This is a genomic window from Flavobacterium sp. HBTb2-11-1, assembly GCF_009826975.1.
Lineage (GTDB): Bacteria > Bacteroidota > Bacteroidia > Flavobacteriales > Flavobacteriaceae > Flavobacterium.
Genome location: NZ_WUMO01000011.1, coordinates 1 through 57671 on the forward strand (window position 1 = coordinate 1; position 57671 = coordinate 57671).

Annotated in this window: 35 protein-coding genes (1 of these 35 running past the window's edge); 16 read left to right on the plus strand and 19 right to left on the minus strand. The window is 34.2% G+C overall.

Annotation, left to right across the window (positions count from 1 at the left end; genetic code table 11):
* Positions 1 to 96: 96 nt before the first annotated feature.
* Positions 97 to 1113 carry a proline iminopeptidase-family hydrolase gene (locus GR162_RS19815; RefSeq protein WP_160783540.1) on the minus strand — a complete coding sequence of 339 codons (1017 nt, stop codon included), beginning with the start codon at positions 1111 to 1113 and terminating at the stop codon, positions 97 to 99.
* A 171-nt stretch (positions 1114 to 1284) separates the two neighbouring features.
* Between GR162_RS19815 and GR162_RS19820 the strand changes: the two genes are divergently transcribed.
* Positions 1285 to 7023, plus strand: a complete 5739-nt coding sequence (locus tag GR162_RS19820; RefSeq protein WP_160783541.1) for an HYR domain-containing protein — start codon at positions 1285 to 1287, stop codon at positions 7021 to 7023.
* A 3-nt stretch (positions 7024 to 7026) separates the two neighbouring features.
* Positions 7027 to 7941, plus strand: coding sequence for a type IX secretion system membrane protein PorP/SprF (locus tag GR162_RS19825; protein WP_160783542.1), 915 nt, complete (start codon positions 7027 to 7029; stop codon positions 7939 to 7941).
* On the opposite strand, the gene GR162_RS19830 is transcribed toward GR162_RS19825, so the two are convergent.
* Complete coding sequence (locus GR162_RS19830) at positions 7942 to 8583, minus strand: response regulator transcription factor (RefSeq protein ID WP_160783543.1); 642 nt, start codon at positions 8581 to 8583, stop codon at positions 7942 to 7944.
* 12 nt (positions 8584 to 8595) lie between these two features.
* Positions 8596 to 10788 (minus strand): sensor histidine kinase, encoded by a 2193-nt coding sequence (locus GR162_RS19835; RefSeq protein ID WP_160783544.1) that lies wholly within the window; start codon positions 10786 to 10788, stop codon positions 8596 to 8598.
* Between the two features lie 290 nt (positions 10789 to 11078).
* Here GR162_RS19835 and GR162_RS19840 point away from each other — a divergent pair, with 290 nt between their 5' ends.
* The 14 genes from GR162_RS19840 (at position 11079) to fsa (ending at position 28099) form a co-directional block, all read left to right on the plus strand.
* A complete protein-coding gene (locus GR162_RS19840) occupies positions 11079 to 11525 on the plus strand; it encodes a PepSY-like domain-containing protein (RefSeq protein ID WP_160783545.1) in 447 nt (148 codons plus the stop codon).
* Between the two features lie 264 nt (positions 11526 to 11789).
* Entirely contained in the window at positions 11790 to 12818 is a 1029-nt protein-coding gene (locus GR162_RS19845; RefSeq protein WP_008461893.1) for a LacI family DNA-binding transcriptional regulator, read from the plus strand.
* A gap of 49 nt (positions 12819 to 12867) precedes the next feature.
* Entirely contained in the window at positions 12868 to 13704 is an 837-nt protein-coding gene (locus GR162_RS19850) for an AraC family transcriptional regulator (RefSeq protein ID WP_160783546.1), read from the plus strand.
* A gap of 86 nt (positions 13705 to 13790) precedes the next feature.
* On the plus strand, positions 13791 to 14333 hold the full coding sequence (locus tag GR162_RS19855; RefSeq protein ID WP_008461897.1) for a YbhB/YbcL family Raf kinase inhibitor-like protein: 543 nt from the start codon (positions 13791 to 13793) through the stop codon (positions 14331 to 14333).
* A 271-nt stretch (positions 14334 to 14604) separates the two neighbouring features.
* Positions 14605 to 16758 (plus strand): alpha-glucuronidase family glycosyl hydrolase, encoded by a 2154-nt coding sequence (locus GR162_RS19860; RefSeq protein WP_160783547.1) that lies wholly within the window; start codon positions 14605 to 14607, stop codon positions 16756 to 16758.
* A gap of 163 nt (positions 16759 to 16921) precedes the next feature.
* A complete protein-coding gene (locus GR162_RS19865; protein WP_160783548.1) occupies positions 16922 to 17659 on the plus strand; it encodes an SDR family NAD(P)-dependent oxidoreductase in 738 nt (245 codons plus the stop codon).
* A gap of 166 nt (positions 17660 to 17825) precedes the next feature.
* Positions 17826 to 18989 (plus strand): mannonate dehydratase, encoded by a 1164-nt coding sequence (uxuA, locus tag GR162_RS19870; protein ID WP_202393976.1) that lies wholly within the window; start codon positions 17826 to 17828, stop codon positions 18987 to 18989.
* 38 nt (positions 18990 to 19027) lie between these two features.
* Entirely contained in the window at positions 19028 to 20137 is a 1110-nt protein-coding gene (locus GR162_RS19875; RefSeq protein WP_160783550.1) for an endo-1,4-beta-xylanase, read from the plus strand.
* Positions 20138 to 20407: 270 nt separating this feature from the next.
* Entirely contained in the window at positions 20408 to 21841 is a 1434-nt protein-coding gene (locus GR162_RS19880) for an MFS transporter (protein WP_160783630.1), read from the plus strand.
* 21 nt (positions 21842 to 21862) lie between these two features.
* The gene (locus GR162_RS19885) at positions 21863 to 22897 is read left to right on the plus strand and encodes a glycoside hydrolase family 43 protein (RefSeq protein ID WP_160783551.1); all 1035 of its coding nucleotides are present in this window, start codon (positions 21863 to 21865) and stop codon (positions 22895 to 22897) included.
* 384 nt (positions 22898 to 23281) lie between these two features.
* A complete protein-coding gene (locus GR162_RS19890) occupies positions 23282 to 24289 on the plus strand; it encodes a GntR family transcriptional regulator (RefSeq protein ID WP_160783552.1) in 1008 nt (335 codons plus the stop codon).
* A gap of 2 nt (positions 24290 to 24291) precedes the next feature.
* The gene (locus tag GR162_RS19895) at positions 24292 to 25773 is read left to right on the plus strand and encodes a xylulokinase (protein WP_160783553.1); all 1482 of its coding nucleotides are present in this window, start codon (positions 24292 to 24294) and stop codon (positions 25771 to 25773) included.
* 9 nt (positions 25774 to 25782) lie between these two features.
* Positions 25783 to 27108 (plus strand): xylose isomerase, encoded by a 1326-nt coding sequence (gene xylA / locus GR162_RS19900; RefSeq protein WP_160783554.1) that lies wholly within the window; start codon positions 25783 to 25785, stop codon positions 27106 to 27108.
* Positions 27109 to 27442: 334 nt separating this feature from the next.
* The gene (gene fsa / locus GR162_RS19905) at positions 27443 to 28099 is read left to right on the plus strand and encodes a fructose-6-phosphate aldolase (protein WP_160783555.1); all 657 of its coding nucleotides are present in this window, start codon (positions 27443 to 27445) and stop codon (positions 28097 to 28099) included.
* 431 nt (positions 28100 to 28530) lie between these two features.
* On the opposite strand, the gene GR162_RS19910 is transcribed toward fsa, so the two are convergent.
* The 16 genes from GR162_RS19910 to GR162_RS19985 all read right to left on the minus strand — a co-directional run.
* A complete protein-coding gene (locus GR162_RS19910; protein WP_160783556.1) occupies positions 28531 to 30975 on the minus strand; it encodes a BspA family leucine-rich repeat surface protein in 2445 nt (814 codons plus the stop codon).
* 2 nt (positions 30976 to 30977) lie between these two features.
* Complete coding sequence (locus GR162_RS19915; protein ID WP_160783557.1) at positions 30978 to 31442, minus strand: hypothetical protein; 465 nt, start codon at positions 31440 to 31442, stop codon at positions 30978 to 30980.
* A gap of 59 nt (positions 31443 to 31501) precedes the next feature.
* Positions 31502 to 33259, minus strand: coding sequence for a fibronectin type III domain-containing protein (locus tag GR162_RS19920; protein ID WP_160783558.1), 1758 nt, complete (start codon positions 33257 to 33259; stop codon positions 31502 to 31504).
* Between the two features lie 2 nt (positions 33260 to 33261).
* Positions 33262 to 33723 carry a hypothetical protein gene (locus tag GR162_RS19925; RefSeq protein WP_160783559.1) on the minus strand — a complete coding sequence of 154 codons (462 nt, stop codon included), beginning with the start codon at positions 33721 to 33723 and terminating at the stop codon, positions 33262 to 33264.
* 81 nt (positions 33724 to 33804) lie between these two features.
* Positions 33805 to 35772: a BspA family leucine-rich repeat surface protein gene (locus tag GR162_RS19930; protein ID WP_160783560.1), complete on the minus strand. Its 1968-nt coding sequence runs from the start codon at positions 35770 to 35772 to the stop codon at positions 33805 to 33807.
* Positions 35773 to 35774: 2 nt separating this feature from the next.
* Positions 35775 to 36239: a hypothetical protein gene (locus tag GR162_RS19935; protein ID WP_160783561.1), complete on the minus strand. Its 465-nt coding sequence runs from the start codon at positions 36237 to 36239 to the stop codon at positions 35775 to 35777.
* Between the two features lie 34 nt (positions 36240 to 36273).
* Complete coding sequence (locus tag GR162_RS19940; RefSeq protein WP_160783562.1) at positions 36274 to 37458, minus strand: DUF5977 domain-containing protein; 1185 nt, start codon at positions 37456 to 37458, stop codon at positions 36274 to 36276.
* A gap of 3 nt (positions 37459 to 37461) precedes the next feature.
* Positions 37462 to 38334, minus strand: coding sequence for a DUF5977 domain-containing protein (locus tag GR162_RS19945; RefSeq protein WP_160783563.1), 873 nt, complete (start codon positions 38332 to 38334; stop codon positions 37462 to 37464).
* A 62-nt stretch (positions 38335 to 38396) separates the two neighbouring features.
* Positions 38397 to 38765, minus strand: a complete 369-nt coding sequence (locus GR162_RS19950) for a tail fiber assembly protein (protein ID WP_160783564.1) — start codon at positions 38763 to 38765, stop codon at positions 38397 to 38399.
* A 24-nt stretch (positions 38766 to 38789) separates the two neighbouring features.
* Positions 38790 to 39953: a DUF2460 domain-containing protein gene (locus GR162_RS19955; protein ID WP_160783565.1), complete on the minus strand. Its 1164-nt coding sequence runs from the start codon at positions 39951 to 39953 to the stop codon at positions 38790 to 38792.
* A gap of 90 nt (positions 39954 to 40043) precedes the next feature.
* On the minus strand, positions 40044 to 45956 hold the full coding sequence (locus GR162_RS19960; RefSeq protein WP_160783566.1) for a hypothetical protein: 5913 nt from the start codon (positions 45954 to 45956) through the stop codon (positions 40044 to 40046).
* A gap of 13 nt (positions 45957 to 45969) precedes the next feature.
* Positions 45970 to 53394: a hypothetical protein gene (locus tag GR162_RS19965; protein ID WP_160783567.1), complete on the minus strand. Its 7425-nt coding sequence runs from the start codon at positions 53392 to 53394 to the stop codon at positions 45970 to 45972.
* Between the two features lie 419 nt (positions 53395 to 53813).
* On the minus strand, positions 53814 to 54923 hold the full coding sequence (locus GR162_RS19970; RefSeq protein WP_160783568.1) for a hypothetical protein: 1110 nt from the start codon (positions 54921 to 54923) through the stop codon (positions 53814 to 53816).
* A gap of 436 nt (positions 54924 to 55359) precedes the next feature.
* Complete coding sequence (locus tag GR162_RS19975; protein ID WP_160783569.1) at positions 55360 to 55890, minus strand: hypothetical protein; 531 nt, start codon at positions 55888 to 55890, stop codon at positions 55360 to 55362.
* A gap of 35 nt (positions 55891 to 55925) precedes the next feature.
* Positions 55926 to 56282 (minus strand): hypothetical protein, encoded by a 357-nt coding sequence (locus GR162_RS19980; protein WP_160783570.1) that lies wholly within the window; start codon positions 56280 to 56282, stop codon positions 55926 to 55928.
* Positions 56283 to 56284: 2 nt separating this feature from the next.
* On the minus strand, positions 56285 to 57671 hold the 3' portion of the coding sequence (locus tag GR162_RS19985) for a hypothetical protein (protein ID WP_160783571.1). The gene runs 1577 nt beyond the window's last position; 1387 of the gene's 2964 nt are visible here — the last part of the coding sequence; its start codon lies off the right edge, out of view; the stop codon is at positions 56285 to 56287.

The window sequence follows — 57671 nt, forward strand, 5'->3', positions numbered from 1 at the left end:
TATATGATTTTTAAAAAAGCTGTCCCATTATTGGATAACAGCTTCAGTCCGGTAGAAAGCCGCGTTAGTGATGGAAGCGGCATCCTTTTTTAGAAGTTACAATTTATGGCTGTCAACGTCATTAATAAACTGAATTACACCATTCATAAATACTTTTTGATCGTCCCACATAGCTAAATGACTTCCGTTTGGGCAGTATAAATAACTTCCTTTTTTAACTAATTTACTTTGTTCTTCCATTGCTTTTGGATCCATAGTATCATATTTGGCTCCGATCATTAAAGTTGGAATAGTGATTTCATGCAGTCTGTTTTTAATATCCCATTTAGCTAAACGGCCACTAATACCAAATTCACTTGGCCCTTGCATAAGGGTATATATTTCAGAATTGACATGTTTACTTGCGCGATTTAATCCGTCTGGCCATTCTTTTAAGCGACATAAATGCTCTTGATAGAAATTTGGAATCAATAATTCCATATATCTTGGATTGCTGAAATCTTTTTTAGCTTCTAAATTTCTAATTTCTTTTAAAATTTCTGGTTTCATTTGTTTTGCCAGAACCTCATCGGCATATTTACCATATTCTGGTGCACTTGCCATCATATTAGCAACTAGTAATCCTTTCATGTTTTGTTGATATTTCAATGCATATTCCATTGCTAATATTCCACCCCAAGAATTTCCCAATACATAAAAATTGTCTTTATCAGCATTAATGGCTTTTCGAACTTGCTCTACCTCATCTACAAATCTGTCAATTGTCCATAAACTGTTCTCTTTTGGCTGATCACTATAGTATGATCCTAGCTGATCATATTCGTAAAACTCAAATCCTTCACGTTGGAAAAATGTTTCAAAACATTCCATGTATTCATGAGTCATTGCTGGGCCTCCGTGCAGTAATAAAACTTTAATTTTTGAATTATTACCAAAACGTTTTGTCCAAACTTTAAATTCTCCGACGGGTGTTTTTATTGGTATCATTTTTACCCCTGCAGTTTCTACTTTTTCTTTCTCATATGTAAAATAGTCTGATAAAATATTAGTATTGTTTTCATTTTTACAAGATGTTAAAAGCAAAAGAGACGAAAGAGCAATAATACTACGCATAATTTTAGTTTTTAATGGTTTAGACTAATTTACAAATTAAATTTCGTAGTGTACTTTTTGATTGTATTATTTATGTTGAATTTAAAAATCACTATTTATAGTGATGTGAAAGAAATAGTGAGATTATAGTTTTGCGCTTTAAATAGTATTAGCAAATTATAATACCTCAGTATGATCAAATTTAAGATTTTAATTAAAAAAGCAAATTTAGTTTTACTGCTTATCATTCCCTTTTTTTTTGTAACGGCTTATGCGCAGGAAATAGATTTTACTAAGTCAGATGTAAATATTGTTACCCTTATTAATGATAACAATATGAAGTCAACAAGTAAAAAAATAAAAACTGTCGCCAAATTCAGTTCTAAGTCAGCTAAATCTTCTGCTGATACAGAACCACCAGCATTGACTTGTCCTCCGAGTCAGAAATTGACTTGTGGGATGCTTGTTCCGAGTTATTTTGATCTGTTAACTGTAAATGATAATCTTGATACTGAAATAGATGTAACTCAATATCCTGGAGAGGGTTCTTTTTTTTATGATGGAATGGAAATTCAATTTACGGCTAAAGATGATGCAGGAAACACAAGCAGTTGCAGCATTATTGTTACTTCTGTTAATCCAGATGTAGCTCCTCCAACATTTACTTGTCCGACAAATATTAAATTAAATTGTGGCGATGCTATACCAAATTATGCAATAAGTCCCATTATGAATCTCAAGGATGATTGCAGTATTAATTTAAAATATAAAATGACTCCCGCAGCAGGAACCATTTTTTATGGTAATCCAACTCCTATTGAAATAGAGTATTCTGATAAAACTGGGAATAAATCATATTGTAATTTTACCATTACTTCTAATCCAGATGTTATAAAACCAGTTATTTCAAACTGTCCAGGAGTTCAGTTTTTGGCATGTGGATCAGTTCTTCCAGACTATAAAACCTGGGTGACAGTTAGTGATAATTGCGATGGAATTCTAACTATATCTCAAACGCCATCTCCAGGAACTGCTTTTACGCCTGGAATGACAGTTACTCTTATGGTAAAAGATGCTTCAAATAATACTTCTGCTTGCAGTTTCGTAATTAATGCTTCAGCCGATACTGTAAAACCTGTTATAACTAATTGCCCTAGTAATCAAACTTTAGCAATTGGGGATGCTATTCCTGATTACTTGGGCTTAATACATGTAACAGATAATTGTGACACTAATCCGATAGTAACGCAAGTGCCGATACCGGGAACTATTTTTACTTCAGGAACGAATGTAGTTATTTCAGCAAAAGATGCATCAGGAAATATATCAGTATGTAATTTTTACATAAATCCCTTGGGGGGAGATTTACCCCCAATCTTAAGCTGTCCTTCAGGAATGGAATTGTACAAAAATTCAACGTTACCAAACTATATATCCTATTTAACTGCTTTAAGTGATGACCTTACAGATAATTTTGATCTCATTTTTACGCAAACTCCACCTCAGGGAACACTTTTTACAGCAGATACAAATGTTACCATTACAGCTAAAGACGCATCAGGAAACATTAATTTTTGCACATTTTTAGTAAAATTAAAGACTGTTAAGCAGGATATTGACTGTAAAACAACTTCTATAAATGTGAATAATCTTTATGGTGATAATGGATTCTCTATTTATGGCGAAATTTTAGCCAGAGAAGCTGGGTTTAGTGTTAATAACGCCGGAGATGTAAATGGTGATGGAATAAAAGATTTAATTATTGGAGCTCCCGGAAATTATAATCCATGGTATGGAGCTTCAAAAATTTATAAGATAATACCAGGTGCTGCTTATGTAATATTTGGCAAAGCTTCGGGATTTGCACCAAATATTGATTTAGGCTTACTGGATGGTACGAATGGTTTTGCGATACGAAATGACATTTCGTCTTCTAATTTTCCTTTAACAGGATACGATGTCAGCAGTGCGGGAGATATAAATGGCGATGGAATTGGAGATTTTATGGTAAGTGATCCATACAGACATTCGTCCTACGGTCCAGAAGCTGGGCATACCTATATTATATTTGGGAAAAAAAGCGGTTTTCCTGCCGAAATAAAACTTTCGTCGCTAAATGGTTCTAATGGTTTTACTCTCATAGGCAATGAAAATTATGCAGCTACAGGATCAAGTATAGATCTTATAGGAGATATTAATTCTGATGGTTTTCAGGATATTGCAGTTATTACTTCAGGTTCGGGAGCAGTGAATGGCAAGTGTTTTGTTGTGTACGGCAGAGCAGGAGGATTTCCGGCAATATTGAGAACTTTTGAACTTAACGGAACAAATGGATTTACAATTGAAGGAGATGCTTCTACGGGAAAATTGGGTCGGTCGGTTTCTGGTTTGGGAGATGTCAATGGAGATGGGATTGTAGATATTGCTTTAGGCTCTTATAACGGATCAGATCAAAAACGTAAGTATGTTGTTTTTGGACGCTCCAATAACTTTCCAGCAAATTTTAATATTTCAGCTTTAAATGGAACAAACGGATTTATAATTGAAAACTCAGAAACTGCTTTGGATTCTTATAATGGAATTGAAAAAGCAGGAGATTTAAATAACGATGGCATTAATGATATTGCTATTACAGGACAGTATGTTTTGTTTGGGAAAACTGTTTTTCCTGTTCTAGTAGATTTAAAAAATCTTGACGGTACTAATGGCTTTAAAATAAACGGTGTAAGTGCTGGTAATAGTTTTGGTTACGCTGGAGATTTTAATGGCGATACTATTGATGACTTATTTGTGCATGATCCTGGAACTACTTATATCTTTTTTGGAAAGAAGATTTGGACAGCTACTGTAAGTCCAAGTACCGATAAGAATTTTAGAATTATGTCTGATTATCTTTACGAGTATAGTGTAAATTATGCAGGAGACGTTAATAATGATGGTGTCAGTGATATTATAATTGGTAATCCTTACAATTCCTATGGTTCAAATTTGAAAGTAAATTATAATCCAGGAAAAGCTTTTGTTGTTTTTGGAAAAAAAGTAACAGATACTCAGAAACCAGTTATAGCCAATTGTCCTTCTAATGAAGTTGTTTCAACTGGATTTCCTATTCCAGATTATAAAAATGTTATAACCGTTACAGATAATTGTGATTCAAATCCGACTGTAACGCAAGTTCCAGCGCCATGGACAATTTTTGATGGCGTCACCAAAGATGTCACGTTGACCGTTACAGATAAAAGTGGAAATTTTGAGATTTGTACTTTTAAAATTTCAAATGATGCTGATACCGAGGCGCCTGTTTTAACTTGTCCTTCAGATCAGTTGCTCAATTGTAAAAGTTTAGTTCCAAATTATTTGAATTTGGTTACAGTTTCTGATAATAAAGACACAGCACCCATACTAACACAAGATCCAATTGCAGGAACTGCTTTTACAGACGGAATGGTCATCACAATTACGGCAAAAGATGTTTCCAATAATAGTTCCACTTGCAGTTTTAAAGTTAACGCTTCCGCAGATGCGACAGCGCCAGTAATTGCGTGCATAGGAGATCAGATTTTATCATGCGGAGCAGTAATTCCAGATTATAGAGCTTTAATAACCGTTACAGATAATTGTGACGCTACACCTGTAATTACGCAGAATCCAATAGCTGGAACTGCTTTTACAGATGGAATGGCCATTACAATCTCTGCAAAAGATGCATCCAACAATGAATCGTATTGCAGTTTTAAAGTTAACGCTTCCGCAGATGTGACAGCGCCAGTAATTGCGTGCATCGGAGATCAGATTTTATCATGCGGCAGTACAATTCCAGATTATACGCTTTTAGTTACAGCAAATGATAATTGCGATCCTTATCCTGTGATTACTCAAAATCCGTCTGTGGGAAGTGTTTTTACAGATGGAATGGCCATTACAATTACAGCAAAAGATGTTTCCAATAATAGTTCCACTTGCAGTTTTAAAGTTAACGCTTCCGCAGATTTGACAGCGCCAGTAATTGCGTGCATAGGAGATCAAATTTTATCATGCGGCAGTACAATTCCAGATTATACGCTTTTAGTTACAGCAAATGATAACTGCGATCCTTATCCTGTGATTACTCAAAAACCGTCTGCTGGAACTGCTTTTACAGACGGAATGACCATCACAATTACAGCAAAAGATATTTCCAATAATAGTTCCACTTGCAGTTTTAAAGTAAACGCTTCTGCAGATGTTACAGCGCCAGTAATTGCGTGCATAGGAGATCAAACTTTATCATGCGGCAATATAATTCCAGATTATACGCCTTTAGTTACAGCAAATGATAACTGCGATCCTTATCCCGTGATTACTCAAAATCCGTCTGCAGGAAGTGTTTTTACAGATGGAATGGTCATCACAATTGCAGCAAAAGATGTTTCCAATAATAGTTCCACTTGCAGTTTTAAAGTTAACGCTTCCGCGGATGTGACAGCGCCTGTAATTGCGTGCATAGGCGATCAGACTTTATCATGTAGCAGTACAATTCCAAATTATACGCTTTTAGTTACAGCAAATGATAATTGCGATCCTTATCCTGTGATTACTCAAAATCCGTCTGCTGGAACTGCTTTTATAGACGGAATGGAGATTACTATAACAGCCAGAGACGTTTCCAATAATAGTTCCACTTGCAGTTTTAAAGTTAACGCTTCCGCGGATGTGACAGCGCCAGTAATTGCGTGCATAGGAGATCAAACCTTATCATGTGGCAGTACAATTCCAGATTATACGCCTTTAGTTATAGCAAATGATAATTGCGATCCTTATCCTGTGATTACTCAAAATCCGTCTGCGGGAAGTGTTTTTACAGATGGAATGGAGATTACTATAACAGCCAGAGACGTTTCCAATAATAGTTCTACTTGCAGTTTTAAAGTTAATGCTTCTCCCGATATAACAGCACCGTCAATTACTTGTATTGCAGATCAGAATTTAAATATTGCAGATGTTCTTCCAGATTATCGAACGATGATTACTGCAACTGATAATTGCGATTCGAATTTAACTGTCACACAAATTCCGTCTTCTGGATCAAATGTAACTGACGGAATGAATGTAACAATTAATGCTTCAGATAATAGTGGAAATAGTACGTCGTGCACCTTTAAAATTAATGTTGCAAAAGATACACAGCCACCAGTTTTTACTTGCATTGCAGATCAAATGTTTGACTGTAGTGTAAGTCAGGTTCCGGATTACACCAAAATGATTTTTGCAAGTGATAATACAGATCCAAACCCTGTAATAACGCAGTCTCCAGCGCCAGGAACAGCATTTTTAGACGGAATGACTATTACCATAAAAGTTTCAGATAAAAGTAACAATGTTTCAGCATGCTCCTTTCAGCTTTTCAGCTATCCAATTTTTGTTGATGCAGGAGAAGATGCAGAAATTAATCAGGGAGACTCTATTCAATTGTATGCTATTGCTTTAGAAGATGGTGTTTTTTCATGGTCGCCTGCAACAGGATTAAATAATAGTAAAATCGGAAATCCAATTGCTAAACCATCAGAAACCACAACTTACAAAGTAGTTTTTACAAACAAAGAAGGGTGCGAAACAGAAGATTTGGTGACTGTAACTGTAATTCCTCCTATTGAAAAAGATGAAACTAAATATGGTTTTTCTCCAAATGGAGACGGAATTAATGATTTTTGGGAAATTGACGGAATAACAGATTATCCAGAGAATGAAGTCCTGATTTACAGCCGTTGGGGGGATTTGGTTTACCATACAAAAGGTTACGACAACGCCACCAATGTTTTTAGTGGAATTGCTAATAAGAGCCGAAATCTTGGAGCCAATCAGCTTCCCGAAGGAACTTATTTCTTTGAAATCCGTGTCAATCAGCCCCATCATTTTAAGAAAACCAAGGGATATCTTGTTTTAAAACGTTAATTCATGAAAAGTAAATTCAATATAATCTTAGCTTTATTTATAATCATCATTTTTTTAGAAAGAGCCTATGGACAGCAAACACCTGTTTTTTCAAGTTATAATTACAATGCCGTTTTAATAAATCCAGCCCATGCCGGATATTATTCGGATATAGATATTGCCATGACAACCAACGGATATTTCAATTCGGTAGAAGGAAGTCCCAAGAATTTTGATCTTTCAGTAAATAAATTGACATGGGGAGAAAAAATAGGATTAGCAGCAGGGATTTCACATGACCAAATAGGAGTGACTAATACAACCAATTTTTTTACTTCATATTCGTATAAAATTTACTATGATCCTGATTATAAATATGGAAAATGGTGGGCCTACGATCCTAGTATTGTTTCATTTGGAGTAACGGCAGGAGCAATGCTTTACAACGAAAACCTGACCCGTTTGGGTCTTGAAAACGATCCAGAATTTCAGGAAAATGTAAACAGTTTTACGCCTACTTTTGGTGTCGGATTTTTGTACAACAGAAATCAGGTTTATTTTGGTTTATCATCTCCAAATCTGTTAAGTTCTGCTTTTAATTCGAGCAATAACACCCATTTAAAAAATGTCTATTATAGTTATTTTGGGTACAAATTTTTTACCAATCGTTTTGAAGAAGTACTGATAAACCCAAGCGTATTATTTAAATATGTTGAAGGAGCACCCTTTCAGGCCGATCTAAATCTTTTAATCAATTACAAAAATAAAGTAGAATTTGGCGGAGGCTATCGAACTTCAAAAACATTGAATTTTTTAGCCGGTTTTCACCTTTCAGACAATTTCAGGGTTATCTGCACGTATAATAAATCGATCGATAATGTAGTAATTCCCGACACTTTTGGATTAGTTTTAAACTACAGGGCAGGAAAGGGATTTTAGTTAATCAACTAAACCATTTTCGACTGCGTATTTTACAAGACCCGCCGTATTTTTAGCATTCAATTTGGACAATAAATTACGGCGGTGCGTATTTACGGTATTTAAACTAATAAACGTTTTTTCGGCAATTTCTGCCGTATTATACTCATGTGCAATCAACACCAGAATTTCTTTTTCTCTCGAACTCAATTCAGTTAAATTTGAAACCTGTTTTTCAATTCGAGAACTATTTGAAATATATTTTTCTTCTAATTCTTCTGCAAAGTAATTTTCGCCCGAAGCAATTGTGTTAATAGCCTTTAAAAGCTCTTCTTTTTCAGCATTTTTCAACAGATAGCCATTCACCCCAATTCGGATGAGTCTCGAAACAACCATCACATTGCTGTGTGTGCTTACAATCAGTATTTTGACATTTGGATATTGCTTCTTCAGGATTTTACTCAATTCAATTCCGTCCATTTCAGGCATGCTGATATCCAAGATAACAAAATCTACAATTCCCTTTTTAACGATTTCTAGCGCTTCAATTCCGTTTATTGCTTTGTCGATAACGTTAATATTAGGTTCCTGTTCCAAAAGAGCAGTAATTCCCTGAAGAAACATCGTATGATCGTCGGCAATAAGTAAGTTAACTGGGTTCATTCAACAAATATATTAGTTGCTTTTCAATTCATCAAGCTGATTTTTCAAATCAATTCCTTTAATTTTCGTTTTAGGTTTAGGCTCTGCGATCGGAATTTCGATATTAAAAATAGAACCTCTTTTTAGTTTCGAATCAATTGCAAAAGAGCCATTTAGTTTTTTGATTCGGTTCTCGAGATTAATAAAACCAATTCCTTTAGAATAGTTTTTCGTTTCAAAACCAATTCCATTATCTTCAAACATAACATTCAATATATTTTCAATATAGTTCAGCTGGATTTCCACTTCCGAAGCCTTTGCATGTTTAATCGTATTCGTTAAAAGTTCCTGGATAATTTTGAAAACCTCAATCTGAATATTTTCATCCAATTCATTAATTTCTTTCTTCGGATAAGGAATATACGAAATCTTGATTTTGCTTGCTTCACTGATATTTTTCAAATAAGATTCGAGAACTTCTAAAAAATTATTCTGGCTGAATTTCTTTGGAAGAAGAGTATGCGATAAATTTCGAACCTGCTGATACGTTTCATCCAATTGAAGACTGATTCTTTGAATAGTAGAGAAATCAGAAGCATTCAAATGATTGACTTGTAGTTTAATAGCAGCTAAATTTCCGCCAATACTGTCGTGCAATTCCTGCGAAATACGCTTTCTTTCCTTGTCTTGTCCCCTTATTGAAGCTTTTATCAGTTCTAATTCCTGTTCTTTTAGAATGCCATCAATTTTTTGAGAACTGATTTCTGCCTGTTTGATATTAAGTAAACGCTGAACTTTAAAACGTTTGTAATACTGAAACAAAAGACCCATTATCGGAATAAGTAAAACCAGAAAAGCAATAACGGTAAACCATCGCATTTTTTTCTGCTGATTGATTTCTAAAGCCTTCAATTGCTGATCTTTCTTTAAAAGAGCAATTTCATTTCTTTTTTTATTTGATGAATTCTGAAACGCCAGAATTGTATTTTCGTTATTTTTCTTAGAAATTTCCTCTTGAAGAATCATATTCTTTATGGCTTCCTCCTGATTGGCAAGCGTCAGTTTTCTAGCTTCGTTTTCAAACTTTAAAGTTTCGATTTCTTTTTGTTTTTGTGCCGTTTTGTATTTGACTTCTAACTCATTAATCTCTTTTATTTTCTGAAGATTATTGATAGAATCTTTTATGTGCGTCGATTTTTCAAAAAATGAATAAGCACTTTTATAATCGTCCTCAAGAATAGCGATTTTTCTCAATGCATCATAAATATAACTCTGATTTTGAAGCAGACCCAAATGAACAGATTTCTGAAGCGCTTCAGAAAATATCAGTTTCGCTTCGTTGTATTTTTTCAAAGAAATATAAGTGTCTCCAATACTGCTTCGGGAAACAATAGACAGTTGGTTTAGTTCGCTTTTATCAGCAATAGCAAGTGCTTCCTGAAACATTTTTAAAGCTTCCTGAGATTTATTCTGCAGTTGATAATTCTCTCCGAGACCTAATAAAACAATAACCCGTCCCTGATTATTATTGGTTTTTTCGCAGAGTACTTTTCCTTTTTTGTAAAAAATATTGGCATTGTCATAATCTTTCAGTTTCGAATAAATATCGCCAATATTGATATAACTTCCTAAGATAATTTCGTTGTCATCTTTATATTCCAAACATTGTTTGAACAATTTCAGTGCATTGTCGTAATCGCCCAACTCACTGTACGTCTGTGCTAAACCGTGCGTATGAGTATAAAAAAGATTTGTTTCGTTATATTTTTGAGAAGCTTCAATACCTTTTAAGTGCCATTTTTTACTTTCATTCAGCAAACCTCTTTTTTTATAATTGATGGCCAGCAAATTATAACCAAGTGAAAAAAGCCTGCTTTTTAATGAATCGTTTACAGCGGTATTAAATTTTAAAGCCTGATGAGTATAATAAATAGAAGAATCGATAATGGCTCTTTTATTGAAATAATAAGCCAGAAGGAGATTAGTTCGTGCGAGAACTCTATTGTCGACAGTGCCCGATTTTAAAATGGAATGCGCTTTTTTGTAAGCCTTTTTCTCTTCACCTTTATTGTACAAATCATAAAGTGCCAGCGTATTTTTATCCTCTTTGATTTTTGCGGGATTTCTGGAAATAAAAGTCTTCTTTTTCGTTTCAATCTGAGCCTGCAGACCAAACGAAAAAAAGATGAAAATCAATAAATATAGTCTTCCTGACCAGATTGCCATACGTTTTTGGTTAGTATCCTAAATAAAAAATAGAATAGTTTTTAAAGTCTTGTAAACTTGGGATTTAAGAAGCCAATTAATTTCTGGCTTGGAGGTAAAAGTACTACAAAACAATCAAAATAATATTTCTAAAAATAAAAATTTTAAGCAAAGTTGTGATATTAATTGTTTTTAAAATCTTTGTAAATCAGGTTTTTATGATTGGTTAAAAATCTAAAACTTTCTTAAAATCATTTGAATGCATTTTTGGTTGTAGTAAATTAGTAAGACTACATTTAAAAAATCAAATTATGAAAACGAAGATATTTTTAGCCATAGCATTGCTTATTATAACAATCTCGGCCAGCGCACAGAAAAAAATCGAAGTAACCGAACTGCCAAAACCGGCACAGGAATTTCTAAAGAAGCATTTTAGCCATACTTCGGTAGAAAAGGCTCAAAAGGATCCCGAACATGGTGAAAAAGGTTATGAAGTAAAACTGAAAGACGGAACAGAAGTAGAGTTCTGGAAAGATGGTTCATACCGTGAAGTTGACGGCGGAGACAACCCAATTCCAACCGATTTTATTCCAGATAATATCAAGGCTTATGTAGCCAAAAATCATCCGAACGAAAAAATAACGCACATCGACTATGGACACAAAGATCTTGATGTCGATCTTACTAATAAAATTGATTTAGAGTTTACCAAAGAAGGTAAAATTCTAAAAGACAAAAAGAACAATGTTAAAAAATAGAAATTTATAAAAAATGCAGATGCTATTTGAAAGCAGGACTGTTTTTTTGAAAATCGTTTATATGGAAAACTTTATAGACAGATCAAATATTCTATTTTTAGATTTGTAAAGATCAGCTTCGAAGAAGCAAAATATTTATAGAATAATTTGATGTAACTGATAAAAAGCTCCAGCGGAGCGAAATATAGCAGAATTACAGCCAATTCTTTCTAAAGAACATCTTGAGGGAAAATAGCTTATATTTACATCTTTATTTTTTATTTCATGGAAGAAAATAAACATGTAACGATTTATGACATTGCCGAGAGACTTAATCTGGCAACATCTACTATTTCACGAGCTTTAAAAGATCATCACACGATAAGTGATAAGACGATTAAGAAAGTGAAAAAAACCGCTGAAGAAATGGGTTTTGTCCCAAATACTTTGGCTGCAGGTTTGCGTGGCAACAAAACTAGGACAATTGGTGTTTTGATTCCTACCGTTACACAGCCCTTTTTGTCTTCTCTAATTAGCGGAATTGAAATCACAGCTCAAAAATCGGATTATACCGTAATTATTATGCAGTCGCATGATTCGTATGAAGAAGAAGTAAATATGGCGAAATCTTTGTACTCAAATCGCGTGAGCGGTGTAATTTGTTCTCTCGCAATGGAAACAAGAGACACAGCGCATTTCCATCAGTTTTCCAACAATAATATTCCGTTGGTTTTTGTCGACAGGGTTCCAAAAGGTTATAATACTTTCAGAGTTGTAATAGACAATTATACAGCAGGTTACAAAGCGACCAAGCACCTTATTGAACAAGGCTGTATTCGTATTGCTCATTTTACTGCTGGTTCAGAATTAGGAAATCTGTATAACGAAAGAAAAAGAGGTTACATAGAAGCCTTAAAAGATCATAATATAGAAGTAGAAGAAGAATTGATTATCAATTTGAATTCGGTTACTTATGAAGACGGCGTAAAAGCCAGTAACGCTTTATTCGATTTAAAGCCACTTCCAGACGGATTGTTTGCGCCAGGAGATATTTTGGCTGTAAGCGCTGTTCAAACTGCTAAAAAACGCGGTATTAAAGTACCCGAAGAATTCAAAGTGATTGGTTTTAATAATGATCCAATTTCGCAGATTATAGATCCGAATTTATCGACGATTACGCATCCAGCTGAAAAAATGGGAAAGGCGGCGGCAGAAATTATCATTAAAAATTTAAAATCGTCTAAAAATGACGATGCCAAAGAAATCACTTTTTTAAATACAGAAGTACTCGCAAGAGAATCTACTCAGAAATAAAATTCTAAATAGTAAGGCTTATCATTGGTTTGATAGGCCAATAACTTTTATGAAAACAATTACACTTCCAGACGAAATGAATTTAGAAAAATCGCAACATGTACACGTTGTCGATTACAGCAGTTCTAAAGACGTTTCGAAACAGCAGATCATTTTAAATCAGAATATCATCAGTTTTTTGATTGAAGGAACCAAAGAAGTCATTTTTGATACTACAGAATTGTCTATAACACCTTCTAAGTTTCTTATAATGCGTTCCGGAAATTGTTTAATGACAGAAAAAAGAATCTCTGAAATCTCTGGATATAAAAGCATTCTTTTGTTTTTTTCGAGCGAAATGGTTCATAATTTCATCAGAAAAATGGAATTGGAAAAATCAGAAGCTATTGAACCAAAATCGATTTATGCTTTTGATTATGATGATTTTCTGAAACGTTTTGTAGACAGTTTAACAGATATTTCCAAACTTTCAAAAACCATTCAGACAAAACTGCTCGAAGTTAAGTTTAACGAAATTATGCTTTATTTGACGGCGCAGTACGGAACCGATTTTCTGTATTCGCTAACTGCAAATAGTGACGATGCGGCTCAAAGATTCATTCGAACAATCGAAAACAGCCATTTAAGCAAATTGAGATTAAAAGAATTGGCTTTTTTGTGTAACATGAGTGTTTCGACTTTCAAAAGAGAATTTGAAAAATATTATTCAGAGTCGCCTATTAAATGGTTTCAAAACAAAAGGCTCGAACATGCGCACTATTTGCTGAGCCAGGAAAAAAGCCCTTCTGAAGTGTATTTAGAAGCAGGTTACGAAAACCTTTCCAGTTTTAGTCAAGCTTATAAAACCAAATACGGCGTAACACCTAAACATCATAAGTTGATTTGAGCTTTTAGCAACAGTTTTTGGCTTTTTAGCTAAAGTTATTCAACGATTCCAAATCTAACTTTGCTTAAAATTTTAAAACAGACAAAATGAAAAAGCTAAGTTTAATTTTGGCAATGTCAGCCATTTTTTCAACATCGATTTTTGCACAAAAAACATTTACTTTAACTAGTAAAGATTTAGGAGGAGAAACAACTAAAGTTCAGGAATTTAACGGATTTGGGTGTTCAGGCGAAAATCAGTCTCCACAGCTATCTTGGAAAAACGCTCCCGAAGGGACTAAAAGTTTTGCGGTAACCATGTACGATCCAGACGCGCCAACAGGAAGCGGATTTTGGCATTGGGTAGTCGTAGATATTCCGGCAAATGTAAACGAACTGGTAACTAATGCGGGAACTAAAAATCTTATTCCAAAAGGAGCAATTCAAAGCATTACCGATTATGGAATTAAAGGTTTTGGAGGTCCTTGTCCGCCAATTGGTCATGGATATCACCAATACATTATTACCGTTTATGCTTTAAAAGTAAATAAACTAGGAACAGATGAAAATACAAATCCAGCAGTAGTAGGATTTAATCTTTGGAACCAGACCTTGGCAAAAGCAAGTATTGTTGCCTATTACAAGAGATAATTTAAGCGATAAAACTTAAATTCACCCCGTCATAGCAGGATAGTTTTTATAATTATCCTGCTTTTATTTGTTATATAAATTATTTTTTTTGAAAAAAAAGTAGCTAAAATTTTTTTCTTAAATAACAATCCTATATTTTTACGCAACCGATTGCAATTGTTGTTTTATTTCGAATAATATATTTTTTGAATTAAAATTTTATCAAATGCTCTAAACAAGAAATAAAATATTGTTGCTTAAAAAAATGATTTTAAAAGAATAAATTAAACCAATGGCTTTACTAAGATTTGTTATTCTGTTTTTTCTGATTTCCTTTTCAGCTTCATCGCAAAAGGATTATAAATTGTGGCTTCAGTATAATACAGTTGCCAATTCTGCCATCGCTTCAGAGTACAAAAACAATTTTAAAGAAATTGTCATTTTAGGAAGTTCCGAAACCATAAAAATTGCCGAAAAAGAGTTTAAAGCTGGTTTTTTGGATATGTTAGGGAATATTCCGCCAATTAAATCGGATATAAAAGGGGAGAACAATCTCATTGTGGCGTCGCAGTCGAATTTAAATGCCGAAATAAAAAATGAACTGCAATCTGATTTTGATAAGATAAATAATGAAGGTTTTATCATTAAATCCATTTCACTTAAAAACAAAAAACAAATCGTTATTACAGGAAAAAATGATGTTGCGGTTTTATATGGAGTTTTTAACTTCCTACGAATATTGCAGACGAATAAATCAGTTAAAAATCTGAATATTGCTGATTCTCCTAAAACCAATATTAGAATTCTGAACCATTGGGATAATCTCGACAGGACTGTAGAAAGAGGTTATGCAGGATTTTCACTTTGGAACTGGCAGAAATTGCCAGATTTTATCGACCAGCGTTACATTGATTACGCAAGGGCGAATGCTTCAATCGGAATCAACGGAACAGTTTTGAACAATGTAAATGCCAACGCTTTAATTCTTACGCCGCAATACTTAGAAAAAGTAGAAGCTTTGGCCAATGTTTTCAGGCCTTACGGCATAAAAGTGTATTTAACTGCAAGATTTTCGGCGCCTATTGAAATTGGGAAGCTTAAGACTGCTGATCCAAAAGATCCTGAAGTTATCAATTGGTGGAAAAATAAGTCGGCTGAAATTTATAAACGAATTCCAGATTTCGGCGGATTTTTAGTAAAAGCCAATTCAGAAGGTCAGCCAGGTCCACAAAACTATGGAAGAGATCATGTTGACGGAGCAAATATGCTTGCCGATGCCGTAGCGCCTTATGGCGGAATTATCATGTGGAGAGCGTTTGTGTATTCAGAGCATGATACGAACGATAGAGCTAAACAAGCATACGCCGAATTTCAGCCCTATGATGGGAAATTTAGAGAAAATGTAATCGTTCAGGTCAAAAACGGAGCGATCGATTTTCAGCCGAGAGAACCCTTTCATCCCTTATTCGGAGCGATGCCGAAAACGCCTTTAATGATGGAGTTTCAAATCACACAGGAATATTTAGGTTTCAGCACACATTTGGTTTTCCTTCCCAAATTATTTCAAGAGGTTCTGGAATCGGATACGCATCAAAAAGGAAAAGGTTCAACTGTTGCTAAAGTTATTGATGGCACTTTATATCAAAATAAACTAACAGGAATTGCTGGCGTTGCCAATATCGGAAACGATTTAAATTGGACAGGACATCCTTTTGCACAGGCCAATTGGTACGGCTTTGGAAGACTGGCGTGGAATCCGTATTTGGATTCAGAAACCATTGCCGACGAATGGTTGAGAAGCACTTTTTCTAATGATGAAAATTTCATCAAACCAGTAAAAAATAGCATGATAGAATCCCGTGAAGCCGTTGTTAATTACATGACACCCTTTGGATTGCATCATGTTATGGACACGGGACATCATTACGGGCCAGGACCGTGGGTTTCGAATTTATCAAGACTAGAATGGAATCCGACATATTATCATAAAGCAGATAAAAACGGGATTGGTTTTGACAGATCTAAATCGGGAACGAATGCCGTTTCGCAATACGCGCCAGAAGTCGCAAATCTCTTTGATAACTTAGAAACCTGTCCTGAAAAAGACCTTTTGTGGTTTCATCATGTTTCGTGGGATTATAAACTAAAAAATGGTCAAACGCTTTGGAATGGTCTGGCGCTAAAATATCAGGAAGGCGTAAATCAGGTCAAAGAGATGCAGGAGATTTGGAAGAAAACGGAAAAATATATCGACAGCGAGCGTTTTAAAGAAGTCCAAATGTTACTGGAAATTCAGTACAAAGAAGCAAAATGGTGGCGTGATGCGTGTCTGTTGTATTTTCAGCAATTTTCAGGAAAAGAGCTTCCTGCTGGTGTAGAAAAACCTACACAGACATTAGAGTATTTTAAATCATTAAAATTCCCTTTTGCACCAGGGAATGGGTAAATAAATAGAGTAATTGTAACACGGATGACGCGGATTCGCTATCGCGAAGACACGGAAAAAAACGGATTTTTTAATTGAAATGAGAAAAAAAATCCGTGTAAATCAGCGTTTTCGCGATAGCGAATCCGTTTCATCAGCGTTCAAAAAATGTATAATAAAAATTATGAGCAAAAAAACAGCAATTGTAACCGGAGGAAATTCGGGATTAGGTTTTGCAACCGCAAAAAAACTTTGTGAGAACGGAATCACAACTTATATAATCGGAAGATCAAAAGAGAAAACAGAAGATGCCTGTAAGGAAATTGGAGAAAATGCCATTCCGGTAATCTTCGACTTAAATGATTTGAAGGGAATTCCAGCGATGATTGCAAATATTACAAAAGATAATCCAGTTGATATTTTGGTGAACAATGCAGGCATCAATATGAAAAAAGAAATTCCAGATGTAACTGACGAAGATTTTCTTTCGATAATTCATACCAATTTATTGAGCGTTTTTGCTGTGAGCAGAGAAGTGATAAAAAATATGAAAGAAAACGGAGGAGGAAGCATCATCAATATAAGTTCTATGGCATCACAATACGGAATTCCAAAAGTAATTGCGTATTCTTCAAGCAAAGGCGCAATCGAAGCCATGACACGTGCAATGGCGGTTGAGCTGGCTCCATTTGGTATTCGTGCCAATTGTATAGCTCCAGGATTTATCAAAACCAAAATGTCATCAACAGCGCTTGACAACGATCCTGAAAGAAAAAATAAAGTTTTAGGAAGAACGCCAATGGGATATTTAGGAGAACCGTCAGATATTGCGGATGCCGTTTATTATTTCGCTTTGAGCGAATCAAAATATACGACTGGTACAGTTTTGCCGGTTGATGGCGGAAATAGTATTGGGTTTTAATTTAAAGTTGTTAAAGGGCAGAGGCTCAAAGGTTCAAAGGCTTTTTTAAAGCCACAGATTAAAGGATTAAAAAGATTAAAATCAGCTCAATCTGCAAAATCTGCGGGAAATAAAAACTTTGCGGCTCTGCGTCTTTGCGAGATTAAAAAAAAGAAGTATGATGAAAATGCAGCAAACCATGCGTTGGTTTGGATCTCAGGACAACGTAAAATTAATCGACATTAAGCAAGCTGGCGCAACAGGAATTGTGACTGCTTTGCATCAAATTCCTGTTGGCGAAATTTGGACGGTAGAAAAGATTCAGGAAAGACAAAAAATGATTCAAAATGCGGGTTTGGAATGGTCAGTGGTGGAAAGTCTTCCCGTTCATGAAGAAATAAAACGAGCTTCGGGAAATTATCTGCAATACATTGAAAATTATAAAATCAGCTTGCAAAATCTGGCAGAATGCGGTATCAAAGTCATAACCTACAATTTCATGCCGATTCTGGATTGGGTGCGAACCAATCATAATTTTATAAATGAAGATGGGAGCAGAGCTTTGTTGTATAATCAGGATGCGTTTACTTATTTTGATGTTTTTCTTTTAAAAAGACCAAATTCAGAAAATGATTATTCTGAAGCTGAAAAAGAAAAAGCATTGCAATTTGGAAATGAATTATCTGAAGAAGAAAAAGCATTGTTGTTTAAAAATGTTTTATTGGGACTGCCAGGAAGCACAATCAATTTTACAGCAGAACAGATTTTATCTCTTTTAGAAAATTATGCCAAAATAGATAATCAAAAGCTAAGAGAAAATCTGATTTATTTTTTATCAGAAGTAACTCCAATTGCCGAGAAAAATGGGCAAAAGCTAGCCATTCATCCAGACGATCCGCCATTTTCGGTTTTAGGTCTGCCAAGAATTGTTTCAACAGAAAGCGATTTGAAAGCTATTTTTAGCGCCGTTCCTTCAAAGGCCAACGGATTATGTTATTGTACAGGCTCTTTAAGTGCAGATCCAAAAAATAATCTCGAAAAAATAATAGACGATTTTGGGGATCGAATCCATTTTTTGCATTTAAGAAACACCATCCGCGAAAGCGAAACCATTTTCAGAGAGTCAGAGCATTTAAATGGAAATGTCAAAATGGAAGTTATTGTTGAGAAATTATTATTAGTAATGAACGAAAGAAAAACAAGTCTTCCAATGCGCCCAGATCATGGTTTTTTGCATAAAGTAGACGAAAAGATAGAAACTTATCCAGGTTATTCCCTGACAGGAAGATTAAAAGGTTTGGCCGAATTGAGAGGTTTGGAAATGGGAATTGCTTATAAATTGAATTTGTAAAATCAAATAAAAACTATTAACTATTTAAACCAAAAGATATGAAATTTATTAAACCTTATGTATTTGCCTTTACGGTTCTCCTGTCTGTGAGCTGCACATCTCAGAAAGAAAAACCTAGTTTGAAGGATGTTTATAAAAATGATTTTTATATAGGAACTGCATTAGATTTAAATCAGATTAATGAAAAAAACAAAAAAGAAGATTCTCTGATTCGTAAAGAATTTAATGCTATTACGGCAGAAAACATTATGAAATCGATGTTTACGCATCCGCAGAAAGACAAATACGATTTTACTTTATCAGATAAATTTGTGGCGTATGGAGAGAAAAATAAAATGTTTATTCATGGGCATACTTTAATTTGGCATAGCCAATTAGCGCCTTGGATGCAAAAAATTGCTGACAGTACAGAAATGAAAGCATTCATGAAAGACCATATCACGACAATAGTTTCTAAATACAAAGGAAGAATCAATTCGTGGGATGTTGTAAATGAGGCTTTAAACGAAGACGGAACTTTACGAAAATCGGTATTTTTGAACACACTTGGTGAGAAATATTTGGTTGATGCTTTTAAATTAGCAGCAAAAGCCGATCCGAAAGTGGATTTATATTACAACGATTATAATATTGAAGAACCAGCAAAAAGAGCTGGAGCAATTGCTTTAATCAAGAAAATCAAAGCTGAAGGCGGAAAAATAGACGGAGTGGGGATTCAAGGACATTGGAGATTGGAAAGTCCATCATTGGAAGAGATTGAAAAAAGTATATTAGAATATTCGGCTTTAGGACTTAAAGTGGCTTTTACAGAATTGGATATTACGGTTTTGCCAAATCCGTGGGATTTAAAAGGAGCAGATGTAAATCAGAATTTTGAAGGAAGCGAAAAAATGAATCCGTATCCAAAATCATTGCCGGACTCTGTTCAGAATAAACTTGCAGAACGTTACGCATCGATTTTTAAACTATTTTTAAAGCATAAAGATAAAATAAGCAGAGTGACTTTTTGGGGTGTTCATGACGGACAATCTTGGCTGAACAACTGGCCAATAAAAGGAAGAACCAATTATCCGTTGCCATTTGATAAAGATTTAAAACATAAAAAAACATATGATAGTCTTTTAACGCTGAAAGAAACCAAAAAATAGACGTCGAAAAGGCTTAAGTTTTGATAAATTGATAACAATCGGTTGTGAAATGAAAAATAATTTAAATAAAGCGAACTAAATTTGCATGATATGTTTTTTTGTCTAATTTTACACAACCGATTGTTTTAATTGCAATTGCATTTCTGCAAGGTTTTTTAAACCTTGTAAGCCTGATTTAAGAAGCAGTGCAAAACAACTGAAAATCTAAAAGGTTCTAAAAAACCTTGCGGAATAGAACTAACTATCGATAAAATGACCACAAACCCAAGAATGAGAAACATTTCACAAAAACTTTCCATCAAAGAAAAGATTGGATATAGCTTAGGAGATTTAGCCGCTAATCTAGTTTTTCAAACTTTGATGACGTATCTGGCTTATTTCTATACAGATATTTACGGATTATCGCCAACAGATTCATCCATTATCATGCTGATTGTTGGATTAATTGCAGCGTTTATTTTTAATCCGATTATTGGAGTTTTGGCAGACAGAACCAGTACCAAGTGGGGAAAATTCAGACCATGGATTTTGATAACTGCGATTCCGTTGGGAGTAGTGGCTTTACTAGCATTTTCAACTCCCGATTTCTCGTATAAAGGAAAAGTAATTTATGCTGTTGCAACCTATACTTTACTGCTGCTTTTTTATGCAGGAAACAATCTGCCTTATTCTGCGTTAAGCGGCGTCATTACTGGCGATATGGGCGAAAGAAATAGTATGTCATCATATCGTTTTGTAGCGGTGATGTTTGCACAGTTTTTCGTTCAGGTTTTTATGCTTGGCATTATCAAAAGTGCTGGAAATGGGGATAAAGCAGTCGGAATTGAAAAAGTAATGACCGCTTTGGCAATTATTGGCACAATCATGCTTTTGATAACGTTTTTGACTACAAAAGAAAGAATCATTCCAAAACCAGAGCAAAAGTCAAGCGTCAAAGAAGATTTAAGCGATTTAATCAAAAATAGACCTTGGATCATCATGCTTTCGCTAACCACTTTAGTTTTTGTGACTCTGGCAATGAAAGGTGGTTCGTATGTGTATTATTTCGAGAATTATGTAGATAAAGAGCAATTAGCTGTTTTTATCCAACCTATTTTGGATTTCTTAACTAATATCGGATTGAATCATTTTGGAAATGATCCCGTATCGGCAGGCTTCGGTTTATTCAATGCCGGCGGAATTATTTTTATGATTGTTGGTATTACTTTATCTAAAAATCTGGCTGACAAATACGGAAAAAGAAATGTATTTGGATTGTTTTTATTCATTTCGACTTTGTTCATTTTAGCTTTTTATTTCTTTCCGTCAACTTCAATCGGACTGATGTTTTTCTCTCAAATCTTGCATGGATTCTTCTACGGAATCACAATCCCGATTCTTTGGGCAATGATTGCCGATGTTGCCGATTATTCAGAATGGCTGAATAACCGTCGTGCAACCGCGATTATTTTTTCTGCCATGATGGTTGGATTGAAAACGGGATTAAGTATAGGAGGTGCTTTAACTACTTTATTTTTAGGATATTTTGATTACGTTCCAAATACACCTCAACAGTCTCAAACGGCTATAAATGGAATCAAATTATTAGTGAGCATTTTCCCTGCAATCCCATTTTTAATTGGAGCTGGACTACTGTTTTTCTATAAAATCAACAAGGAGATGGAAGTGCAGATCGAAACGGAGCTGAAAGAAAGAAGAAGTTAATTATTAAAGAAAAATATCACTATGCCTGAAGACAGCATTGAACACATTAATTTTGAAGAAATAAGCAATCTGGCGATTTCCAAGCCTTTAGTTTCCCATATCTACACCGCCGACCCTTCGGCGCATGTATTCAACGGAAAGATCTACATTTATCCGTCGCACGACATAGATGCCGGAATTCCGTTTAATGACAACGGCGACCATTTCGGAATGGAGGATTACCATGTCTTTTCGATGGAGGACATTTCATCGGAAGCGGTCGACAATGGGGTAGCGCTTCATGTGGATGACGTTGCCTGGGCCGAAAAGCAGATGTGGGCTCCCGATGCCGCGCATAAAAACGGAAAGTACTATCTGTATTTCCCTGCCAAACGCGCCAGCGGGATTTTCCAGATCGGCGTAGCGGTTTCAGATTCGCCCATAGGGCCTTTTATTCCTGAAAAGGATGCCATAAAAGGCAGCTACAGCATAGATCCTGCGGTTTTTGAAGATGAAGACGGAAGGCACTATATCTACTTTGGGGGGATCTGGGGCGGACAGCTTCAGAAATACCGCAATAATAAATATCATGAAAACAACGAAGAGCCTCTGGCAGACGAAAAAGCCCTAGGGCCGATTGTGGCGCTGCTGAGGGACGATATGCTCGAGTTTGCTGAAGAGCCGAGGGAAATCCATATTTTGGACGAAAACGGAAACGGGCTTCTGGCAGGGGATAATGCGCGCCGTTTTTTTGAGGCTTCGTGGGTGCACAAATACAACGGAAAATATTATTTCTCGTATTCGACGGGAGACACGCATTTCATCTGCTACGCGATCGGAGACAGTCCGTACGGGCCGTTTACGTATCAGGGAAGAATCCTGAATCCGGTGATAGGCTGGACGTCGCACCATTCTATCTGCGAAGTGGAAGGGGAATGGTATCTGTTCTACCACGATTCGAGCCTTTCAAAAGGCGTGACGCATTTGCGAAGCATGAAAGTGACCAAGATAGAGTATCTGGAAGACGGTTCGATTGTAACTATTGATCCGTACGGAATAAGAAGATTATTTGATTAGTACTTTTTGTGTAAAAAAAATTTCACAAGAATTACAATCGGTTGTGTTAGTTTTAGCCGTGCTGTTTGTCATTGCGAGGAACGAAGCAATCACATTTGTTAAATCCAGATCGGAGTGGGGGCTCTTTGTTTCTGGCAATGACAAGGTTTACGATTAAAGTTCTTCTGAAACCGTTACGCGTGAGGGATAGAAGTGGAAAGCCCGGAGCCTGAAGAAGGAAGTGCGAGGACTTGCAACGGATAGCCTCCCGATAGTTATCGGGACAAGCACACACCCAAAATATTGAAATATAGAATTTTAAAATCTTAACATAATTAACGCAAAAAACAATTTTTTATAAAATAATTTTAGCTACTTTAGCATAACAGAACGGAACAGAACGGTATGCTAAAAGAAGAAGAAAAATTTGAGTTTATAATCAATCACGAAAGTGATATTCCGAAGTACCAGCAGTTGGTTGACGGAATTACGAATGCCATTGCGGAGAATATTTTACAAAAGGGAGATTTGCTGCCATCTGTTAATGTAATCTGCAAAACATATCAGCTTTCGAGAGATACGGTTTTTAAGGCGTATTCGATTTTAAAAGATCAAAATGTAATTGATTCAGTGCCGAATAAAGGGTATTACGTGGCAGGCGAAACGAGAAAAGTACTTTTGGTTTTGGATACTTTCAAGGCTTATAAGGAGGTTTTATATCATTCTTTCGTGAACAATTTGCCGGATAATGTGATTACAGATGTGCAGTTTCATCATTATAATATTGATGTTTTTAAAACGATCATCAATAATGGGATTGGGAAGTATTACAAATATGTGGTAATGAATTTTGATCACAAGGATATTGCTCCAGCATTATCAGCGATTTCAAAAGATAAATTGCTTTTGATTGATTGGAATATTCAAGCTGATAAAACGAATAATTACATTTTTCAGGATTTTGGAAAAGCATTTTATGAGTCTTTGAAAGAGGCTGCAGATTTATTTAAAAAGTATAAAAAGATACAGTTTGTATATCCTGATTTTACAAATCATCCGTGGGAAACGGTAGAGTTTTTTAAGAAATTCTGTGCCGATTTTGGTTTTGAATATGGTATTATAACCGATCCAAAAAAGTTCAGTATTGAAAAAGGAATTGCCTACATCAGTGTAAGCGACAGGATTTTAGGTTATTTTTTGGAGCAGTGCAAAGAGAAAGATTTTGAGCCAGGGAAAGACGTTGGGTTTTTGTCCTATAACGAAACCCCGATGAAGAAATTTATTTATAAAGGAATTTCAGTTGTTTCGACTGATTTTAACGAATTAGGAACCAAAGCAGCGGCATTTATTACACATGACGAAGAAACAAAGTGTTATGTGCCGACAAAATTAATAATAAGAGAATCATTATAAGTATGTATTATATCGGTTATGATATTGGAAGTTCTTCTGTCAAGGCAGCCTTGGTGGAAGCAGAAACAGGTAAAAAAGTAATCGTTTTGAATGAACCTCAGAACGAAATGGAAATCCTTTCGATTCACCCAGACTGGGCCGAGCAGGATCCTGAAATCTGGTGGCAGCACATTTGTACGGCGACTAAAAGAGTGATTAAAGAGGCAAATGTTGATGCTTCTAAAATTCAGGGAATTGGTATTTCGTACCAAATGCACGGATTGGTAATTGTGGACGAAGCTGGAAATGCACTCAGAAATTCAATTATCTGGTGTGACAGCCGTGCGGTTGAAATTGGAAATAAAGCTTTTGCCGAAATTGGAGAAGAGAAATGCATGTCGCATTTATTGAATTCGCCAGGGAATTTTACCGCTTCGAAACTGAAATGGGTTAAAGAAAACGAACCTCAGCTTTACAGTAAAATTTTCAAATACATGCTTCCGGGAGATTACATCGCTTTAAAACTGACAGGCGAGGTAACGACTACGAAAAACGGTTTGTCTGAAGGAATGCTTTGGGATTACAAAGAAAATAAAGTAGCCGACTGGCTTTTAGAATATTACGGAATTGATACAGGATTGACTCCGAAAATTGTAGAAAACTTTACAAATCAAGGTGTCGTTACTGAAAAAGCTGCTACGGAATCTGGATTGCCAGCTGGAATTCCGATTGTGTACAGAGCGGGAGATCAACCTAATAATGCGTTGTCATTAAATGTATTAAATCCGGGAGAAGTGGCAGCTACGGGCGGAACTTCTGGAGTATTTTATGCAGTAAGCGAAGCATCTTCTGGAAAAAGCACAAGGGTGAACAATTTTGTTCACGTAAACTATGAACTGGAAACGCCAAGAGTGGGTAAACTTTTGAATATTAACGGAGCGGGAATTCAATACAGATGGCTTCGTAATAATATGGGTAACGAGAGTTATGAAGTGATGAATGAAAAAGCTTCTAATGTTGAGATTGGATCAGAAGGCGTTGTGGTGATTCCGTTTGGAAATGGTGCCGAGCGTATGTTCAACAATAAAACTATTGGGACTCACTTTTTAAATCTCAACTTAAATATTCATAATAGCGCACATTTGTTTAGAGCTTCTCTGGAAGGTATCGCTTTTTCGTTTGTGTACGGAATGGAATGTTTAAAAGAAGATAATGCAACAATAAATGTCATTAGAGCTGGGAACGATAATCTTTTCCGTTCGGAGATTTTCTCAAATACAGTAGCGACTTTAATCGGACACGAAATTGAGATTTATAATACAACAGGAGCTGTCGGTGCAGCTAGAGCGGTTGGTTTGAAAGACGGCGATTACAGTAAATTTGGAGCTAATGTAAGTGATAATGACCACGTAATGACGTTTTTGCCACTGCACAATAAAGAGCCTTATGAAGCGGCTTATAAAAAATGGAAACAAGAATTAGAATTAATATTAACAACTAAATAAAAAAAACAAATGATAGTTTTAGGAGATAAAGAATACTACAAAGGTATTGGCCAAATTAAGTTTGAAGGAAAAGAATCTGATAATCCGTTGGCATTTAAATATTATAATCCCGACCAAGTTGTAGCTGGAAAAACAATGCGTGAGCACTTTAAATTTGCTATCGCTTATTGGCATACTTTCTGCGGACAAGGAAGCGATCCATTCGGACCAGGAACACAGCAATTTGCTTGGGATCAGTCTTCAGATCCGTATCAAGCGGCAAAAGATAAAGCAGATGCTGCTTTTGAATTTATCAGCAAAATGGGATTCGATTATTTCTGTTTTCACGATTACGATTTGATTAACGAAGGGCCAACTTTCGCAGAATCAGAAAAACGTTTGGCATTCATTACAGATTACTTAAAACAGAAAAAAGCAGAATCTGGAATTAAATTGCTTTGGGGAACTTCAAACTGTTTCTCAAATCCGAGATTCATGAACGGAGCCGCTACAAATCCAGATTTTAATGTTGTGGCAAGAGCTGGTGGGCAAGTAAAATTAGCACTTGATGCTACAATCGCTTTAGGCGGAGAAAACTATGTATTCTGGGGAGGTAGAGAAGGTTATATGTCTTTACTTAATACAGATATGGGAAGAGAGTTAGACCACATGGCGCAATTCTTGGCAATGTCTAGAGACTATGCAAGAGCACAAGGTTTTAAAGGAACTTTCTTCATTGAGCCGAAACCAATGGAGCCATCTAAACACCAATACGATTTTGACTCTGCAACTGCAATTGGATTCTTGAAAGAATATGGTTTAGATAAAGATTTCAAAATCAATATCGAGGTAAACCACGCTACATTGGCACAGCACACTTTCCAACACGAATTAGAAGTGGCTGCAAAAGCAGGAATGTTAGGAAGCATCGATGCAAATAGAGGAGATTACCAAAATGGTTGGGATACAGATCAGTTTCCAAATAATATCCAAGAAACTACTGAAGCTATGTTGGTTTTCTTAAAAGCTGGCGGATTGCAAGGAGGAGGAGTTAACTTTGATGCTAAAATTAGAAGAAACTCTACAGATTTAGAGGATGTTTTCTTAGCGCACATTGGCGGAGCTGATACTTTTGCAAGAGCTTTATTGACTGCTGATAAAATCATCTCTTCTTCTCCTTACGAGAAATTAAGAAAAGAAAGATACAGCTCTTTTGACTCTGGAAAAGGTAAAGATTTCGAAAACGGAAAATTAAACCTTAAAGATCTTTATGATATTGCAAATCAAAATGGAGAATTAACGCTTCAAAGCGGTAAACAAGAATTGTTTGAAAATATCATCAACCAATATATTTAATTGGTTTAGATTTTAATATCAAACCTAACGGCCCCGATGCATCGGGACTGTTAGGTTTTTCAAAACTACTAGTGAGAAAGAAAATCTAAAACTTTGAAAATGTGTATTAAGATTATGACTTTTTTGTCATTGAGATTTGAAAAAAATAGATTTAAGGTTAGTTGATATTTTTTGAAAATCAAATCGAATCAAAAGTCAGTTTGATAAAATAATAAGTGAATATTTTTTTATTGAAGGTTTTTTGAAGAATAGAATCAATCGAAGTGCACATTTTTGACTCACTAGAATTAAGACACTTACGTGTCTCTGCAATTAACTACAAATCAAAAAACTTATGAAATTTTTTATTGACACTGCCAATCTTCAAGACATTGAAGAAGCGCAGGCTCTAGGTGTTTTAGACGGCGTAACCACTAATCCGTCTTTAATGGCAAAAGAAGGCATTACAGGAAAAGAAAATATTTTAAATCATTATCTAGCAATCTGCAATATTGTTGATGGTGATGTATCGGCTGAAGTAATCTCGACAGATTTTGAAGGAATGGTAAGAGAAGGAGAAGAATTGGCCGCTTTGCATCCGCAAATTGTGGTTAAATTGCCCATGATTGGCCATGGTGTGAAAGCATGCAAATATTTTTCTTCAAAAGGAATTCGCACCAATGTAACTTTAGTATTTTCTGCTGGTCAGGCATTACTGGCTGCAAAAGCTGGAGCGACTTATGTTTCTCCGTTTTTAGGAAGATTAGATGACGTTTCTACAGACGGAATGAATCTAATCGCTGAAATAAGAGAAATCTTTGATAATTATAATTATCAAACACAAATATTGTCAGCTTCTGTAAGACATACAATGCATATTATCAATTGCGCTAAAATAGGATCAGATGTTATGACTGGGCCATTATCGGCGATTAAAGGATTATTGAAACATCCACTAACTGATATCGGATTGAAACAGTTTGTTGAAGATGCTAAAAAAATGAATTTATAGTATTTATTTCCTTTTTATAGTTTTTAAGGCTCTCTTCCTGCTATTGGGGAGGGAGTTTTTTTATTTATTTTCTATTTTATTTTTAAATATCAAAGCCAGCATACGAAGACTTTTTGTCGTCTGATGCTGGCTTTTTAGTTTGAAATTATTTATAAACTTTAAAATGCTTGCTTAATCTACCAGGTTGTTAATGGGCTTCTTTCCTCCTGTAGTTATAGCACCCCAATATTATATGGTGTATTATCTGAAATTATGAATAAACTCTAATTCTCCATTTTCATTTGTGGCTAGAGTTTTATTTGGCTCATTTGTTTCCAAGTCAGCGACTTTTATTCTATTATGGTATGTGTTCATTTGTGTGCTGTTTTATTTAATATTATAAAGGGTTTGTTTTTAAAGTGTCTTTAAAACAAATTTTTAGAGGGTGTTTTTTATATTCCTCCGTCGGTAATTACCCAATTATTAGGAGATCCTGTTAACAAAGCTCTTCCTGCGCTTGATGCTGATGTGTATTTTGCTGTACCAAAATTTATTGTTATTGGTGTTTTTATGGGTCTGCTGCTCCATCCCTTATAAATTGCATCTAAATTTGAGGCTGAAAATGAAGAAGGGGTTTTCCCTGTCATAAAACCGTTTAAGTCTATAACATTTGATATATTCCAATTTCCGATGTCTTGATTAAAAGCAACGCTTCCAGCAGTAGCGCCAAACATCTGTGACATATTAGTTACCGCTGATGTATTCCAGTTTCCAATTGGTTGATTAAAAGTTGTTAGGTTGTGCATGTTAATATTGGCAAACATTTGACTCATATTAATATTTCCAGTTTTAGCTAGAATCCAATTATTTATATCAGGGCTTCCTCCATTGTTAAATTGTCTAGCGCCTAAAAACATCCCAGAGAAATTTAAGACCTTTGAGACATTCCAATTTCCAAGATTTTGATTAAATGCACCGCCATCTGTTCCTCCTTGTCTAAACATATTGGACATGTTTGTTACATTTGAAGTATTCCAGTTTCCGATAGGTTGGTTAAAGAAATGAAATCCATTTCCTGTTTTCTGAAACATATTAGACATATCCGTAACGGCAATGGTATTCCAATTTCCAATTGGCTGATTAAAAATCATTTGGGAATCACCACCGCCACCTTGAAACATAGCATTTAAGTTAATAGATCCTGTCGTTTTTAAATTCCAGTTGTTAATGTCAGGACTTCCTCCATTATTAAAAGCCTCTGCTCCGCTAAACATTGAATTAAAGGTGGTTACATTACTAACGTTCCAGCTCCCAATATTTTGATTGAATGATTTGGTACTCTGAAACATAGCACTCATGTTTGTTACATTTCCTACATTCCAAAGATTTAATGGTTGATTAAAATTCGTAGCTTGTAAAAACAATTGTGACATATCTGTAACTGCTGATGTATCCCAATTGTTTATTGAATTGTTGCCACCATTATTAAATGATATTGCAACGCCAAACATTCTATTAAGATTAGTTGTGTTTGATAAATCCCAGCTTCCAATATTTTGATTAAAAGATCTGGCGTTATAGAACATGTTACTCATTATGGTAACTTTAGTAGTATTCCAATTGTTAATTGTATTGCTTCCTCCATTATTAAATGTTGATGCACTTTGAAATGTGTTTGCAAAATTTAAGACTTTAGAAACATCCCACGATCCTATGTTTTGGTTAAAAGAAGTAGCACCGTTAAAGGTGTTTGCTATAGTTGTAACATTTCGTATATTCCAATTTTCCAAAGGCTGATTAAATGAAGTAGCTCCATAAAACATGGCGCTAATACTAGTTACAGCTACTGTATTCCAAGATCCAATTGGCTGGTTAAAATTAGAAGCACTAAAAAACATAGAATCAAGTGATACATTACTTATGGTGTTAATTGTCCAATTATTTATATTTGGACTTGCGCCGTTATTGAATGCAGTGGCACCTCGAAACATGCTTGAAAAACTAATCACATTTGAAACATTCCAAGAGCTAATATTTTGGTTAAAATTAAATGCAGCTTGGAACATTTGGCTCATGTTTGTAACAGCTGAGGTATCCCATGAATCTATAGGCTGATTAAATATCGAGGCATTAAAAAACATTTGACTCATATTAGAAACCTTAGAAATGTTCCAAGATCCTATAGGTTGATTAAATACAGATGCACCGCTAAACATTCCATTCATTAAAACAGTGGCTGTATTATTAATTGTCCAGTTGTTAATAGTTTCACTTCCGCCATTATTAAATACATTTGTGCCTGTGAACATATAAGAGAAATTAGTTACAGCCGAAACATTCCAAGAACCAATATTTTGATTGAAAGAAGATGCACCAGAAAACACACTAGTCATAGTGGCTACAGAAGAAACATTCCATTCGTTAATTCTACCTATTGTTGTCAATGAAGAACATCCTGCAAATAAACCACTAATTGAAGTTGTACCAGTCAGATCCAAAATATCTGAAACATTCGAAAGATTTAAATTGTAGCACCCTTGAAAATGATTAAACAATGATGCTCCTAATTTAAATTTTCCCCATGATTGAATTGATAATAATTTGGCTCGATCTCCTGCATTATTAAACTGCCATCCAGTACAAGTTCCATTAATTTTTATAATATAATCTCCTGCTACTGTATATGTATGTGTAACTTGAGTTTGATTCCAAGTTGTAATTTTGTTAGAAGTTCCATCGCCCCAATCAACCGTGAAATTGTATGTTCCTGATGAAACTAATGGAAGTTTTATTTGTGTGCTAGTACTAGATCCTGTAGATACATTAGAAGTTCTCCAAGTAGAAACAAAAACATTTTTATTCCTCCCGAAAATGGTATTTTGAAGTAAAGCTCCCATAATTACACTCCTAATAATAAAATACTATTTGTAGTTCCTCTTTTTGTAAAAGTAAAAATTTGCTTTTCGGTCGTTACTGATGGAATTCCGAATAACCAAGTATGCGGTGCAGTAATTGCCCAAGTTATGTTTACTCCAGGTAATGTAATCCCGTTAAAAATGAAACTTTGTGGTAATGAAGCAGGAACTGTAATTGTACAGTTAGCAGTAAAGAGTACTGTTTTACCATGCCAGCTAGAAGGAATAGTTTGACTTGAATTTACTTCTAATTGGTTTGAAATATCTTGTTTGTTTGACAGATCGATATTTCCGCTTCCTAGAATTGATTCTCCATTAACTGTTTTTAAATCTAAAGCAGAGGTTATATCATTAAACTCCAGTTCACCACTGGAGTTTGTAATTAAAATTTTATTTTGCTGATTTGTTTCTAAATCAGTTACTTTTATTCTATTGTGGTTGGTGCTCATTTTTTTTAAGTTTTTCCTTTGATGTTAATTCGTTTATAAAAGATTGTTTATAAATAAAACTACCATGTTTTTCTATTTAAATTATTTTCAAATGCATCTATAATCGAATGGAAAGTTTGTGCTTCTGACTCAGTAAGGCCTTCATGGAATGCGGTGAATTGTATTCTCTGATTGGAGTAGCCAAATGGTCCACCTCCATTATTTAAGCAACCTATATAGTAATTTAAAGGAGGAATTACTCCAGCTTGAGTTCCAGAAGCGACTGTATCTAAGTTTTTGTTTTTGAAATATTTAACTTCGGTATCTGTTGTTTTGCTTACAGTATGAATTCCTCTAGCATCGTTTATTGCTGTTTTTGAAATTCCAATAGTTCCAAGAACAAATACGTTATTATTTTTTGATGCCCCATGATTTAAGTGTATTTGATAAGCCTCCCATGGTGTACTCTTTTTTTGAGCTCCAAGATCAGAAGAATTTGTAGTGACAGGAGTATTGTTCGTTCCGCAAACCATGGTTAAGCCAGCATTGGAAAATGTATGTATTGAATTAACTATTATGTTCGTATTTGCATATGCATTTGCCCCATTAGTTTGGTACCCATTGGAAGAATGAGTTCCAGACCCATTAAATACTAATCGAAAGGCAGCATTCGTGTCTTGAGGATTTTTCAAATTAAATTTGTGCTGAAAAGACGTATTGCCAATTAAAGGATAAATAGCATACATTTTATTCCATAATCCGCTATTTTTTAATGAAGTAACCAGATTATTAACTATGTTGCCTAAATCATGGTTTAGTGATATATCTAAAAATTTTTGAGCATCTAAATCTAAATCTAAGTTGCTTGTTGATACATTTGTCGTATTACTAAAATTAGATTTATTATAAAAATTGTCAACGGCAATTATACTAATGTCGTAATTAGTGTTTTTTTCTAAACCAGCTACAATATCATTCGGATCTTTTATATCATGTTGATAAATTCCATTAGCGTAAACTTCATAAAAGTCTATGCCATTAACGGAATTAGGAGGAGTAAAATTAAGTTTAAATCCTGTGTTATATGACGAAGTCACTGATAGATTAGTGACATTCTCTGGTTTTGTAAAATCAGTAACGTAACGGACTATAGCGCCTCTATTTGCAATAGCCCAAGCTATATCTTTATCAACTCCCCCTAGGTAGCTTGTTTGAGCTAAAGGACTTGCATAAATTTTGAATCCATATTTGCTTCCACTAAATACAAAATTATTTAAGGCAGCCGATCCGCCACTTCTTAGAACAGCTAATTTTGGTATGTAAACTATTTCTAAAGATGTGCAAGAATCTATTCCTGAATAGCTCCATTCAGAAAAGGTCGCTTCTGGGAGAATTACCCTTTTTAAGTATGGATTGATTCTAAATGACCCAAATCCTCCTTTTAAAGTCGTTACATTAGGTAACGATATTTCAATGAGGCTTGTATTTGTTAAGGATTCATCACCAATTGTATTTAATCCATTAAGTTTTATTTTTTGTAAAGAAGTGGCAGATCTAAATGTTCTACCTGTATCATTTGTGGCTAACCCATCATTATCAATATAATAACTTATAGCACTAAGAAGCCAACTTGAGTGGGGAAAATTATAAATACCACCTATGATCGAACATTCTATATTGTTACCAATAATGCGAAAAAATTTAATGCGATTAACTGAAATCCCTAATTTTGTGGATAGCAATTCAGGTGTCTTGACTACATCGGCTACAGCCCCAATATAAGTATTTATTTTATATCTTGATTTTCCAAAAACTGTATTTTGTATTAAACTTCCCATAATTATACACCTAATAATAAAATACTATTTGTTGCTCCTCTTTTTGTAAAAGTAAAAATCTGCTTTTCGCCTGTTACAGAAGGAACTCCAAACAGCCAAGTATGCGGTGCAGTAGTTACCCAAGTTACACTCACTCCGGGCAATGTAATTCCGTTAAAAATGAAACTTTGTGGTAATGAAGTAGGAACTGTAATGGTACAGTTCGAAGTAAAGAGTACAGTTTTACCATACCAGCTAGAAGGAATAGTTTGACTTGAATTTACTTCTAATTGGTTTGAAATATCTTGTTTGTTTGACAGATCGATATTTCCTTCTCCAAGAATAGATTCGCCATTAACTGTTTTTAAATCTAACGCAGAGGTTAGATCACTAAACTCCAGTTCGCCACTGGAGTTTGTGATTAAAATTCTATCACGTTGATTTGTTTCTAAATCAGCGACTTTTATTCTGTTATAATTTGCCATTTTTTGTGGTATTTTTTATTTAATGCAATAAGACGTTTGCTTTAAAGTTGTCTTTAAAACAAAAATTTTAGAAGATGTTTTTTATATCCCGCCGTCGGTAATTACCCAATTATTTGGCGAATCAGTTAAAATTGCTCTTCCCGCAGTTGATGCTGAGGTACGTTTTGCAGTGCCAAAAGTTATAGTTATTGGTGTTTTAACAGGTCTTTTGCTCCATCCGTTGTAAATTGCATCTAAATTTGAAGCTGAGAATGTTGTTGGAGTTTTTGCTGTCATGAAATTGGAAAAATTAGTTACATTAGATACATTCCAATTTCCGATATCTTGATTAAAATTCGTAACACCAGTAAACATGCTTGACATATTAGTAACTGCAGCCACATTCCAATTTCCAATTGGTTGATTGAAATCCTTATTATTAGAAAACATACCAGTCATATTTGTAACTGCTGAAGTATTCCAATTACTAATATCTTGATTAAATTTAGCATAACTGAACATTTGTAGCATACTTGTAACTGCTGACACATTCCAACTACTAATATTTTGATTAAAGGGAGTGCCAGAAAATAAATTAGACATATCGACGGGACTATTTGTTTTTATTTGCCAATTTTGAATATCTGGACTTCCACCATTAGTAAATGCTGAATTATTAAGCATACCGCCAAAATTAGTTACATTAGATACATTCCAATTTCCAATATTTTGATCAAAATTCGTAGCGCCACCAAACATATTAGACATATTTGTAACAGATGAAACATTCCATGTGCCTATATCTTGATTAAAATTGCGAGCTGTGTAAAACATAGTGGACATATTTGTAACTGCTGAAACATTCCAATTTCCAATTGGCTGATTAAATTCACTTGCACCATGAAACATGCTACTCATATCAACAGAACCATTTGTTTTTATTTGCCAATTTTGAATATCTGGATTCCCACCATTATTAAATGTTGTAGCATTAACAAACATAGCTCCAAAAGATGCACAGACAGACACATTCCATGCACCAATATTTTGATTGAATGAAGATGCTGAATAAAACATTGACGCCATACTTGTTGCTGACAGTGTATTCCAATTATTAATTGTATTACCACCTCCATTGTTAAATGCAGTTGCAGATTGAAACATCTGAGACATATTTGTAATGGAAGTAGTATTCCATGTTCCTATATTTTGGTTAAATGCGCTCGCACCAGAGAACATTGCGTTTGTAAGTGTAACTTTTGACATATTCCAATTTCCTATAGGCTGATTAAATAAGGTGGCATTCTGAAACATAGAATTCATCGAAACATTTGAAGTTTTATTCAAACTCCAATTATTTATGTCTGAGCTTCCTCCATTATTAAAAGTGGTAGCGCCTTGAAACATATTCCCAAAATTTGTTGATTTTGAAACATTCCAATTTCCAATATTTTGATTAAAAGAAGTAGCGCCATAAAACATTCCTAAAAAACTAGTCACATTTGATACATTCAAATTGCTTAAGTCTTGATTAAAATTTGGGCAACTCTCAAACATAAATAACATATTTGTAACAGAAGTCGTGTCCCATTCATTAACCCGTTTTATTGTTGTTAATGCTGTACATCCGCTAAACATATAGGTAAAATTAGTAGTGCCAGATAAATCCAAAATATCTGAGACAGTAGATAGATTTAAATTTGCGCAACCATGGAAAATATTTCCTGTATAAGCACCTAGTTTAAGTTTTCCCCAAGATTGAACAGATAGTATTTTCAATCTATCTCCCGTATTATTAAATTGCCATCCTGTACAAGTTCCTTTTATCTTTATTGTATAATCGCCTGCTAGAGAATAAGTGTGAGTTACCTGCGCCTGATTCCAAGCAGTAATAGTATTAGAAATTCCATCACCCCAATCAACCGTGAAGTTGTATGTTCCTGATGGAACTAATGGAAGTTTTATTTGCGTAGCAGTACTAGATCCCGCAGATGTATTAGAGGTTCTCCAAGTAGAAACAAAAGCATTTTTACTTTTCCCGAAAATCGTATTTTGAAGTAAAGCTCCCATAATTATACTCCTAATAATAAAATACTATTTGTGGCCCCTCTTTTTGTAAAAGTAAAAATCTGCTTTTCGCTTGTTACTGATGGAGTTCCAAATAACCATGTATGGGGAGCTGTAATTGCCCAAGTTACGCTTATTCCTGGCAATGTAATCCCGTTAAAAATGAAACTTTGAGGCAATGTCGCTGGTACTGTAATTGTACAGTTAGCTGTAAAAAGTACAGTTTTGCCATGCCAGCTAGAAGGAATAGTTTGACTTAAATTTACTTCTAATTGGTTTGAAATATCTTGTTTGTTTGACAGATCGATATTTCCTTCTCCAAGAATAGATTCGCCATTAACTGTTTTTAAATCTAACGCAGAGGTTAGATCACTAAACTCCAGTTCGCCACTGGAGTTTGTAATTAAAATTCTATCACGTTGATTTGTTTCTAAATCAGCGACTTTTATTCTGTTATAGTTGGTGCTCATTTTTTGTGTGGTATTTAAAGTTGTTTAAAAAAAATTATAATTCACATTCCAAATAAATTTCACCAGTATCTGTTGTGGTAGAAAGTATAGGTCTATTATTTGTAGATGGAGTGCTGCTATTTTTATCTCCATTTGAGATAAGGAAAAAATTAAAACCTTCTCGTTGAGTTAATAAATAGAAATAAGAAGGATTTATGTTTATTTCGACATATTCTGTTGAGTTACTTGTTACTGTAACGCTACCAAGAAAAGTATTAGAATCCCAATCGTTCCAATCGATGAGTTCAAAAGCTTGAGAATATGCATGGAGAGAAAAAATGTTGGAGTAGAATAAGTTAAAAGTTAATGCATTTCCAACAGTATTTGAAGCGAACTTAAATCTTATTTTTGCCGATTTTGGTGTTGATGAAACAAGAGAAGTATTAATTGCTCCTCTATATCTATTAAGTATAAAATCTGAAGTATCTTTTGCGGCACCTAGGTAGGCGTTGCTTGGATAAATAGTTGTAGCTGCAGCTGCATTATGACAGGCTGACCAATCACTATTTCTATTTTCAAAAATTACCGATTTAGTTACAGGAATGCGTAAAGTGTTAGATGATATGGTAACAGTTACTATATTACTTTTACTAGAATTCCCAGCTGCATCTTTTGCTTTTATATAATAACTATAAGTAGTTGATCCTGAAAGCCCAGTAACATCATACTGGAGTACATCAGCTGTAGTTGAAGCTAAAAAAATATCATTTTGAAATATGTCGTAGCCAACAATTCCAAGATTATCTGTTGCTGCTGTCCAAGATAACTCTAATGAATTAAATGTAATTGAAGATGTATTTAAAACACTTGCAGTTGGAGAAATCGTGTCAAGTGTACATATTCCCAAATTATTGGCGTAAATTTGTGCATTGGTATCTAACCAGGCAATTGCTTGGTTATTTGCAGCTAATTCACTTTCATTTGAAACAAATTGATTTGCATTTGCTGTTAATGTTACCGCGCTTCCCAAATATCCGGGACTACAATTATTTCTAGTTATGGTCTTGGTTTGTTTGGTATTATAAAATCTTGCCCCTGGCGGACAATTTTCAGTATCTAAAAAAGGAGCAATATAATCTGGATCTGTAACGATATTTGGTTTCGTTTCTCCAGTTGATGTGTTGTCATCTGTATAATATCTTTCGAGTGTTTCAAAAGACTTGTATCCTGTGTTTTCCATATTTTAATAAGTTATTGCAACCTTCGCTGTAGAAGAATCTTTGTCGTAAGTAATGTATCCAATGTTTGTTACCTGATCGATATCATTAACCCATGAAGGTGGTTTTGGTATATTTTTAGAAAAAGTGAGTTGTTGAATTTTAGATCCTCCTATATTAATAAAGTCATATTCTGCATCTACTTTTTGCATTGTTCCTCCTGAATAAGTTGTAATTTCCATATCGATATTACCTGTTCCAATTTCTTTGAACCAAGCTCCAGCCATTCTTATAGGAATTGATTTTAAAGAAGAATAATCAGAAAGCATTTTTTTGAAATTGATTAGACAAGCCTCTACACCATTTTCTTTTTGGTTATCTCCAGCAAACATTATATACGATTGTATAGCTGTGCTATTATTGGGTAATTCAGTTCCCTGACCATGACCAAATCCCATATATTTATTATCCCATTCCGTTCCGGTACTTATAAACCCAGTAAAAGTATCTAAATCGACACCCGCACCTAATGCCCATTTGTATTTAATGATCATATAATCAAATGGTAACAATGTTGTTGCAGGCTCTAGTACACAGGACGGGTTTTCTCCTCGCCATGCTGTAGGCCTAATAGAGCAAACCCCAATATTATTAGCATAAGCTTGCGCATTTGCGTTTAACCAAGATTCTGCTTGTTGGTCTGCATCTGCAACACTTATAGTTGAAACAAATTTATTGGCAGGAGCTGTTAAAGTAATTAAATTTCCAGATGTCCCATAGGAGCAATCATTCTTTTTTACGGCTAAAGTCTTTTCAGTATTATAATAAACCAATGTTCCTTCTTCATGAACATATTGGTCTATATAAGCAAAAGGTTTGTATGTTAAGTTTTCTTCCATATTTTTAATAAAGAATAATTATTTGATTGTTTATTCATCGAAGATTCACGATTGAGTAATCGTTACATAGGGCTTATTGGCCAAACAATTGATGCTGCATCTTCTAAATTGGTTAAATCTCTTAGCTCTTGTCTGTAATTTTTCCATGCTATTTTTTTCTCTTCAGAAAGAGGTGAATCTTGTACTTGTGTCCAATCACTATCCATTAAAAGTGAATTTCTTGTTGTTCTTAAGTTTGCTAAAAGTTCTTCTCTATTTTGAATAAATGGAGAATAGGTATGTTTGCCTTCAATTACTTTATAATTTTTTGACAATGCTTGTTGCCATTCCTCTTCGGTCAATTCAATATGCGGTTCTGGAATATTTTCATGAATTCCTTCAACATAAAATCCTGTGTAATCTCCGTTTTCGTTATATGTTCCTTTATACATAATTTCTATTTTTTTATTTTTTAGTTAATATCCAATTGCGAACATATAGCCGTTAGTTCCATCGATTACGGCAAAATATGATGTTGTTGTAATTGAGTATACATGATTAAAACCTCTGCTTCCTGAAGTATTCCTAACTGTAGAAAGAACAACACTCAAAGCACGATTTGGCCAGGTTAAAGGAAAACTATACGTATTTGTATTGTTGGTTAAATAAGCCCACTGAAGGATTAATCCGTTACTGAATTTTTGATAACCACCATTACCAAATCCAAGAATACCAAACCCCGCATGTCCAGCATCATAATCAGAACCAGGAGAAGTTGATACAGAGCCATCTGCCATTAAAAACTGATTGGGAGTTCCGCCAGATTTAATAAAACCTTTGGCTTCAATTGCTTCCGTAAAAGTTTTATTTCCTCCAATAGCCTGTGGTGTTGTTAAGTCTACATATTTAGTGTTTAATTCCAAATCTGATAACGTAACAGTACTTTTGTACCAGTAATCTACTTCGATATTACGATCGCTTACTACTGCCGAAAATGTAATAATTCCGCTGTTATAGTTTACCACATAATCTTTGCCTATGCCTTCTCTAAGCAACTGGCCATTTTTATAAATTCGAACACTATCTTTAATAGGAATTTCTATTAGAGTAATTTTATCATTATTAAAAGTATCTTCGTCAAAATTTTCTTTGAACGGTACAGATAGACTTCCAAGAATTGGGTCAGTGTTAGGATCACTTGATTCTGTATCTGCATTTTTGGCCCAATAATTTGTTTCGATATTTCGATTGGTGATTGGAGCTGAAAAAGTGATTACACCACTATCAATGTTTAAATTGTAATCGTCAATCTCTTTTAGTAATTGTCCATTCTTATAAACTTTAGCGCTGTCTGCAATAGGAGCTGGATCTAGCTGAATTGATGATCCTGAAAAATCATCTTGGAAATTTTTGATTGGCACATAGCAGTTTCCAGCAATAATTCCAGCATTTTGGAAGGCAGCTTTTAAAAGCGCTGGAGTTATATAATGCTCATTATCTGTTCCTGTTTCGACCATTTGGAAATTGGCCTTGTCATCTTCTTTATGAACGAAATTGTCAAAAATTTCAACAAAATCAAGATGTGTAGGAATATCTCCGTCTTTGAATTTGTTATGAAAATCATTTCTAAGTGTTGCCATTTTATTTAATTTTTATTTCTTTGCTTTTAAATGTTTGTATAAGACCTGAGTCAATACCAATGAAATTGAATCATTGGTATTGTCAGTTTTTTAAAGAGTTAGGATTTTTTCATCGCTGCTCAGCATTCCAGACGAATTTTCAGAGATTACTTTAAAATGATGATAGATTCTTTCTCCATTTTCATCTTTAATAACTAGTTCATCAGTTTTTGGTTTTGTCTCTAATAAAGGCAGGGTGATGTTTTCTAGATTTGTTGAAATCTCATGAATCTTTTCCCAGTTGCCTTGATTATTCATTTTGTATAGATGATATTTACCGTTGTAAACTGTTTTTTCCCAGTTGAAAACCACAGGTTTTAAAATCGCTCCATTGGTTCCACTAGAAACTCCTGAAGCTTCTAAAGTTGGAGACTCAGGCGAAACAGTGTCAACAATTGTTGTTGCTGTAATTTTTGAAGGCTGAGATGGTGCATAATCAATGTTTATAACCGGATTATCAGTCGTAGATTCTGAATCTGCATATTCAATTTGTTTCGAAACCGTAATTCTGTAGAAAAGGCCATCACCAAAAGGGATGTATTCTAAATCTTGAAAATCATCATAAACAGTCCAAACATTTTCGAAATCGGCAGATAAAGTATTTTCATCAATTGTAATTTCTCTAACCAATTTCATTGTTCTTATCGACTGGGCGCCAAGCATTGTTTCTGCGCGATAAATATTTATCTTTTTAATTTTGGACTGCGGCTGATAAGCATTTAATTCAATCTGAACAGCAGGTTTGATCCCTAGAACCTGATTTCCAAGAATTGGCATAATTCTCTTAATTTCAGGAGTTTTAGGTGGAGTAGAAGCCACCAATTTTACAGGCCCCATAATATCACTGAATTCTCCAAAATTCATTTTGATATCCATTTCGCGAACAGCATAGAAATAGATATTTTGGGAGTTTCCATCCAAATTAAAATCTGTGAATTGCACTTGATTATCATTTTCGTTAATGATTTTCATCATTGGTGCAATGTCAAAATCGGCATCAGTTGGTTTTAAAGTATTTCCATTTTTATCTTTAATGGTTTGTTTTTTATTAACAGGAACGTAATTATTTCCTTTAATATACTCGTAAACAACTGGTATTTCTGTCAACGGAACAAAAGCAGCCTGAATGGCTTGTTCAACAAAATAAACGGCTAACATTGGTTTTTCAACCTGTTGTGAGATTAAAACTTGATTTAATGATGTAATTTCCGTTATTGTTGGTTCTGTAACTTCTTGAGTTGCATTATGCCATCCAATAAAGTCATTAATCAGTTTTATAAACTCGGCATTGTCTGGCATTGGAAATTGATAACTTTCTTCAGCATTATTTTCAGGTAAAATTTTATAATGACCATCTCCAGCAAGAGTATTAAAGTCTAAAAAGTTGATCCATCTCTCATTAAAATCAATTTCATCATGTCCTCCTAATTTGTTCAATTCTTCACGGATTGTAGTAACTGTTTCAGGTTTGTATAAAGTATTTAGAAAATCTTCGTCATTTGCTCTGTAATGCAATAATCCGTAAGGTTTACGATTTTTATCAGTATCATACTTTGTCGTAAAAGTGTACGAAGAACGATTGTAAAAGTCAGGACGTGTGGCATACAAGCTGCCTCCAATAATCTCTTTAGGCTTTTTAGGTTTCTCAATCCGAACAGCATACATCGGACAAGGAATACTGATTTTTGATTTGTAATCTAATTTAAGTTCTTCCTTTACAGCATGAGCGCTAATTCCGAAAATAGAATAGTGTGTACTTTCATTTTCTCTTGGCTGAATATTTTGTGCCGTGATTCCAGAAACAGGATCGGCGTACAAGTAAACTTTGTAACTTGGATAGTAATTAACACTTTGTGAAATAGTTTCAGTTGGATAGCTCGGTGGTTCATTTTCTTTACGTGGACCATCTACAGCACCTAAAATTTCATCATAATCTGTAGCCATGGTTTGCTGCACAAAATCACCAAGTTTAAATTCGGGGTCATTAATGTATAAAACTAAATTTCCGGTTGTACCAATGTTTTCGGTTTTATAAACTTTAAATTCTTTTCTTGATTTCAAAGGAACAGGATTTCCTGATTGGATGGCGCTTTTTGTGAACAATCGTACAATACCATTAGACCATTCAACAGAATTTCCATTTTCTGATTTGTATTGAGGATGTTGCGCTAGACTATAGTTTGGGAAAATGATTTTGTATAATCCTAAATGTTTTTTGTCATCTATTTTGATCGGATTACCATCTTCATCCAGTTTGTAAGTACCATCCGCATTCGTTTGAAAAGCTTCTAATTTGATCGGATCACCATCTTCATTCAATTTATAATTTCCTTTATCATCCATTTCGTAAGAAACTTCAAAATGCCTTTCAATTACAGCATCTTCCCAGACTCCTCTCGTTTTTTCTAATTGCAGATCAGTACCATTTTCGCCTTTATGTTCGATAACTTCTCGATGAACAATATTTAAGGTGGCTGGATATTCAATTTCAAAGTCAATTTCTGGTTGATGCCAGTTTTCAGCTGTCTGCATATTTTGCACCAGTGTACATAAACTGTTTTCAGGAATTTTAATAGGCTGAAGTTGTTCAGAATCAATTGTTGCATCTCCATCAGCATGAAGTTTATCTGTTACCTCTTTTTTCAATACTTCGACTAAAGCATAATCAAAAACGTCTTGATTTTTGTCGTCTTTTTTAAGTTGAACTTCAATGTTTTTAATCAGATAGTTTTCCTCCCCAATGGTTAATATACCTCCGTCAAATCTAGTTTTATTGGAATTGTCTAAGCCGATTTTTATTTCTTGACCACTGCTGATAATTTTGTATTCTCTTATCTTAACAATCGAAGTTAGGTTATCTGTTGTGTCGTTGTCAATTTTTTCAATTTTACCATATTCAACTTCTGGAAGTCCGTCTTTGTAATACAATTTAAAATGGTCGGCAAATATTTCTTTAACATCAGGAAAAATAGAGTCTTTATTTTCCTCAGCATCCTTGGCAGACATTTCTTTCGGAACAGGATAGCTTAAAAGCTCTTGCGATGAATAATAGTCAAACATGATTCTGACTAATGTTTTGTCACTGCCAGTAATCTTGCCCAATAGTTCTTGTTCAGATAGAGAAGTAAACATCAAAGGCCTTTCTTCTGTCACAAGAAGTGCATTAATGTTGCTTGGAGGCATTAAATTATTAGTTGGTTTAATGTCTGATTTAATGCTGATTTGACGCCCAGACGCCGCTCTTGAGAAAATATTAATTCCGTATCCTTGATAGATGTAAATGTTTTCTCCAGTTTCTTCCTGAATTGCATTTAAAATTGATTTTCCAGACTCAGGAATGATAATTGGAACAGTCTCGTAATTAGATTCTTTTAAATTTTGATTGACACTTTTGTATTCTACATCATGCGATAATTCTGGATTTTTCCATGTTGACTCTGTAACAATTTTATGATCAATTCCTAAATAAATAGGAAAAGTAAAAGCGCTTCCATCATATTCTAAAGAGGACTTAAAGAAGTCTTTGTCTGCCTTAGGATCTACGATATCATATTCCATAACATCATCCATAAATAAGCTTACAAATCTTTTCTTCCCGTCAAAGCTATAGCCTTCAGGATCTGTAATTCTAGCATTTGGATTATCCTCAGCATCCACATTTAATCCAGGAACAATTTTACTTAACTGAATAGGAAGAGGCATACGCTCGGTATTTACAGAAGTTGGAATACTCATAGAAAGGTGCTGAACTTCAGTTCCCTCGATGCCTTCTTCTAAACTGCCAAAAGTGGTATATTCCGTTAAATAAATATATTCTCCAGAATAAACATCATCATCAAGATCTAAACAGCCTAAACCTAACATACGTGCAACGTGGTAATCGTTTGCCGCAATATTTAAAAGATCCAAATAAGATACTTTGGTTAAATTTTGAGCATATTGTTGTTCTTCTCCAAGTCCTGGCTCATTTACAGGAACTTTGTCTCCAAATGGAATATTTTCTTCTGCAGTTGGGTTACCTGATGCTTCACTTAAAGAAATATATTTAGTGACAATGCTTTTAATGCTTTCATCGGTAATATCTTTTTCATCCGTGATTCTATTCCATTTATCTCTATAATTTTTAATGTTTACATATTCACCATCGTTGAATTTTAGCCATTTACCATGAACTGAATTTAACTTTGGCTCAAGCTGCTCGAAAACCTTAAAATCATCGGTGTTTAATCCATATTTTCCTTTTAAGAACCAGTCTCCATTGGTATTAGCATTTGTAATAAAATCAGAATAAAATTCCAGTTGAACAGATTTTAGAAAACATTTGCTTGCTTTAAATCGAACACTTCTTATATTTTCTGCAACTAAACGAATAGGATTGTCCAATTGTGTTGAGTTGTACGTCTTACGATTGGTAACTCTTTTTGCAGCTGTGATCTTATTTTCGGCAACTGATAGTGTTTCTAATTTTACACTTCTAGAATTATTCGAAGAAGAAAAATCCAATTCGGCAGCAAAAAACAATTCTGATTTGATTTCAATTTCGATCAAACTATTTCCGTAAGCCTGTATAAAAGCAGTTGGATTTGTTAGCGGATCGTAAATGATTTTAATGGCTTTATACTTTTTGACATCTAAAAAATTTACGTACACAGATCTCTGCGGATTTGATGTTTTGTAAATCCAAAGGGCTTTTTTATTATCTACAACATTAGGATTTTGGGTTAAATCCACAGTCTGGCTAATTTTTGTATATGGAGCCCTGTAAACTTTAACAAAATCATCTGGTTTATTGAAACTTAAATTAGAACTCGAATCGGTATATAAATTTCCTTTTGGAAGGTGATTTTCTCCTAATCTGCCAGTCAGCATCCAGCGAAGATGAATTCCTTTTGTACTGTCAATTCCTCTTGAGCCCGCCGCAGTAACTTGTAAATAAGTTGACTGCAAATTTGTTTTTTGTGAAGAAATATCAATAATGGATGATTCTCTTTTAACATTGAAATTAATACTGATTCCGGATGGATTTGCAACATTAGTTAGCGATACAAGTGCTGAAAAAGAGCCAAGTGCTAAAGGTTTCCCTTCAATTTGAACTGGAGCCAGGACTTCTGATTTTCCAGGGATTGTTACTGAGTTAGCAAGCTTAAAAGTTAATCCATTTAAAGTCTTTTCGCTATGAATTTTTGTTCCAGCACTTAAAGTTAAAGGTACACGATTTTTGTTTTTTAGAACTAACGTGCCACATGGTGAACTAACTCTTGTACCTTTCTTTAAATTAGGATAGACTAAATTGTTTGCAATAACGCTAACATTTGGAAAACATCCTATTTGCAGACGAGACAAATCAGAAGCAAGGTTGTCTAATTCAGCTCCTAAAGTGCTGAAATCAGTACGCCAAAGATAATCTGAATCTAGTGCAGAAACGGCATCACTTTTTAAAATGGGTATTCTTCCCAAAAAGTTGGTAAGAGGTGCTGTCAGTTCTTCAATGTTCTCAGGAGAACTTGTAACGCCATACACAAAAACCTTTGAAGTTAGATTCAAATCAGTAAACAGATTTTTTAAGAAATCGGAGTTGTTAACCTGTAAACCGTCTGTAATTACAAAAACGATATCTGGAGTAATTGGCAGATTTTTAGCCACATTTAGACCAGATGCCCAATAATCTGATTGAATGCTTTCTGTACCATTTCCATAGATATTAATCCAATCTATAAAAGAATCTTTATTGCTTGAAATTCTTTTTTCGATTATGTTATCGGGTCTAACAGCAGTATCGCTGTTAGACATTCCGATTAACGAAAGTGTGATTTTACTTTGCGTTTGAGAATTGATAAATGAAGCTAGCCCTGAACGAATCTGCTGTGCTTCATCGCTATTGATAGAACCTGATTCGTCTACTACAATTGCAACATAAGTTTCACAGCCTGAAAGTTGGCTTTCTTGAAGATTTATAGAACTCATTTTTCTTGTTTTTTTAAAGATTTATATTGTTTAATGGTAGTATTTGTGTATCAAGAGTACTAGTTAGCGAAGTTCCATTTCCTTTTGTATTCCACATTTTGTATTTAAACTTGATTTGCAGTTTTTCTACATCCAAAATTGTTTTGTCTCGATGCATGATTAATGCCTGCGAATAATCTTTTGAATGCAACACACTGTATTCGGATATTGTATTTCCTAATGCATCTAAAACCGAAATAGTGTCTAGAATTTCTCCTAAAGGTATTTTCGGAATATTAAATGGTTCAGGATTACGAACTAAAAGTGCAATCGTTAATCCCGTGTTGGCATCAATAATTTTATTTACTTCAGTACTTTGAGCTGGATCAAGAGGAGATAATTTTAAGATTCCTTCAAAAGCACAATCAAATAAATGTTGATATTTTGATGCCATAGAATCGCTTAAAATATTTGTAGCGTTTGCTGCCTTAGAAGCAATTAAATAATACAAAGCATCAATACGTTCTTGATTTAGGTTAGCATTGATATCAAATAAGGCTTTGCCTGCTTTTTCTTCGCCAATAAAATAACTCTGAACTTGCTCTTCAAAATCTTTGTAACGAGAAGTCTGGAATCCAAATTGATGTACCAAGATATTTGTGCTTTTACTTGAAACTCCTATTTGAGCACCTTCAAAATAATTATTAACTAAAACTGTATACAGTTTAGAAGGTTTTAAGTTGGTTAATGATGTCTTGTACTTTAATGATTTTGGTTTTAAGGGATCTCCTAAAGTTAGACTGCATTTTAGAGAATTATCTTCAATGAAATTGTTTAAAATTCGAATTCCTAATGGAAGTCTCGGATCATTATCGCCAGTCCAGAATTTACTTTCGTCATCTGTCTCCTCTGTTTTAGGGTACATAATTTCTTCACCTTCTACTATAATTTTTTTCGGAGGATATTCTATGAGCAAATCAGTCTGCGGATCTTTGATATAAAGATTCAATGCACCATTAATTTCTGGTCTGCCAGTATTATAGTTTTCCCATTTCTTAAACATATGAGAAGTATATGTGTTAGTAAAGAATAAAGAGATTTGACACTGGTCAGAGCCATAAAATGAAGGTTTAGACTGTAGCAAACTTCCATCTGCGTTTGGATAAGAACGGTTATAATCTAGATAACTTCTCAATGAAGTCAATGACGATTTAGACAAATCTGTCAATTCATTCTTGACAGGAAGATCTTGATCTTTAGGATATGGAACAGGATAATGCCCTATAGGTCCCAGAGTCTTAAATCCATAATAATATTTAAATTCATTTGGCTTCTTTTTATTATCATCAACAGTATCTGTTAAAGTAAAATCTAAACAATATGTTGTATTTGGTCTCCAAATTGGCTGTACTGTTGTTTGTATAGCATCTTTCATGGCTTGAAATTGTTCAGCTACGGCTGGAATGTCCAAAATAGTTTTATTGTGATAATAATCTTCTTTGCTTAGCCAGTCTACACTTTGAATGTAAGTTGTGTAATCAAGCTCTGGATCTTCAGCGCTTTCTAGATTTGAACAAATAGTATCATCAATAACAATAATTTTCGAATTTCTAAGACTTCTTCTAAAGGCTAATCCGGTAATTGCGCTTAACGGAATTAAACTTATGCTTGCGTTTGTTAACTCTGTCGTAGACAATGTTACAGAAACATTCGAAGCAGGATATAAAGTACAATTGTCAAACGCATCACTAAACAATGAGAAGTAAACACCTTTTTCTTTTGGCTTTTCAGAAAGCATTACAATTTCATTTACTGATGGTTCGTTTTGAACCTTAATAATTGAAGCATCTTTAATCTCATTTTCTCGTTTAATTAACTTCGTAAGTTCTAATGTTTCGCTAAATACGAATAAATAATGTTCATTGTAAGCAACAACAGAATTGTCATTTAATGCATTATTTGACAAATAAACCTCCGAGTCAAAAATGGCATCATTCTTTAAGAGATTAATTGTGTTTCCATTAATTTGAATTAAACCAAAATTGTTATTTGAAAGTTTGACTGAAACCCAAGTTTTATTGTTAATGCTAATGGCGTCTATGATTGAAATAATTCCAGTATCAGAAAGCACTTTTGTGTCGAGTACAGAAAACACTTTTGTTGTGTTATTGATATTCAAACGAATAATTTTTTTATCCTTCGTAATCAAAGTGAATTCCGTATCATTTTGCTTCAGAACTTTAATTGCTTCTCCGTTTATTTTAGAATGATAAACAACACTTCGATCGTCTCCTTTGATCCAGCTAATTTGAGTCTCATTTGATAAAGTATTAACCCAAAGCAAATCATTGTTTGCTAACGGAAGCACTTTGTTAAAGCCTAAAGAATATGTATTTTGATAGTATGTTCCAAAAATTGGATTTAACTCATTATCCATTTCGACAATTGCTGTTGCAGCAGTAGGAGAGGAGCATCCTACAATAAAATCAAGATCGATAATGGCCTCGCCAATTCCTTTGCATTGTTCTGCATTCAAAGCTTGAGTGACCAATAAATTGTCATTTACAACTTGTAATGAAGTTACAATTCCATTAATTAAACGCTCTCTAATGATGCTTCCATCAGAATCTATTTGTAATAGAATTGTAGTTTTTGCATCTTCTTTTGGATGGAATGTTATTATATACGAATCATTAAATTTAATTACTTGATCAAAATCGTACAGAATTCGTCCATTATAGCCATAATAGTGCGTAAAAGTCAATGCATTTGGATTGCCTCCAGAATTAACATTGTCGTTTCCTGCTTGCACTTTTAGATTATTCAATTCAGCCATAAGCGAATTGTATAGAGCAATCTTTTCAGGATCTGTTAATGTAATTTCAGTTTCTCCAGTTAGATTGCTAAAAGTGTCATCAAATAATACAGCAATTTGATTTCTGATTTCTTTAATGCGTTTTGCCTTTGCTGAAACTGGACTAATTACAATTTTGTCAATCTTTATTTTCTGATCTTCAACTTCTTCGCTGAATAAAGTTATGGCAGTTGAAAATTCTGCTTTGGTATAGGTTTGTTCATTAGAAAATATACCAGAAGCGGTTTTGCTAAAGCGAGCAGGGGCATACGATACTAATTTATCACTATCTTCAAAAACAGCGGTATAAGCCGAAATTTTTACGTCTTTTGCTTGTGTTGTAAGCTGTAAGACTGGATCGATTGCCGATTCAGGGAAAATAATTTCTAATTCATTTTCGTTTTTAAATGAAAGCGATTTCCTGTAACCATGAGGATTTCTGTCTGCAGTAATGCTCATAAAATCTCCCCCTTCAATCTTGTAATTATCAGTAATTTCAGGAAGTTCTCCATTTAATCTAAAAAACAACCCATTGATTTTGTCTGCTTCATACTGCATCGGCACATAATAACGCTGACCAATTTGCTTATTAAGAAAATCAGTATGCTGTTTTTCAATTTCGGTCGATGCACAGAATAGTCTAGAAGGTGTAATTCCTAATTGCTCAGGAATATGCCATCCTGGTTCACCTGCACTTAAAAAAGAAAACGGATCTGTTGCCAATACACGAATAGAATCGTACTGGTCTATAGTTTTTTGCCATTGCGCCCAAGGTAATTTCTTTAATGCATCACTTCTTTCCCCATCTTTTACAACAGCTTCAAAAGGATGATAATCTACCCACGCAGATCCATTCCATGATTTTAAATTGATTGATTTGATTCCGTATTCATGTTTAACTTGACGTAATTTTCTTCCTGCCTGAGTGCTTACAGGAGGCATCATATCGGTATAGTTTCTAGCATCAGCAGTATAACCTCCAACTTTTTGAGATAATTCTGGATTAGGCAGCAAGCCTTTAGCCATCTTAATATCAATGTAAGTATCTAAAGGGATAATGTTGGTAATAAGTTCAGCTTTTGGCATTCCATCGCTGCCAAACTTATCTCGATCATAACCTCTTTCTTCTGAAGATTTGAAATAATCTAGAGCAAAAGCCTGATTGGTTAACATATGAACACCTTTGACATTTTCTAGAGTTCTATTATCTAAGCCATCGCCAACAGTTCCTTTTGGAAGTGGACTATACGGTGTACGGTCAACAATTCTATTGATATCCCATTGCAATTCAATCGTAAAACTTTTACTCACTTTTGCAAAACCAATTCTTACACGAACGCGCAATTCTAATTTGGCATAAATTAAAAATGGTTTAAATGATTCGACAGAGAATATAGTATCTAAAGCAATTTCAACGTTAATAATCCACAGTTTAATTTGGATTCCTCCACCAGCAGTAATGTAACCACCCATTTGAGGACGTTTGAATGAAATTTTACCACCCAATTCTAAATAGGCCCAAAGTTTAACTTTCGCAGGACCAAAACTCTGTTGCAATTTGAAATCTAATCGCGCACCGGCTTCAATACCTTGGGCAGAAATCATAATAAATGATTTTGCGGTAAACAAGGTTAAGACTTCTGCCGTGATCGGATCTTTTTTAGAACCTAGATTTACATACCAAGGTTTCTGATTTTTGAAGAAAAATCCAGCTTCCAATAAAGCATGAAGTTTAAAAATTTGTCCACTATCTTTTGGAATGCTAAAATCGGCTCCAGCCGCTAATTCTAACGAATCGTCTCCAAAGGCAACCATTGCAAAGAAAGGCGGATTGCTAGGATCATCTTCAATCAATCCTAATCGTGAAGAAATAACATTTAATCCAGCTTCAATATAAAATAAGGTAGGTAGCGACAGTAAGAGCATGGCTCTTAGAGACAACACATGTCCGCCATCGGCAACGGTTCCAAAAGTGGCGCCCGCTCCAATAGAGAACGGCGCATCATATTGCATCGAATCTGGCGGTCCGCTAAACTTTTTAATGTTGATACCTGGCTTTGGCTGTTTATAGAAATCATACCAAGAATTATCTTTGGTTAATCCCGCAGCTTGTTTGGTGGCAACATATCTAAAACCTAATAATCCTCTAAAAGCATTAATAGCAAGGAATCCAAGCGGAATAGGAACAGGCAGTTCAATACTTGCGTCGATTAAAAAGGCTGGATATTTTGGCATAAAACGCATTCCAACACTTCCAGAAATTTTCGCTTTAGGTAGTTTTAAACCAACTTCACCAACAAATTCTTTAGATTTTCCTGGTTCAGGAAGCGAAATCATACCATGGATGATAGCCATAGCCGATGCTTCGGTTGCAGTGCCCGGAATAATTAAATCGACCTCGATAGTCTGAATTCTAATGAAAGAATCTTTACCGCCATCTGTTGGATAATAGTATTTTACACCTTCTCCGCGGGCATCAACTCCAAGCGGATTAATACTGATGGCTCCATCAAAGCCCCAGAAATTAAACTTGCGTCCGTTAATTTGAGTAGAACCAAAGTTGATATTGGTAACCGCCATTTGAACGGGACCTAAATTAACAGAAAGGCTGATAGGAATCGGAATAGACCCTCCTTCTACTTCAATGTTTCCATCACTATAAACACGCAGTTTTTCAACATCAAAACCTTTTCCTTTTAATAGATTTCCCATTAAAGTTTCTTCAGGAAAAGAAATGTGACAAGAAGTTCCTAAATAATACGCATCATCGTGTTTTCCAAGTTCAAAACTGTTGAAATCAAGATTTACTAGGTCAAATAGATTGGCTTTAGGTTTATTGTCTTTGCTAAAAGAAGCAGTAAGGTTAAAATCGCCATCATCAGCTATATGGCCTTCAAGACCAACTTTTAAAGGGCTGCCGTTTTTTTCTTTAAGTTTTGGAATCTCTAAAGCACCTTTGATATTGGAGTTTACAACCTTGTTTTGTTTGAAGGTGATATCAAATTTGTTAAAACCAACTTTGAATCCTTTTTTTGCAGAACCTATAGTTTTCCAAAGCATATTTTCTTCCAGTTCAGATAAAAATCTCTGATAATCCAGAGCATTATCAAAAGAGTAATCTGTAGAAGCGTTTACCGTAGAAGAATTTAATTCAGCTTTTGTTTTTAATGCCAATGGAAATTTGAAAGTATAAGGCAACTTAGCGGTATACAACTTTTCTAAATAGACAAGTAGAGCAGCATAATCTGCAATTTCTTTCTCATTTACTACACCCTTTGCTTCGTCTTTTTCAAACATTGTAATAGGGTAATAGAAATCGAATTTGTCATTAAAATAACTCAATGAACCGTTTTTAGGAGCAGGAACACTTTCTAAATAAATGTTTCCAGAAAGACCGCCAGAGCCCACTAGCAAATCTGAAGCGCCAATTTTTAAGGTCTGAGGATTGCTTGGATCTTCTGCTTCATCATGGAACCATTTTGATGGCAATGTAACCGACGCTGCTCGAGCATAAACTCCAACAAAATCATTTGGACGTCCGTCTGCATCTGCCTCTGGAATATTAGTTTTTTTGCTTAAATCGACTTTTAAAGTATCTAATTCTAGCATTAAACCCGTATTTCCAATCATGGCATTTGGAGGATATAAAGAACCGCCTAATTCTGCCTGATAGCCAATTCCAGCTTCTGTGTCGGCATACAATTGTGCTTGAGCAAATTTAAAAGTAGACTTCGTTGCTGGATTATGATAAGCAGAACCATTTGGCTCTACAGGCTTTAGAATACTATGCGGAAATTCGATACCGGCACTTAATTCTAATGTAGCTTTGGCTTTTGGAGTAATGATTCTCTTAATGTGCGCTTCAATTCCGTCTGGGGCTACAATATTGTAGAAATCTTGCAGTTTTTGCTTGATTTCGTTTGCACTAAAACCATTTCGGGCAATATAAGTTCCGAATAGCAGTAACGGAATAGATTTTGTAATAAGAGGATTAGCATTAATAACATCAATTACACTTTGAATAGATTGTTCTACATTTTCAGGAAATTGTAATTCCTGGTAAGTAGGGTCGTTCGTAACTTCATCAAAAGTATTGATATCAGCTAAAAGCTGTTCGTATTTTGTTTTTCCTTCTTCGGCTTCAACAAACATGTTCATCATGTGAGCAATAACTTGTTCTTCGCTGATGCGGAAAACCTGTAATCCTACAGAATAAAAATCTTTTATAGAAAAAGAAAAACTGCTGGAACTGAATGTTTTCAAAAAAGCTAAAATTTCCCATTGATACTCCAGAGTAATAGGAAATGATGAAATAGCTTGATCATCATCTTTTAAATCTGGATTAAGGACAAGCTTAAGATCAAATGGTAACGGAAGGGCAAGCGGACTGCTCGTAACAATGTCGAGACTATAAAAGGCAGAATCACTACGATATCCTTTTGAATATTGTAGATTTTTGTAGTGAATTTTATCAAAAATGGAATTCAAACCATCTTCGACAAACGATAAGAATTCTGGTAAATCGTCTACAGTAATTATCTCGGACAATCTCGGATAATATCTTGCTGTAGGAATCGGAACCGCAGGAATTGGATTAGTTGGCATATTCTAATTTTGTTTTTGACTTTAATTTTTGTTCGTATTCTGAATGATTAAATTGTAGTTAGATCGAACCAATCGTTGAGGTGTAAATGCATAGTTTTTTAGAGATTTTTATAAGCAGTTTTAGTAATTAATCCGCTTAGTGATTTTTTCAAAAGATTAAAGTTTTAAGAGGTTTGAAACCTCTTTTTTTCTTTTGACAATGTAAAGATGAGCCTAAAATTGGAGCTTAAAAAAGAGCTGCTTAGCGGTTTAACATTGATGTTCTGGGGCTTTACAGAGTTGTAAAGAGAGTGGATGGGTAAAATGAAAGGGCGAGGGGAATTCTAGATTTTAAATAAGAAGTAAATCTGTTTTTTTTGTAAATCAATAAAGCTTAGGGAGCTTGAAAATCAAATTCCCTAATAAGCTTTAATTATTCTTTACAATTTTAAAATTTGCGATGAATAATTGTTAAATCTAGACTCCCATTCAGCATTTTGCCAAAACTGATTCCACTCGTCTTCAAAGTTAGCTGTAATCATATAGGTCAATGAAAATTCAGCTTCTGAGAACTGTATGCCAGAGTTGTCTCGTTTTGATGTTATATAATATTCTTTATATTTTTCTGACAATATGTTTCCATGACTATCATAGTTTCTCTCAGGAAATTTAAATGTATTATATTGTAATATTAAAGGGATTTCATGATTTCTAAAAAATGATGGAGACATTACATCAGTTACATTTATACTATATAATTTTACAGACTCATCTTTTGTAAATTTGCAGTTATTTCCGTTAAGTAAGACCTCAAATGTAATAGATTTGGGAGGCGTCATTGAACTATTATTGTAAAAATTAGGTTGGTAAAGATCAATAGTTTTAAATACATACTGAGCGACAGCTGTACTGCCTAACGCTTCAACAGGTAGAGTTAAATTACGACCAGTACCCGAACTCGAACTTCCATAAAAACTAACTTCTATAGGTTCTTTATATCTCCATGTTGTAGATGTAAAGTTTTGTGTATCTCTACTATCAAGAATTCGCCAGCGATAAAAGTTTGCTGTGTGATAAAGATTGCCATTTTGATCGCGTTCGAGAGATCCATTTTGACCATACGTTGTCAAAGTGCCATGTGGGATAACTAATGAAGGAGTATCTTTTGTACCTGGAGCAAACGTAACTTTATTAGTAAAATTCCACATTCCAGAAATTGTCTGTGTCTGAGACCTAACCCACTGCCACCAGTTAAACAGCTTAGAACGGCTAACTACTTTACTGTCTTCAGAAACAGAAGTATTAATTTGAGTTTCTGCATCAGACGCAAGATTTACGGTTTTATTATCAATCATATCTTTTAAGACTTTCCCTTGTCTGGCATCGAGTGTTTTACCTTCTGTGGTGCAATCAAGGGCATTGTAACTTTCAACTTGAAGATTCGTAGCATCGCTAAATTCTAATTCACCATTTTGATTTGTTTTTAAAATTTTGTTTGGCTGATTTGTTTCTAAGTCTGCCACTCTGATTCTGTTGTGATTTGTACTCATTTTTAATTAATTTTTACGGGTTTAAATAATTTATAGGCTTTTAATCGGGCTTATAGGGGATTACCGTAATTCATTCAGATATATAAGATACTTACAAACAGTTATTGATTTTGGATGATTGGAAGTAATCTGAATGTTTAAAAATTGTTTTAGTGGCGTCACAATAGGTTTTATTTTACAGAGCTGTAAAACAAAGAAATAAGTTTTCTATTGGTTTAGATATAGCCAATAGCAGAGTAGGGAAACTTAAAATTTTAAGTTTCCAGCATTTTTAAAATGTATTTTTTTTGGAGTTTAAGAGATTTGGTTTTCTCTTTTGATTTTAAAACAACTCAAAGATTTTTTGTCTTTGAGTTGTTGTTATTTTTTGTAAATCTATTTTTAGGACAAGATAGAGATCAAGTCAATCTTTGCGGGCACGGGTTGCAAATCCGCGCTATCGGAAAAGTAATTTAAATAATTTAGAAGTTAGACTTAATTTATAAAGATTATGTCCAGGGCCTTCTAAAGAATTCCAAGAAATTATGAAAAACAACAAAACAGCTGGCAAGCTACAAACTAAAATATAGGTTTGTAAATTTAATTTAGGTTTTCCTATCTTTTCGATAAAATCTGCTTCCCAACTTTTGTAATACAGTATAGAGTAAAATCCAGACAAACTGATTGTAAAAGCTCCCAATATGGAAAGAGGTATTAATCCGATAGTGATGTTTAATAATGGTATAATAATCAAGAAAGAAATTAAGAACACTACAAATAAAGATAACGAAATAATGAATGCTAGTCTATTTTGTTTTGGATAAGTTTTTAGTTTATACTCTAAAATCTTGTTTTTAGCTTCTTCAATTTGTTTATCAAATTTATCTAAACTAATTTCTTGTCGCCCTAAGAACTTTTCAATTTCATAATCATCATAGCCATTATTTATTTTGTCAATGATAACTTCTATAATTCTTTCATTTTCCATTATTGTAATATTAAAATTATGTTATTAAAGATACTTTAAACTCTAGATCCATCTAATGGAGGAGTTAATAAAAAATCTCTCCAGCCAATTAATATTTCTTTAAATTCTTGTAAAGGAATTATTTCAATAACATTCGCAACATCTTCGTCCATTACTTCAACACCATTTGGTGTAATAAATGCTACATCATAACCACTGCTAACATCAGGATCTTCTTCTATTGAAATAAAATTACCATTGATAGTAGTATTTACCATATCAATATATTTATTGAGAACTTCAATATCTCTGATTGATTGAACATGTCCAATACCACCAGTAGCTATTTTGTATATTTTACCGTCAATTATTTTATTGAAAAATTTTATATTTTTATTGTCTAACGAATTCATAATTATAATTTTTTAAAATTTTTATCTAAACTAGGATAAATACTTATTATTTGATTTGTTTTATGTTTTAGAGCTATTTCGATTTCTTTACCATCACTTGCAAAACCATGATAAATATCTTTGATTGAACCATCACGATTATATTCAATATTTGTAAATTTTTTATTTGAAAATGCTAAAGACATTTCTTCATTTATACGTTGAATGTTTTCACTAGGATTGTTACTAAATTTTCTCCAAAATGTTGATGCATTATCTTTTACTTTCCATGGAGAAGGCGGTCTGCCACCAGTCCAACCAAAATCAGACATATTTCGTTGAATCTTGCCATGTTTATATCCTTTAGGATGGGTTAAAACAGCATCTTCATTAGCCCATCTCCATTTTATTCCATCAATTAAATCTATATTATGTGCACCCGTTACCCAAGGCCTACTACGGCTAATTCCTCCATGGCCTATATGGATGTGTTCTAAAATTTTGTTATTATTTCTTATTAAATGAAAGCTTTTTAAAAACTCATATGTTCTATGATCTTTCAAAAATTGTATTTCATTTTTCCAAACATCAACCCAAGTATAAAATTCTGCTTGACCATTTACAATTCTTGAATGTCGGAAATTCATTTCTGTCCATTTTGCCTCTTCTTTTAAATTATAAAAATAAGTAAAAAAATCATACTTCTCTTTTTGCGTAAAAGTACTAAATTGAGATAAAATGTTATCGTTTGCGTAAGAAGGTAAATTATTTAGTTTTAACTGCATCAAATTTATCAAATCTTCTATATCACAAATAGATTTAATAGCATTCATAGTGTCTGGGCTTAACCCATGACTTTTTCCTAATGTTAACAATTTAGCCTCTTGCTCAACAACATCAGTTGCTGCATTAATAAGCTTTTTCTTCATAATTGGGTCAGTCCCTAGTGATACTATTGTAAGGACATCAAATAGAATACTTACTTTATTTGTAAATTCTTTTACATCAAGATCAGTTGTTGTATTATTAGAATAGTTGTTTATAGCAGATAAATTATCTGCTGTAAACTGTACAGTAGTATTTACGCCTTCTACTGCTTTCCAAAACAATACAGTTTCTGAAGCTGTCGCAGTTCCTGTCCAAACAGATCGGGCTTTAGATAAATAGCCAAAATATTTTAAATCATTCAAGGCACCTGCACCTGTTAAGTTTAAAGCAATTTCAGCTACTAAAACAAGGCTAAAATCTAACTTTTTTAACTCGCTGTAGTCTTGCAAATAATATAAGAAGAACACAGGGATATTAGGAAAAGGATCGTTTAAGTTAACACCTGTTTCAGGATCTTCAAAAGTTTCGACTAAATCTAAATCAGGTTTAAAGCCTATAATTGAAATAGGTTGATATAGTTCA

What these genes read in the sequence shown, in the direction of transcription:
- GR162_RS19960 (WP_160783566.1), bottom strand. Translation starts at nt 45,956, where the DNA reads ATGAGTTCTATAAATCTTCAAGAAAGCCAACTTTCAGGCTGTGAAACT.
- uxuA (WP_202393976.1), top strand. Translation starts at nt 17,826, where the DNA reads ATGCAGCAAACCATGCGTTGGTTTGGATCTCAGGACAACGTAAAATTA.
- GR162_RS19845 (WP_008461893.1), top strand. Translation starts at nt 11,790, where the DNA reads ATGGAAGAAAATAAACATGTAACGATTTATGACATTGCCGAGAGACTT.
- fsa (WP_160783555.1), top strand. Translation starts at nt 27,443, where the DNA reads ATGAAATTTTTTATTGACACTGCCAATCTTCAAGACATTGAAGAAGCG.
- GR162_RS19945 (WP_160783563.1), bottom strand. Translation starts at nt 38,334, where the DNA reads ATGGAAGAAAACTTAACATACAAACCTTTTGCTTATATAGACCAATAT.
- GR162_RS19950 (WP_160783564.1), bottom strand. Translation starts at nt 38,765, where the DNA reads ATGTATAAAGGAACATATAACGAAAACGGAGATTACACAGGATTTTAT.
- GR162_RS19885 (WP_160783551.1), top strand. Translation starts at nt 21,863, where the DNA reads ATGCCTGAAGACAGCATTGAACACATTAATTTTGAAGAAATAAGCAAT.
- GR162_RS19940 (WP_160783562.1), bottom strand. Translation starts at nt 37,458, where the DNA reads ATGGAAAACACAGGATACAAGTCTTTTGAAACACTCGAAAGATATTAT.
- GR162_RS19825 (WP_160783542.1), top strand. Translation starts at nt 7,027, where the DNA reads ATGAAAAGTAAATTCAATATAATCTTAGCTTTATTTATAATCATCATT.
- GR162_RS19930 (WP_160783560.1), bottom strand. Translation starts at nt 35,772, where the DNA reads ATGGGAGCTTTACTTCAAAATACGATTTTCGGGAAAAGTAAAAATGCT.
- GR162_RS19850 (WP_160783546.1), top strand. Translation starts at nt 12,868, where the DNA reads ATGAAAACAATTACACTTCCAGACGAAATGAATTTAGAAAAATCGCAA.
- GR162_RS19830 (WP_160783543.1), bottom strand. Translation starts at nt 8,583, where the DNA reads ATGAACCCAGTTAACTTACTTATTGCCGACGATCATACGATGTTTCTT.
- GR162_RS19935 (WP_160783561.1), bottom strand. Translation starts at nt 36,239, where the DNA reads ATGAGCACCAACTATAACAGAATAAAAGTCGCTGATTTAGAAACAAAT.
- GR162_RS19920 (WP_160783558.1), bottom strand. Translation starts at nt 33,259, where the DNA reads ATGGGAAGTTTAATACAAAATACAGTTTTTGGAAAATCAAGATATAAA.
- GR162_RS19955 (WP_160783565.1), bottom strand. Translation starts at nt 39,953, where the DNA reads ATGGCAACACTTAGAAATGATTTTCATAACAAATTCAAAGACGGAGAT.
- GR162_RS19875 (WP_160783550.1), top strand. Translation starts at nt 19,028, where the DNA reads ATGAAATTTATTAAACCTTATGTATTTGCCTTTACGGTTCTCCTGTCT.
- xylA (WP_160783554.1), top strand. Translation starts at nt 25,783, where the DNA reads ATGATAGTTTTAGGAGATAAAGAATACTACAAAGGTATTGGCCAAATT.
- GR162_RS19980 (WP_160783570.1), bottom strand. Translation starts at nt 56,282, where the DNA reads ATGAATTCGTTAGACAATAAAAATATAAAATTTTTCAATAAAATAATT.
- GR162_RS19965 (WP_160783567.1), bottom strand. Translation starts at nt 53,394, where the DNA reads ATGCCAACTAATCCAATTCCTGCGGTTCCGATTCCTACAGCAAGATAT.
- GR162_RS19975 (WP_160783569.1), bottom strand. Translation starts at nt 55,890, where the DNA reads ATGGAAAATGAAAGAATTATAGAAGTTATCATTGACAAAATAAATAAT.
- GR162_RS19860 (WP_160783547.1), top strand. Translation starts at nt 14,605, where the DNA reads ATGGCTTTACTAAGATTTGTTATTCTGTTTTTTCTGATTTCCTTTTCA.
- GR162_RS19925 (WP_160783559.1), bottom strand. Translation starts at nt 33,723, where the DNA reads ATGGCAAATTATAACAGAATAAAAGTCGCTGATTTAGAAACAAATCAA.
- GR162_RS19820 (WP_160783541.1), top strand. Translation starts at nt 1,285, where the DNA reads ATGATCAAATTTAAGATTTTAATTAAAAAAGCAAATTTAGTTTTACTG.
- GR162_RS19815 (WP_160783540.1), bottom strand. Translation starts at nt 1,113, where the DNA reads ATGCGTAGTATTATTGCTCTTTCGTCTCTTTTGCTTTTAACATCTTGT.
- GR162_RS19890 (WP_160783552.1), top strand. Translation starts at nt 23,282, where the DNA reads ATGCTAAAAGAAGAAGAAAAATTTGAGTTTATAATCAATCACGAAAGT.
- GR162_RS19970 (WP_160783568.1), bottom strand. Translation starts at nt 54,923, where the DNA reads ATGAGTACAAATCACAACAGAATCAGAGTGGCAGACTTAGAAACAAAT.
- GR162_RS19915 (WP_160783557.1), bottom strand. Translation starts at nt 31,442, where the DNA reads ATGAGCACCAACCACAATAGAATAAAAGTAACTGATTTAGAAACAAAT.
- GR162_RS19840 (WP_160783545.1), top strand. Translation starts at nt 11,079, where the DNA reads ATGAAAACGAAGATATTTTTAGCCATAGCATTGCTTATTATAACAATC.
- GR162_RS19895 (WP_160783553.1), top strand. Translation starts at nt 24,292, where the DNA reads ATGTATTATATCGGTTATGATATTGGAAGTTCTTCTGTCAAGGCAGCC.
- GR162_RS19855 (WP_008461897.1), top strand. Translation starts at nt 13,791, where the DNA reads ATGAAAAAGCTAAGTTTAATTTTGGCAATGTCAGCCATTTTTTCAACA.
- GR162_RS19880 (WP_160783630.1), top strand. Translation starts at nt 20,408, where the DNA reads ATGAGAAACATTTCACAAAAACTTTCCATCAAAGAAAAGATTGGATAT.
- GR162_RS19910 (WP_160783556.1), bottom strand. Translation starts at nt 30,975, where the DNA reads ATGGGAGCTTTACTTCAAAATACCATTTTCGGGAGGAATAAAAATGTT.
- GR162_RS19865 (WP_160783548.1), top strand. Translation starts at nt 16,922, where the DNA reads ATGAGCAAAAAAACAGCAATTGTAACCGGAGGAAATTCGGGATTAGGT.
- GR162_RS19835 (WP_160783544.1), bottom strand. Translation starts at nt 10,788, where the DNA reads ATGGCAATCTGGTCAGGAAGACTATATTTATTGATTTTCATCTTTTTT.